Annotated in this window: 54 protein-coding genes and 1 tRNA gene (2 of these 55 running past the window's edge); 28 read left to right on the top strand and 27 right to left on the bottom strand. The window is 69.9% G+C overall.

Annotation, left to right across the window (positions count from 1 at the left end; translation table 11 throughout):
• Positions 1-540 carry the beginning of a flavin-containing monooxygenase gene (locus FB384_RS07915; RefSeq protein ID WP_183780880.1) on the bottom strand. It extends 1,296 nt beyond the left edge of the window, so 540 of the gene's 1,836 nt are visible here — the first part of the coding sequence; its start codon is at positions 538-540; its stop codon lies off the left edge, out of view.
• A 140-nt stretch (positions 541-680) separates the two neighbouring features.
• Here FB384_RS07915 and FB384_RS07910 point away from each other — a divergent pair, with 140 nt between their 5' ends.
• Entirely contained in the window at positions 681-1,871 is a 1,191-nt protein-coding gene (locus FB384_RS07910) for a sigma-54-dependent transcriptional regulator family protein (protein WP_258936398.1), read from the top strand.
• Between the two features lie 274 nt (positions 1,872-2,145).
• Here FB384_RS07910 and FB384_RS07905 read toward each other — a convergent pair whose 3' ends face one another.
• The 3 genes from FB384_RS07905 to FB384_RS07895 all read right to left on the bottom strand — a co-directional run bounded on the left by FB384_RS07905 (position 2,146) and on the right by FB384_RS07895 (position 4,340).
• Entirely contained in the window at positions 2,146-2,724 is a 579-nt protein-coding gene (locus FB384_RS07905; RefSeq protein ID WP_183780877.1) for a TIGR03086 family metal-binding protein, read from the bottom strand.
• Between the two features lie 176 nt (positions 2,725-2,900).
• Positions 2,901-3,137 carry a tRNA-binding protein gene (locus FB384_RS07900; protein WP_323985161.1) on the bottom strand — a complete coding sequence of 79 codons (237 nt, stop codon included), beginning with the start codon at positions 3,135-3,137 and terminating at the stop codon, positions 2,901-2,903.
• A 237-nt stretch (positions 3,138-3,374) separates the two neighbouring features.
• Positions 3,375-4,340, bottom strand: a complete 966-nt coding sequence (locus FB384_RS07895) for an aminoglycoside adenylyltransferase domain-containing protein (protein WP_221212670.1) — start codon at positions 4,338-4,340, stop codon at positions 3,375-3,377.
• 216 nt (positions 4,341-4,556) lie between these two features.
• Between FB384_RS07895 and FB384_RS07890 the strand changes: the two genes are divergently transcribed.
• Both FB384_RS07890 and FB384_RS07885 read left to right on the top strand, forming a co-directional pair.
• Positions 4,557-5,135 (top strand): DUF2020 domain-containing protein, encoded by a 579-nt coding sequence (locus FB384_RS07890; protein ID WP_183780874.1) that lies wholly within the window; start codon positions 4,557-4,559, stop codon positions 5,133-5,135.
• Between the two features lie 230 nt (positions 5,136-5,365).
• Positions 5,366-5,812: a DUF6918 family protein gene (locus FB384_RS07885; RefSeq protein WP_183780871.1), complete on the top strand. Its 447-nt coding sequence runs from the start codon at positions 5,366-5,368 to the stop codon at positions 5,810-5,812.
• Between the two features lie 179 nt (positions 5,813-5,991).
• Here FB384_RS07885 and FB384_RS07880 read toward each other — a convergent pair whose 3' ends face one another.
• Positions 5,992-6,531, bottom strand: a complete 540-nt coding sequence (locus FB384_RS07880; protein ID WP_183780868.1) for a hypothetical protein — start codon at positions 6,529-6,531, stop codon at positions 5,992-5,994.
• Positions 6,532-6,620: 89 nt separating this feature from the next.
• On the opposite strand from FB384_RS07880, the gene FB384_RS07875 reads away from it, so the two are divergent.
• Positions 6,621-7,178 carry a peptidylprolyl isomerase gene (locus FB384_RS07875; RefSeq protein ID WP_183647358.1) on the top strand — a complete coding sequence of 186 codons (558 nt, stop codon included), beginning with the start codon at positions 6,621-6,623 and terminating at the stop codon, positions 7,176-7,178.
• 19 nt (positions 7,179-7,197) lie between these two features.
• Positions 7,198-8,151, top strand: a complete 954-nt coding sequence (locus FB384_RS07870; RefSeq protein WP_183780865.1) for a rhomboid family intramembrane serine protease — start codon at positions 7,198-7,200, stop codon at positions 8,149-8,151.
• Positions 8,152-8,235: 84 nt separating this feature from the next.
• Here FB384_RS07870 and FB384_RS07865 read toward each other — a convergent pair whose 3' ends face one another.
• A complete protein-coding gene (locus tag FB384_RS07865; RefSeq protein WP_323985160.1) occupies positions 8,236-8,715 on the bottom strand; it encodes a PH domain-containing protein in 480 nt (159 codons plus the stop codon).
• 122 nt (positions 8,716-8,837) lie between these two features.
• Positions 8,838-9,104: a cell division protein CrgA gene (gene crgA / locus FB384_RS07860; RefSeq protein WP_183780859.1), complete on the bottom strand. Its 267-nt coding sequence runs from the start codon at positions 9,102-9,104 to the stop codon at positions 8,838-8,840.
• A 201-nt stretch (positions 9,105-9,305) separates the two neighbouring features.
• Here crgA and FB384_RS07855 point away from each other — a divergent pair, with 201 nt between their 5' ends.
• From FB384_RS07855 to FB384_RS07845, 3 genes are all read left to right on the top strand, one after another.
• Positions 9,306-10,220, top strand: a complete 915-nt coding sequence (locus tag FB384_RS07855; RefSeq protein WP_183780857.1) for a class E sortase — start codon at positions 9,306-9,308, stop codon at positions 10,218-10,220.
• 1 nt (position 10,221) lies between these two features.
• Positions 10,222-10,377, top strand: a complete 156-nt coding sequence (locus tag FB384_RS07850) for a hypothetical protein (RefSeq protein WP_183780855.1) — start codon at positions 10,222-10,224, stop codon at positions 10,375-10,377.
• 343 nt (positions 10,378-10,720) lie between these two features.
• Positions 10,721-11,359 carry an aminodeoxychorismate/anthranilate synthase component II gene (locus FB384_RS07845; protein ID WP_183780853.1) on the top strand — a complete coding sequence of 213 codons (639 nt, stop codon included), beginning with the start codon at positions 10,721-10,723 and terminating at the stop codon, positions 11,357-11,359.
• 307 nt (positions 11,360-11,666) lie between these two features.
• On the opposite strand, the gene pknB is transcribed toward FB384_RS07845, so the two are convergent.
• From pknB to FB384_RS07810, 7 genes are all read right to left on the bottom strand, one after another.
• Positions 11,667-13,673 carry a Stk1 family PASTA domain-containing Ser/Thr kinase gene (pknB, locus tag FB384_RS07840; RefSeq protein ID WP_183780851.1) on the bottom strand — a complete coding sequence of 669 codons (2,007 nt, stop codon included), beginning with the start codon at positions 13,671-13,673 and terminating at the stop codon, positions 11,667-11,669.
• The gene (locus tag FB384_RS07835; protein WP_183780849.1) at positions 13,670-15,076 is read right to left on the bottom strand and encodes a serine/threonine-protein kinase; all 1,407 of its coding nucleotides are present in this window, start codon (positions 15,074-15,076) and stop codon (positions 13,670-13,672) included. Before FB384_RS07835 ends, pknB begins: the two co-directional genes overlap by 4 nt.
• Positions 15,077-16,546, bottom strand: coding sequence for a peptidoglycan D,D-transpeptidase FtsI family protein (locus FB384_RS07830; RefSeq protein WP_183780847.1), 1,470 nt, complete (start codon positions 16,544-16,546; stop codon positions 15,077-15,079).
• Entirely contained in the window at positions 16,543-18,489 is a 1,947-nt protein-coding gene (locus FB384_RS07825; RefSeq protein ID WP_228725982.1) for an FtsW/RodA/SpoVE family cell cycle protein, read from the bottom strand. Before FB384_RS07825 ends, FB384_RS07830 begins: the two co-directional genes overlap by 4 nt.
• Positions 18,489-19,976, bottom strand: coding sequence for a PP2C family protein-serine/threonine phosphatase (locus FB384_RS07820; RefSeq protein ID WP_183780844.1), 1,488 nt, complete (start codon positions 19,974-19,976; stop codon positions 18,489-18,491). The genes FB384_RS07825 and FB384_RS07820 overlap by 1 nt, the downstream gene beginning before the upstream one ends.
• The gene (locus FB384_RS07815; RefSeq protein ID WP_183780841.1) at positions 19,973-20,452 is read right to left on the bottom strand and encodes an FHA domain-containing protein FhaB/FipA; all 480 of its coding nucleotides are present in this window, start codon (positions 20,450-20,452) and stop codon (positions 19,973-19,975) included. Before FB384_RS07815 ends, FB384_RS07820 begins: the two co-directional genes overlap by 4 nt.
• A 160-nt stretch (positions 20,453-20,612) precedes the next feature.
• Positions 20,613-21,914: a DUF3662 and FHA domain-containing protein gene (locus FB384_RS07810; protein ID WP_323985159.1), complete on the bottom strand. Its 1,302-nt coding sequence runs from the start codon at positions 21,912-21,914 to the stop codon at positions 20,613-20,615.
• A gap of 134 nt (positions 21,915-22,048) precedes the next feature.
• Here FB384_RS07810 and FB384_RS07805 point away from each other — a divergent pair.
• The 9 genes from FB384_RS07805 to FB384_RS07765 all read left to right on the top strand — a co-directional run bounded on the left by FB384_RS07805 (position 22,049) and on the right by FB384_RS07765 (position 31,190).
• Positions 22,049-22,131 (top strand) — tRNA-Leu (locus FB384_RS07805).
• A gap of 315 nt (positions 22,132-22,446) precedes the next feature.
• The gene (locus FB384_RS07800) at positions 22,447-23,496 is read left to right on the top strand and encodes a trans-sulfuration enzyme family protein (protein ID WP_183780835.1); all 1,050 of its coding nucleotides are present in this window, start codon (positions 22,447-22,449) and stop codon (positions 23,494-23,496) included.
• A 79-nt stretch (positions 23,497-23,575) separates the two neighbouring features.
• A complete protein-coding gene (locus FB384_RS07795) occupies positions 23,576-25,108 on the top strand; it encodes an ABC transporter substrate-binding protein (RefSeq protein WP_183780832.1) in 1,533 nt (510 codons plus the stop codon).
• A complete protein-coding gene (locus tag FB384_RS07790; RefSeq protein ID WP_183780829.1) occupies positions 25,105-26,085 on the top strand; it encodes an ABC transporter permease in 981 nt (326 codons plus the stop codon). Before FB384_RS07795 ends, FB384_RS07790 begins: the two co-directional genes overlap by 4 nt.
• Positions 26,085-26,894, top strand: coding sequence for an ABC transporter permease (locus tag FB384_RS07785; RefSeq protein WP_183780825.1), 810 nt, complete (start codon positions 26,085-26,087; stop codon positions 26,892-26,894). Before FB384_RS07790 ends, FB384_RS07785 begins: the two co-directional genes overlap by 1 nt.
• On the top strand, positions 26,891-27,790 hold the full coding sequence (locus FB384_RS07780) for an ATP-binding cassette domain-containing protein (protein WP_183780822.1): 900 nt from the start codon (positions 26,891-26,893) through the stop codon (positions 27,788-27,790). The genes FB384_RS07785 and FB384_RS07780 overlap by 4 nt, the downstream gene beginning before the upstream one ends.
• Before the next feature lie 50 nt (positions 27,791-27,840).
• Entirely contained in the window at positions 27,841-28,665 is an 825-nt protein-coding gene (locus FB384_RS07775) for an ABC transporter ATP-binding protein (RefSeq protein ID WP_183785146.1), read from the top strand.
• A 22-nt stretch (positions 28,666-28,687) separates the two neighbouring features.
• A complete protein-coding gene (locus FB384_RS07770; protein ID WP_183780819.1) occupies positions 28,688-30,034 on the top strand; it encodes an amidase in 1,347 nt (448 codons plus the stop codon).
• A gap of 313 nt (positions 30,035-30,347) precedes the next feature.
• Positions 30,348-31,190, top strand: a complete 843-nt coding sequence (locus FB384_RS07765) for a mycofactocin-coupled SDR family oxidoreductase (RefSeq protein ID WP_183780816.1) — start codon at positions 30,348-30,350, stop codon at positions 31,188-31,190.
• Positions 31,191-31,198: 8 nt separating this feature from the next.
• Here the strand turns inward: FB384_RS07765 and FB384_RS07760 are convergent, their stop codons facing one another.
• The 3 genes from FB384_RS07760 to FB384_RS07750 all read right to left on the bottom strand — a co-directional run bounded on the left by FB384_RS07760 (position 31,199) and on the right by FB384_RS07750 (position 34,689).
• Positions 31,199-32,170: an LLM class flavin-dependent oxidoreductase gene (locus FB384_RS07760; RefSeq protein ID WP_183780813.1), complete on the bottom strand. Its 972-nt coding sequence runs from the start codon at positions 32,168-32,170 to the stop codon at positions 31,199-31,201.
• A gap of 183 nt (positions 32,171-32,353) precedes the next feature.
• On the bottom strand, positions 32,354-33,616 hold the full coding sequence (locus FB384_RS07755; protein WP_221212668.1) for an MFS transporter: 1,263 nt from the start codon (positions 33,614-33,616) through the stop codon (positions 32,354-32,356).
• A 215-nt stretch (positions 33,617-33,831) separates the two neighbouring features.
• On the bottom strand, positions 33,832-34,689 hold the full coding sequence (locus FB384_RS07750; RefSeq protein ID WP_258936413.1) for an HpcH/HpaI aldolase/citrate lyase family protein: 858 nt from the start codon (positions 34,687-34,689) through the stop codon (positions 33,832-33,834).
• Positions 34,690-35,346: 657 nt separating this feature from the next.
• On the opposite strand from FB384_RS07750, the gene FB384_RS07745 reads away from it, so the two are divergent.
• The gene (locus tag FB384_RS07745; protein ID WP_183780810.1) at positions 35,347-36,012 is read left to right on the top strand and encodes a hypothetical protein; all 666 of its coding nucleotides are present in this window, start codon (positions 35,347-35,349) and stop codon (positions 36,010-36,012) included.
• A gap of 80 nt (positions 36,013-36,092) precedes the next feature.
• Positions 36,093-36,746, top strand: coding sequence for an NAD(P)H-binding protein (locus FB384_RS07740; protein ID WP_183780807.1), 654 nt, complete (start codon positions 36,093-36,095; stop codon positions 36,744-36,746).
• Here the strand turns inward: FB384_RS07740 and FB384_RS07735 are convergent.
• Positions 36,733-38,040, bottom strand: coding sequence for a D-arabinono-1,4-lactone oxidase (locus FB384_RS07735; protein WP_183780804.1), 1,308 nt, complete (start codon positions 38,038-38,040; stop codon positions 36,733-36,735). The genes FB384_RS07740 and FB384_RS07735 overlap by 14 nt on opposite strands.
• Before the next feature lie 90 nt (positions 38,041-38,130).
• On the opposite strand from FB384_RS07735, the gene FB384_RS07730 reads away from it, so the two are divergent.
• A complete protein-coding gene (locus FB384_RS07730; RefSeq protein WP_407676092.1) occupies positions 38,131-39,309 on the top strand; it encodes an amino acid deaminase/aldolase in 1,179 nt (392 codons plus the stop codon).
• A 107-nt stretch (positions 39,310-39,416) separates the two neighbouring features.
• Here the strand turns inward: FB384_RS07730 and FB384_RS07725 are convergent, their stop codons facing one another.
• The 3 genes from FB384_RS07725 to FB384_RS07715 form a co-directional block, all read right to left on the bottom strand.
• On the bottom strand, positions 39,417-40,043 hold the full coding sequence (locus FB384_RS07725) for a TetR family transcriptional regulator (RefSeq protein ID WP_183780798.1): 627 nt from the start codon (positions 40,041-40,043) through the stop codon (positions 39,417-39,419).
• 589 nt (positions 40,044-40,632) lie between these two features.
• Complete coding sequence (locus FB384_RS07720) at positions 40,633-41,097, bottom strand: hypothetical protein (RefSeq protein ID WP_183780795.1); 465 nt, start codon at positions 41,095-41,097, stop codon at positions 40,633-40,635.
• 12 nt (positions 41,098-41,109) lie between these two features.
• A complete protein-coding gene (locus FB384_RS07715; protein ID WP_323985158.1) occupies positions 41,110-41,526 on the bottom strand; it encodes a hypothetical protein in 417 nt (138 codons plus the stop codon).
• 951 nt (positions 41,527-42,477) lie between these two features.
• On the opposite strand from FB384_RS07715, the gene FB384_RS07710 reads away from it, so the two are divergent.
• Positions 42,478-43,785, top strand: coding sequence for a helix-turn-helix transcriptional regulator (locus FB384_RS07710; protein ID WP_228726255.1), 1,308 nt, complete (start codon positions 42,478-42,480; stop codon positions 43,783-43,785).
• Between the two features lie 32 nt (positions 43,786-43,817).
• Positions 43,818-44,672, top strand: a complete 855-nt coding sequence (locus tag FB384_RS07705) for an aminoglycoside phosphotransferase family protein (protein WP_323985157.1) — start codon at positions 43,818-43,820, stop codon at positions 44,670-44,672.
• Positions 44,673-44,792: 120 nt separating this feature from the next.
• Here FB384_RS07705 and FB384_RS07700 read toward each other — a convergent pair whose 3' ends face one another.
• The 4 genes from FB384_RS07700 to FB384_RS07685 all read right to left on the bottom strand — a co-directional run bounded on the left by FB384_RS07700 (position 44,793) and on the right by FB384_RS07685 (position 47,816).
• Positions 44,793-45,800, bottom strand: a complete 1,008-nt coding sequence (locus tag FB384_RS07700) for a copper resistance D family protein (RefSeq protein WP_183780790.1) — start codon at positions 45,798-45,800, stop codon at positions 44,793-44,795.
• Positions 45,797-46,387: a copper resistance CopC family protein gene (locus tag FB384_RS07695; protein WP_407676069.1), complete on the bottom strand. Its 591-nt coding sequence runs from the start codon at positions 46,385-46,387 to the stop codon at positions 45,797-45,799. Before FB384_RS07695 ends, FB384_RS07700 begins: the two co-directional genes overlap by 4 nt.
• Positions 46,384-47,157, bottom strand: a complete 774-nt coding sequence (locus FB384_RS07690) for a YcnI family copper-binding membrane protein (protein WP_183780787.1) — start codon at positions 47,155-47,157, stop codon at positions 46,384-46,386. Before FB384_RS07690 ends, FB384_RS07695 begins: the two co-directional genes overlap by 4 nt.
• A gap of 122 nt (positions 47,158-47,279) precedes the next feature.
• Entirely contained in the window at positions 47,280-47,816 is a 537-nt protein-coding gene (locus FB384_RS07685; protein ID WP_258936421.1) for a hypothetical protein, read from the bottom strand.
• A gap of 264 nt (positions 47,817-48,080) precedes the next feature.
• On the opposite strand from FB384_RS07685, the gene FB384_RS07680 reads away from it, so the two are divergent.
• The 5 genes from FB384_RS07680 to FB384_RS07660 are packed head-to-tail and all read left to right on the top strand — an operon-like array spanning position 48,081 to position 53,748.
• Positions 48,081-49,976: a BCCT family transporter gene (locus FB384_RS07680; RefSeq protein ID WP_228725981.1), complete on the top strand. Its 1,896-nt coding sequence runs from the start codon at positions 48,081-48,083 to the stop codon at positions 49,974-49,976.
• A complete protein-coding gene (locus FB384_RS07675; protein ID WP_183780784.1) occupies positions 49,973-50,620 on the top strand; it encodes an ABC transporter permease in 648 nt (215 codons plus the stop codon). The genes FB384_RS07680 and FB384_RS07675 overlap by 4 nt, the downstream gene beginning before the upstream one ends.
• A 16-nt stretch (positions 50,621-50,636) precedes the next feature.
• On the top strand, positions 50,637-51,998 hold the full coding sequence (locus FB384_RS07670; RefSeq protein WP_183780781.1) for an ABC transporter ATP-binding protein: 1,362 nt from the start codon (positions 50,637-50,639) through the stop codon (positions 51,996-51,998).
• On the top strand, positions 51,995-52,771 hold the full coding sequence (locus FB384_RS07665; RefSeq protein WP_183780778.1) for an ABC transporter permease: 777 nt from the start codon (positions 51,995-51,997) through the stop codon (positions 52,769-52,771). Before FB384_RS07670 ends, FB384_RS07665 begins: the two co-directional genes overlap by 4 nt.
• On the top strand, positions 52,768-53,748 hold the full coding sequence (locus FB384_RS07660) for a glycine betaine ABC transporter substrate-binding protein (RefSeq protein ID WP_183780775.1): 981 nt from the start codon (positions 52,768-52,770) through the stop codon (positions 53,746-53,748). The genes FB384_RS07665 and FB384_RS07660 overlap by 4 nt, the downstream gene beginning before the upstream one ends.
• Before the next feature lie 77 nt (positions 53,749-53,825).
• On the opposite strand, the gene FB384_RS07655 is transcribed toward FB384_RS07660, so the two are convergent.
• Positions 53,826-54,425 (bottom strand): DUF6474 family protein, encoded by a 600-nt coding sequence (locus FB384_RS07655; RefSeq protein WP_221212666.1) that lies wholly within the window; start codon positions 54,423-54,425, stop codon positions 53,826-53,828.
• 161 nt (positions 54,426-54,586) lie between these two features.
• Here FB384_RS07655 and FB384_RS07650 point away from each other — a divergent pair, with 161 nt between their 5' ends.
• On the top strand, positions 54,587-56,284 hold the full coding sequence (locus FB384_RS07650) for a TM0106 family RecB-like putative nuclease (RefSeq protein ID WP_183780772.1): 1,698 nt from the start codon (positions 54,587-54,589) through the stop codon (positions 56,282-56,284).
• Here FB384_RS07650 and FB384_RS07645 read toward each other — a convergent pair.
• Positions 56,268-57,028, bottom strand: partial view of an HNH endonuclease signature motif containing protein gene (locus FB384_RS07645; protein ID WP_183780770.1) — the 3' portion only. 559 nt of this gene lie beyond the right edge of the window; only the last 761 of its 1,320 coding nucleotides appear in the window; the start codon falls outside the window, past its right edge — the gene reads right to left on this strand; the stop codon is at positions 56,268-56,270. The two genes, FB384_RS07650 and FB384_RS07645, sit on opposite strands and share 17 nt — an antisense overlap.

Genomic DNA, 57,028 nt, shown 5'->3' with positions numbered 1-57,028 from the left:
CACGTAGGGCTGGACGGTGGTGCCGAGCTCGGCTTCCTCCTGGGCCCGCTTCTCGGCCCACGTCTTGCGCTCGGGGTTGATGCCGTGTTCGGCGCCCATCGGCCGGTGCGTGCCGCGCGGCTCCTCGTGGCCCTTGAGTTCGTACAGCGTGGTCAGCAGCGTCCACGCCTTGGTCTCGTGGTCCTCCTCCACGAGACGGGCGAGGCCACGTCCCCGTCCGACGGCGGTCTCGAAGGTGAACCACGCCGTGATCACACCGTCGGCCTCTTCCGGCGTTTCTTCGAGAGCGAAGTTCGCGGGGTCAACCTCGCCGAGGGCGGCGTCGAGCCGTTGCGCCACCCCGTCGGGGTTCTCCGTGGTGGCGATGTTCCAGGTGAACGCGACGAGGTCGCGCCAATAGCTGGTCGCCGCGAACATGCTGGCCGCGCGGGGGATGTCGCGCGCGGCCAGCGCGTCGGCGAAACCGGTCAGCCAGTTCTCGGCCTTGCGCTGCGGGCTCGGCAGCGAGTCGGTCTGCGGAGAACCGAGGGTCTGCGTCATTGAAGGGCCCTCCCTTGCGGCCACGGGGTTCATCGTGTGATGTGGGATACACAGTCCGCGCCGAGTCGCCGATCGGCCAGCGTTGCGCTGCGTTGCACGCGCCGGCGGCCGGCGGGGAGGTGTCGTCGGGAGGTGCTGTCGTGGCCGGTGAGATGGCGTTGCCGGGGTTGCCGACCGATCTGTCCGAGCACGCACGTGTGATGCAGCGGGTGCACGAGGCCGTGCTCGCCGGGTCGCGCCCTCCGGTCCGCCCGCGCGGGGTGGTGGAGCGGTCGTGGTCGCGGATGCTGGATCTCGGCCTGAACGTGTCAGGGTCGCCGCGTGCCGTGGTGCCGTTGGCCGAACTGGAGCTGCGGCGGCGCCGGTCGGGTCTGGAACCGGTGATCGGCGAGCTGCGGCAGCTGCTGGGCCGGGCCGCGGAGACGTCGCCGTTCCTGGTGGTGGTGACCGATGCCGACGGGGTGATCCTGTGGCGCGACGGCTCCGCTCGGGTGCGGGCCTACGCCGACGCCCTGGGGTTCGCCGAGGGGGCGCGGTGGACCGAGGCGACGGTGGGCACGAACGCGGTCGGCACGGCACTCGTTGAGGCGGCGCCGGTGCAGCTGCTGGCCGCGGAACACTTCGAGTCCGCGCAGCACCCGTGGTACTGCTGCGCCGCGCCGGTGCATTCGCCGGTGACGGGGGAGCTAGCCGGAGTAGTGGACATCAGCGGCCCGGCGCTCACGTTGCATCCGGCGATCGGTGCACTCGTGGAGACGTCGGTGAGGTTGGCCGAGTCGGGACTGTGGCGGTTGCACGAACAGCGCCTCGAACGGCTGCGCCGCACGGCAGAACCCGTGCTCGGTGGGGTGGGAGAGCCGCTGCTGGTCGTCGACGACGAGGGGTGGGTGGCGGTGCGTTCCGGGATCGCGGCCGGTGCGCGGGTGGCCGTGCCGCGGGAGGGACTGCCGATGGCGGTCGCGGGTCTCGGGCTGTGTACCCCGGAACGGCTCGGTGAGGGCTGGCTGCTGCGGCCGCGCCGGGACCGGGCGCCGATGGTCGCCGAGCTGGACCTGGCGGGTGATCCGGTGGTGCGCGTGCACGGTGACGACGGGTCGTGGTCGGCGGGCCTGACGAGGCGGCAGGCGCAGGTGCTGGCGTTGATCGCGCGCGCCGGTCCGGAGGGCGTGGATGCGGCCGCGCTCGGGCGTGGCCTGTTCGGCGACGACGGGCACACGGTGACGGCGCGCGCCGAGGTGTCACGGCTGCGACGGGTGATCGGCGACCTCGTGGCGCCCGCGCCGTACCGCCTGGCCGACGGGGTGAAGCTGACGGTCACGGGCGAGTACTGAGTGGCGCCCGAGTGCCCCCCGGAGCGCCCCGGAGTGGCGCCGGAGTGCCCCCAAGAGCACCTTCGGGGCGTTCAACGCAGCCACGTGTCAGCGTGTCCTTGAGGGATGGTGACCGGGCCGGCGGGCGGGGAGCACCGAATCCTCCCTTGATCATGGGGCAGCCGTGATGTGCCGGTTCTTCGCCAGAATCCGCCGCGGTGCGGTATCGGTCGTCGTCCGGACCGACCGTTGCGGACCCGGCGTGCCTGCTGACTAGCGAGCGGTTCGCGCGGGCTCAGCCGAGTGGGCGGCGGCCCAGGAGTGCGACGAGGCGGTCGATCGGTGGCGCGTCGTCGGGATGTGGCTGCGGCGGGGCGAACGGCCCGTCCTCACTGGCTTCCATGCTCGCAAGCTGGTCGCGGGTGAAGGCGAGGGCACGTTCGACGATGTCGTCGGGGTAGTCGACGCGCTGACTCGTCGCGGTGGCGAGATCCCAGCCGTGCACGAGGTCCTCGACGGTCCGGAGCTGTACCGCGGCGATGCCGGGAATGGCGCCGACGGGGGCCTCGATGACCTGTTCCAGCGCGCCCGGCCTGCGGAAGGCGGTGACGATGTCGGTGGCGTGCCGGCGGTACGAGCCCGCGGGGTCGTCGCCGAGTGCGTCGGCGTCGTCGGGGTCGAGCGGGTAGCCGGGTTTGCCGGCCAGCAGCCCGGCGAACAGCTTGTTGCCGAGGGCGAGGTGGTTCGTCACGTCGCGTACCGACCACAAGCTGCACGGTGTCGCGGCCTGCCACTGGTCGTCGCGGATGCCGGCAACGATGTCACCGACCGCCCGCAGGGTCGTGTCCAGGTCGTCCACGGGTGCGTTCGTCATTGAAACCCCCAGTTGGTTCACGACGGGCGAAGTCTTCGATCACGGACCCCGATGACACGAGTGGACCGTTCGTGTCACTCCGGGGACCCCCATTCTTCACGCTACCGTCCGGGCACGACAGTTTTCGCCGTTCAGGACCCCGACGACCGACGTCCCCACGCCTGCGTGATGACGGGCTACATCAGGCTGGTGCCGTTGGGGACCGGATGGTCGAAGCTGGCGAAGACGACGCGGCCTTCCTCGTCGTGCGCTCCCGTCACCAGCACTTCGGACTTGACGCGGGCGATGCGTTTCGGCTCGAAGTTGCAGACGCACAGCACGCGCTTGCCCTCGAGATCCGCAGCGGCGTAGTGGTCGGTGACCTGCGCGCTCGACCTTCTCACCCCGAGTTCGCCCAGATCGACCTTCAGCACGTACGCCGGGTTGCGCGCCTTATCGTTCGGCGCGGCCTCGACGATCGCTGGCGACGCGCAGTTCGACCTTCTCGAAATCCGCCCACTCGATGACGTCCATTCGCCAATTCTGCCGACCGTCGCCGACCGTCGCCGACACCGCTCGACCCGCCGGCAGGCACCTCCGTTCGGCCAGCACCGGCCCGTCGACGGCCGCACCGCCCGCGCACGGTCGTCGACCCGCGCTGACCGTGGCTGTCAGGTGTCCTGTGTAGTACCGGAGCCGGCACGCGCCGCGGCGGCCATGCGTTCCACGCAGCCGTGAACCCGGGCCAGCACCTGGGCGGGCCACACCTCGTCGGCGTACTCGCTGCCGAGGTACAGCTCCCGCGCATGCTCGGTGACGGCCCGGTATTCCTCGGGCAACCGCTGCGCCGCCCACGCCGCGGCCTCGTCCTTCGGCACGATCTCGCCCGTTTCGACCGTCGCCCACACGCGCGCCACGGTCAGCACCACGTTCCGCGTATCGGTGTCGACGCCGGACAACGCCTCGTCGAGGCCCGCCAGGCTCGCGCGGATCACGTCGGCATGCGGCACCGGCGCCAGCACCTCGGCCGGCGGCGGCCCGACCAACGTCCGGTCGCCGGCCAGCGCCGACGCCACCGCCAACACCAGATCCGGCATCGGCTCCGGCCCCGGCACGTAACCCGCCTCGTACCACTCCCGGAGCCACTCGCCGTAGAGGTAGTCGACCACCGGCGGAAACTGCCGCGACGCGGTATCCCGACGATCCGAACCACTCCGCGTCACACCGCCGTCATCCGCGCCGGACTGCGCGGCCTCCTTCTCTCCGGCCTCGTCCTCCGCGGCCTCGTGCTCTGCCGTGCCGTGCTCTGCCGTGCCGTGCTCTGCAGCGTCGTGCTGCGCAGGGGAATCGCGTGCGACGTCGCGGCGGACGGCCACCATCAGCTCCACGGGGCGCAACCCACCGCCGATGCCGGACATCCCCAGCAGCCCGCGCGTCAGCTCCCGCCGCCGCTCGTCGTCGAGACTGCGCCGCGTCACCGCGAGCACGTCGAGATCGCTCGCGGGCCGCATACCACCCAGTACCGCCGACCCGTGCAGGTAACAGCCGATCACGTCGTCGCCGACCACGCCGTCGAGCAGCTCGGCCACGCGCAGTGCGAGTCCCTCGTCCGCCGTTGCCCTGCCCTTGCCAGTCATGTCGCCTACCTCCTGGTGTGCGCCCGCCTCGCGCGGAAATCGAGCGCGCGGGGCGGGCGCGTGCCGACCCCGCCCATGGTCCCTTCCGGTGCCGTGTTGCCGCCCGGCGCCAGCGTGCCCGGCCCACCCGGCCCCGGTCATCCGGGCCGGCCGACACGTTCGGGTGCACTGGCCTCCGCGACCTGCGCGTCCGGCCTTCTGGTTGACTCGGTGGCCATGCGACGACCTTTCGCGTTCGGTACCCGCGCCGGCTTGGCGGGCCTCGCAGCCGCGACGGCCGCACTCGCCGGCTGCGACATCCCGGAACCCGGCGGCGACGGCGGCGACGGTACCGCCACGGGACAGCCGACCCGCACCGTCACCCGCACCGAGCCCGCACCGCAACTGCCGCCCGAACCGCAGCCCGCCGGGGTCGTCGACGCATGCCCCTATCTGCCCACCGCCGACGCGGAACGCGCCAACGGGCAGGGCGTGAGCGAAGTCCGAACCTCCGCGGAGAAGCCGCATCCGACGTGCTTCTTCTACCGGCCGGACGGCGAGGTCCAGCTGACCACGCAGGTGTTCACCGGCGAGCCCGACGTCGCCACGGGCATCGTCAACCGCGCCGCCCCCATCGACACGTCGAACCCGACCGAGCAGCCCGCGGGCTGGAGCGGTGGCTACCTGTCCGGCGACGACGGCGCCGTCTACGCCGTGTCGAAGCAGGGCACGGCCGTCGTCGTCACGACCAACCAGTCGCAGAGCGTCAAGGCCAGGACCGTCGCCACCGACGTCATCGCCACTCTCGGCCTGTGACGACCTCCCGTGACCGGCGAAGACGCCGCCTCCTCGCGCAGAGTGACCGGTTGACGACGCAGAACGGGCCACGACGTGAGTACGGAAACAGTGGTGTACTAGGGTTGCGCCACACGTGCAGACCACTCAGCGTTGATCAAGAATCGCCGCTTCGCCTTTTCAGGTGACGATCGACCGTTCGGTTCTGCACGGGTCCCCCTCCGAATTTCGAAGTGACAAAGGAAGATCTCGTGGCTGACACCCTCAAGGAAGCTCTGCTCGACTCGACCCGTCGTCCGGACGTCGTCACCGACCTGACCACGCTCATCGACCAGGAGGTCGACGACAAGAGCGGCGTGTCCGGCACGGTCATCAAGACCGGCTACGGCGCAGTCAAGAAGATCAAGCCGGGCATCATCGGTTCCGCTGTGGACAGCCTGCTCGACGACTTCGTCGCGGCCCTCGAGCCGATCTTCGCGGACTTCAAGGCGAACGGCGGCGGCGACTTCGGCGCCTACCTGCCCACGCGCAGCGACGAGGCCGCCGACGCGCTGCTGTCGGTCACCGACGCCCGCGCCGAGAAGTCCTCGCGCGACTCCATCAAGAAGGTCTACGAGAAGCTGCGCCCGAAGGGCAAGGACAACGTGGTGGAGGCGCTGCCGCGGCTCGGCGCGCTCATCCAGAAGCACGCGGGCTGACCACCGCGGGATTTCACACGAAAGGGCTACCTTCCCGAGCGGGAAGGTAGCCCTTTCGCTGTGCTTGTCGGCGAGCTGTGCCCGTCGTCGACACCGTGCCGGCGTGGCCCGAGCCGCATCCGACCGCTGGGTCGAGTCGTGCTCGCGGAGCCGGCAGCTCGGCGCCCGCGGCGGGTGCCTCAGGCCTTCTTCGGCTGCGGCGTCGCGCTCGTCTGGCCGTTGTTGCCTGTCACGCCGCCCGTCTCCGGGTTGTCCGTGCTCTGCGGCGGGGCCGGCGCCACCGGGGTCTCCGGCTTCGGCCGCAGCGCGTACGCCACGCCGGCGATCACGGCGATGCCCAGCAGAATCGGAAGCTTCTTGCGCTTCTTCTTCTCACCGGTCTCGGCGCCGGCGGCGGCCCCCTTGGCCTCCTTCATCGCCACCTTGAAGTCCTTCTTGGCGGCCTTGAAGTCCTTCTTGGCGCGACGCTTCGACTCGCCCGCAGCCTTCGCGGCCTTCACGGCGGCCTTCTTGGCCTTGCGGGTCGGCTCGGTCAGCCCGTCACGGCGCTCATCGGCGACCTGCTTGGCCTTCTTTGCGCTCTTGGAGACCTCTTTGCGGGCCTTCTTGGCCTGCGCGGCCAGCTTCTTCTGGGCGCGGCGCGAGGACTTCACGACCTCGTCGGTGCCCTCGGTCAGCCGGTCCTTCACGGACTCACCCGCCTCCGCGGTTCGAGTCATCGCCTCCACCTCGTTATTCGTTGGTTGTCTGCGTGTCACACTACCCGCCATCCTGCCCCTTACCGCCGGATTATGCCCGGGATGGCACGATGATTCGTGTGACTGAGAGCAACGAGAGCGTGGTCGGTACCAAGTTCAAGGCCACTCTGCACACCAACCGTGGCGACATCGCCATCAACCTCTTCCCTGATCACGCCCCGAAGACGGTCGCCAACTTCGTCGGACTCGCCGAGGGCACGAAGGAGTACACGCAGCCGAACGCGAAGGGCGAGAAGAGCGGGCCGTTCTACGACGGCGCCATCTTCCACCGTGTGATCGAGGGCTTCATGCTGCAGGGCGGTGACCCGACGGGCACCGGTCGCGGCGGCCCCGGGTACAAGTTCGACGACGAGTTCCACCCGGAGCTCCAGTTCAACCGCCCGTACCTGCTGGCCATGGCGAACGCCGGACCGGGCACCAACGGCAGCCAGTTCTTCATCACGGTCGCGCCCACGCCGCACCTGAACTTCAAGCACACGATCTTCGGTGAGGTCGCCGACGACTCGTCGCGTGCCGTCGTCGACGAGATCGGCCGCGTCGCCACCGGCCCGGCCGACAAGCCGCTCGAGGACATCGTCATCGAGTCGGTCGAGATCGAACGCTCCTGATCTCGCCCCGGCACGTGCAGTGACTCAGCCTCCGTACCCGCCCGACCAGGAACCGGCCAGGGCCGACGGCGGTGCCCAGCCCGGGTGCTGGTGGCACCCTGGCAAGCCGACGGGTCTGAGCTGCGTGCGCTGCGGCCGTCCGGCCTGCCCGGACTGCCTGCGTGAAGCGTCCGTCGGCTACCAGTGCATCGACTGCGTCGAAGCCGCACGTGCCCAGCAGCGCCGACCACAGCCGCTCCGCCCCGGCGACCGAACGGTCGCCGGGGCGCGCGTGTCGTCGAAGAACGTCGTCACACCGCTGCTGATCGCGGTCAACGTGCTGGTCTACGTCGTCACCGCCGCCCAGGCGGGCGACCCGATGAACAACCAGGATTCGGCGCTGCTCAACGGTGGTTCGCTGTGGCCGCTGGGCATTCACGTCCACGGCGAGTGGTTGCGGCTGGTCGCCTCGGGATTCCTGCACTACGGCCTGCTCCACCTCGCGATGAACATGCTCGCGCTGTGGATCCTCGGCAAGGACCTCGAGCTGCTGCTCGGCAAGGTCCGGTTCCTCGCGCTGTACCTGGTGTCGCTGCTCGGCGGGTCGACGGCCGTGTTCCTACTCGGCGATGTGAACGTCGGAACCGCCGGCGCGTCCGGTGCCGTGTACGGCCTCATGGGTGCCCTGCTCGTCGCGGTCCTGCGGCTGAAACTCAACCCCGGCGGCGCGATCGGCATCATCGCGATCAACCTCGTGCTGACCGTGACCATCCCCGGCATCTCCCTGCTCGGCCACCTCGGCGGCCTGGTGGCGGGCGCGCTCGTGATGGTGGCGATGCTGTACGGCCCGAAGAAGGACCGCACCGCTTACCAGGCCACGGTCGTCGCGCTCCTCGTCGCCGCGTTCGTCGGCCTGATCATCTACCGCGATTCCACGATCGCGTCCGACATCTGCCGCACCTATCCGGCGCTCTGCGCGGGCACGACCGTCTGACGCGGCCGCCACCCGCAGCGGTCGACCGGGCCGGCGGCTGCTTCGGCCTCCTCCGTGCGGGATCGGCCCGCTCGCGGCGTGCGGTCAGTCGCCGGCAGGCTGGTCGGAGCCAGGACCTGCGTGACGGGCCTGCAGGGCGGTGAGGTCGTCGTGCACGTCGCGCGGATCGACGCCCAGTTCCAGCCAGCCCAGCACCATCAGTCCCGCGTCACCTGTCGGCTCGGCGTCGTCGCCGGTCGCGGAGGAAAGTGGGTCGGTGGCGGGAAGCGTAGGGGCGACGGGTTCGATCTCGAGCGCCGTCGCCTCGCGCCCCAACCTGCGCACCGTCGTCAGCCGGATGCGGACCTCACGCCAGGCCAGTCGGCTGGTTCCGCCGAGGCTGCGGATCCGCAGGCCGGCGGCGTCGGCGGCCAACCGGGGGCGGACGACCGTGCCGTACGCGGCCGCCAATGCCATCGCCACCGCACCGAGTCCGAACAGCAGCATGCCCGGCCGGTCGGCGGATCCCGACGCGGCGAACGCGCCGACGGCCGCGCCCGCGGCGAGCACCCAGCCGATCGCCACCAGCCCAGGATGAGTCGACCAACTGAGAGTGGAGTTATCCACAGGGGAATCCACAGTGGGGATCAATCACACCGGTGTAATCCGGTGTCCTGCGGCGGCACCGAGCCGATCCGCCGATCGGCTCAACGCCATTTCATCGTCATGAGCAGGCCACTGATCATCAGGGCGAACCCGATCGCGAAGTTCCAGTTGCCCAGCTCCAGCATGAAGGGGATCTTGTCGCCCGCGAGATAGTTGACGACCAGCCAGGCCAACCCCAGCAGCATCAACCCGAACATGACGATCTTGTAGGGAAGCGGCGACGGACCGGCCGCTGCAACCTTGACCGGAGTTTTCCGGTCGGCCGGCGGGGTGTACGCCGTCTTCTTGCGGACCTTGGACTTGGGCATTGATGTCCCTCGTGCTCTGCGAATCGAAACGCGTGGCGGACTTGGGCCACCGCCACTAAGACACGTTAACGTAAGCGCCCACGCGTCCGAAGCAGTACTGAGAAGCCCGTGAGCAGCGCGCCACACCGCGGCGTGCGACGCGGCGCGTCAAGTCCCGGCGCGCGCGACCACGGGCGAAAGTCATGGGCGAGAGGAGCCCCCTTGTCGACGTCCGACGAGGAACCCCCGGCCGCGAGGGTTCCGGCAACCGGTGCGGAATCGTCCGCGGTCAGCGCCGCGGACCGGCCGCCCGCGCCGCCGCCGCGGCCCCGTGGCGGGAAGGTGCGCACCGCCGTCCGAGGATTCGGCGAGGTGCTCATCACGCTCGGTCTCGTCCTGCTGCTGTTCGTGGTGTACGAGCTGTACGTCACGAACTGGAAGTCCGGCAGGCTCCAGAACGAGGCCAGCGCCCAGCTGGAGCAGGAATGGCGCAGTGCGCCGCAGGGGGATCGGGAACTCCACGTCGACCCGGCCGACGGCCAGGCGTTCGCCCGCATGTACATCCCCACCTTCGGTGTCGACTGGAGCTTCACCGTGCAGGAAGGGGTCGGTCCCGATGCGCTGGAGATCGGCCCAGGGCACTACAAGAACACCGAGATGCCGGGCCAGCCCGGCAACGTCGGCATCGCGGGTCACCGCGTCGGCAAGGGCGCCCCGTTCAACGACCTCGACCTGCTGAACTCGTGCGACCCCGTCGTCATCGAAACCGGCGACAGCTTCTACGTCTACCGGGTGCTGCCCATGCGCGACGAGGTCGACGGCTGGGCCGACGGCAAGGGTAGGCAGCAGCGCTGCGCGAACGTCGCCCCGCTGCAGGACAAGCAGCATGCCTACGACGAGACGTTCGGCAGGCGGATCGTGCTGCCGGACCGTGGCGACGCCGTCGCACCCGTGCCGTACAAGGCCCGCAACCCGCTGCCGAAGGCGTCGCAGGCCTCACTGCTCACGCTCACCACCTGCCATCCGCAGTTCTCCGACGCCGAACGCATGATCATCCACGGGGTGCTGACGAACCAGTACAAGAAGTCCGAAGGCACCGGCTACGACGACCTGCTGGCCGAGATCGGGGAGGCGTGACATGTACGGCTGGATCTGGCGCCACCTGCCAGGGCCCGCGGCTCTGCGCGTCGTCGAGGCGATCGTGCTCGTGGCGGCCGTCGTGGCACTGCTGATGCTCGTCGTGTTCCCGTGGGTCGAACCGCTGCTCCCGTTCAACGACGTCTCGGTGCAGTAGTCGTCTCCGTGCAGTAGATCTCGGTGCAGTAAGTCGCCGTGCAGTGATTCGCGAGCGGCTGGCTTCGGCCCGGATTTGCCTGCCGGGATAACTCGTTCCAGCAGCGCGCGGTTACCCCTCATCGTTCAGGTTCAGCACATCCCGGCCGGGATGTGCTGACAACGAAAGGGGTAGGAGATGCGCACGATTCGGACACTGGCGCGGGTCTGTGATCGACGCGATCGGCCCCAGCCAGTGGCTGACCATCTGACCGACGCCGAGTCGGGGTGACCGGCGGGCGCCGGGCGAACCAGTTCGCCCGGCGCCCGCCCGAAATCCCACACGGAGCCGGTATCCTGCGGTTATGCGTGTACTGGTCGTCGACAACTACGACAGCTTCGTCTACAACCTCGTGCAGTACCTGGCGCAGCTCGGCGCCGAGCCCGAGGTGTGGCGCAACGACGTCGTCGACCCCGACACGGTGCCGCAGTTCGACGGCGTGCTCGTCTCGCCGGGCCCCGGAACGCCCGAGCGTGCCGGTCGCAGCATCGACGTGATCAACCGGTGCGCCGCCGACGGCGTGCCGATGCTCGGCGTGTGCCTCGGGCACCAGGCCCTGGGCGTCGCCTGGGGAGCCACCGTCGACCGCGCGCCCGAGCTGCTGCACGGCAAGACCAGCCAGGTGCAGCACGGCGGCGTGGGCGTGCTCGCCGGCCTGCCCGAACCGTTCACCGCCACGCGTTACCACTCGCTGACCGTGCTGCCCGAGACGATTCCCGACGTCTTCGAGGTCACCGGCCGCACCGAGTCCGGCGTCGTCATGGGCATGCGCCACCGGGAGCTGCCGCTCGAAGGCGTGCAGTTCCATCCCGAGTCCGTGCTCACCCAGGGCGGCCACCGCATGCTCGCCAACTGGATGGCCGCCGCGGGCCACCGGGTCGCCCCCGCGACCGTCGACAGCCTCGAACAGGCCACCCGCGCCCTGCAGCAGGCGGCCGCCTGACACTCGTCGCGTCAGGCCCGAGCCGGGGTGGCCACGTAGCTCGCCGCGGTGTGCACGGGGCCGCGCTCCGCCTACCGTGTTCGCGGCCGGTCGCTCGCCGGGTCGGCTGCTGCGGTGAGCTCCGCCGTTGTTCGCCGCTGAGCGCGAGCCGTCCCAGCCACAAGCAGTCCAGTGGACGTGAGCCGGCCTCACGAGGCCGGCCACCCGAGAAATCCCACCGAGGAGCCCGCACACACGAGAACGGCCGCGCCACCCGTCAGGGGCGGCGCGGCCGTCACGGCTCATCGCGGGCGGATCAGAGTTGCCGTTACCGAGGCGGGTCGAAGATCCCGCCGCCGTCGTCTTCCTCCTCACTGGATGGCGACGACGATCCGTCCTCCTCGGCGCCGATGTACAGCGTCACCGGCTGGCCCTTCGTGATCGCCTCACCGGGCGCGGGGCTGCTGTTGGTGACCTTGCCGACGTTCTCCTCGTCGGCGCCGGGATCGGCGACCCGGCTCGGCTGGTCGCCCTGCCAGCCCGCCTCCTTGAGCTTCTGCACGGCCTCCTCGTACGTCATGCCGGTCAGGTCCGGCATGTCCATCTGCTGGTTGGCGCCGTTGGACACCGTCAGCTGGATGGTGTGGCCGCGTTCGAACTCGCCGGCGTTCGGCGTCTGGCTGATCACCGTGCCCTTCGGCTGTTCGCTGTCGGTGGTGGTGCGCGACACCGTGAAGCCGAGTTCCTCGAGCCGCGACTTCGCCTCGGGGAACTTCTTGCCCTGCATGTTCTCCACGGTGATCTTCTCAGGGGCCTTGCCCAGCGTGATCTTCACGCTCGTGCCCGATTCGATCTCGTGGTGGGCTGCCGGGTTCTGCTTGATGACCGTGTCAACGGCCGACGAGTCGTCGACCTCCTCGTAGTTCACGTCCTGGTCGAGCGACAGTCCGGCGTCCTTCAACGCCTGCTCGGCCTCGCCCTGGTCGAGGCCCTGCAGGTCCGGCACCCGCACCTGCGACGGCTTGACGCCCACCTGCAGAGTCAGCTGCTCGCTCACGTCCACGCGCGTGCCCGAGGACGGCGACACCGCCAGCACCGTGCCCCGCTGATCCGGGCTGCATGCGTTCGGGTCGTTCGGATCGGCCTGGGCCCGGCAGATGACCTCTTCCTGCTGAACGTTCGTGAAGCCCTCGGACTTCAGCTGTTCGACCGCCACCGCGGTCTGCTGCCCGACGACGTCCGGCACGGCCCGTTCGGTCGTCGAGTTGCTGTCGAACACGCCGGCCAGCCAGGCGACGAACGCGACGAGACCGATGCCGAGCAGCACGAGCAGCGCGATGAGCCAGCCCTTCTTGCGGCGGCGCCTGCGCTCGTCCTCGTCGTCGTAGGCGGGGGCGTACTCGGCGTCGTCGTAGTCGCCGGCTGGGTCGCCCGCCGGCGCCCCCATCACCTGGGTGCGTTCCTCGTCGGACATCACCATCGGCGCGGACGGGCGCTGCCCGGTGAGCGTGCGCACCAGGTCGGAGCGCATCTCCGCGGCCGACTGGTAACGGTTGTCGGCACCCTTGGCGAGCGCCTTCAGCACCACCGCGTCGAGTTCGGGCGAGACCTCGGGGTTCATCGCCGACGGCGGTTTCGGGTCCTCCCGCACGTGCTGGTAGGCCACCGCAACCGGCGAATCGCCCGTGAACGGCGGATCGCCCGTCACCAGTTCGTACAGCACGCAGCCAGCGGCGTAGACGTCGCTGCGGGCGTCGACCCGCTCACCCCGCGCCTGCTCCGGCGACAGGTACTGAGCCGTGCCGATGACCGCGGCCGTCTGCGTCATCGCGGCCTGGCCGTCGTGAACGGCGCGGGCGATGCCGAAATCCATCACCTTGACCGCACCGTTGCGCGTGATCATCACGTTCGCCGGCTTGACGTCGCGATGCACGATGCCGTGACGGTGCGAGAAGTCCAGCGCCGCCGACACGTCCGCCATGACCTCCATGGCCCGCTGCTCCGGCATCGGACCCTCGGTCTTGACGATGTCACGCAGCGTCCTGCCCTCGACGTACTCCATGACGATGTAGGGCAGCGGGCCGTACTCGGTGTCGGCCTCACCCGTGTCGTACACGGCGACGATGGCGGGGTGGTTCAGCGCGGCGGCGTTCTGCGCCTCGCGGCGGAACCGCTCCTGAAACTGGGGGTCGCGGGCGAGGTCGGCACGCAGGATCTTGACGGCCACCTCGCGGCCGAGCCGCACGTCGTGGGCGTGGTGGACCTCGGACATGCCGCCGTACCCGAGCGTGTCGCCAAGCTCGTAGCGGTTGGAGAGCATTCTCGGTGCGCTCATTGCTCGGTGCCGTCCCACTTCGTCCACGGTGTGCCCGTCATGCCTTCTGCGTTCTCGTCCAGGGCCCCGACGGTGCCGTCGGGGCCGGTTGTCGGTTGGCCGGCGGTACCCACGCCGGTTGCGTCGATGACCGCTTCGCCACCGATGTCGCCCGACGCCTGCGACCAGTTACTGCCGGTCGGCGGCGGCTGGTCCCCGACCCTGCCGGGAGGCGGGTCGGAGTCCTGTCCGAGCAGCACGATCAGCAGGGCGGCGACGACGGCCACGACCAGGACGGCGGCCAACGTGAGAAGTATCCACATCCCCGCGGGCCGCTGTCGCTGGTGAGCCCCCGGCGCGCCCACGCCCGGCGGCGTCATGCCGTGGGACGTGCCCCCGTGGCCCCCCATGACGCCGTTCTGAGCCGGTGAGACCGGTGACACCGGCTGCATCGACGGGTGAGATCCCTGCCCCACCGTATTCGGCTGTGGCTGATTTCCGGCCTGTCCCGCCTGTGTGACCTGGCCCGCGGGCGCGCCCGTGACCTGGCCACCTGCCGTGCCGTAGCCCGCGATCCCGGACGGCACCGGCAGTGGATGGCCCGCCTTCACGGCGGCGACGGCCGCGGCGAACTCGCCTCCGCTGGCGTAGCGCTGACGCGGATCCTTCACCAATGTGGCTTCGATCACGGCGCGGGCCGCGGGCGGCACGTCCGGCGGCAACGGCGGCGGCACGTCGCGGATGTGCATCATCGCCACGGTCACCGCGTTCTCCGACAGGAACGGCCTGCGCCCGGCGAGGCACTCGTACCCGCACACCGCGAGCGAATAGACGTCGCTTCCCGGCTCGGCGTCCTGCCCGAGTGCCTGCTCAGGGGCGATGTAGTGGGCGGTGCCCATCACCATGCCGTTGCGCGTCACGGGCGCCGAGTCCGCGGCCTTGGCGATGCCGAAGTCCGTCAGCTTCACCGCCCCCGTTGGCGTGACCATGATGTTGCCGGGCTTGACGTCGCGGTGCACCAGGCCGCGTTCGTGCGCGGCCTGCAGCGCGTGGCCCGCCTGCTCCAGCACGTCGAGGGTGCGGTCGGCCGAGATCCGGCCCTCCCGCTGCAGGATCCCCGCCAGCGGTTCGCCCTCGACCATCTCCATGACCAGGAACGCGATCGCCGACTCGCCGGCTTCGGTCTCGCCGTAGTCGTGTACCGCGGCGATGTTCTGGTGGTTCAGCGACGCGGTCGTCTTCGCCTCCGCGCGGAACCGGTGGAGGAACTCGGCGTTGCCGGACAACTCGGCCTTGAGGATCTTCACCGCCACCGGCCGGTCCAGCCGGGTGTCACTGGCTTCCCACACCTCGCCCATGCCGCCGACGGCGATTTGGCTGGTCAGCCGGTAGCGCTCCGCGATCAGTTGCCCGGTCGACAGCATCTAGCCACCCCCGAGACCGGCGGAGATGGTGGCCCTTGCGATTTCGGCGGCGACCGTGCCACCCGTCGCCGCCAGCCCGCGGTTGCCGCCCGATTCGACGATCACCGCGACGGCGATCTTCGGGTCGTCGTGCGGCGCGAACGCCGTGTACCAGGCATGCGGCGGGATGTTCTTCGGGTCGGAGCCGTGCTCGGCCGTGCCCGTCTTCGAGGCGATCTTCAGGTCCGAGTCCTTGCCACCGCCGCCGGTGTTCTCCTCGGACTGGATCATCATCTGCGTCAGCGCCTCGGCGGACTCGTCCGACATCGCCGGTTCGCCGGTCAGCTCCTCCTCGCCGATGTCCTCGATGGTCGACAGGTCCGGGGCCAACCGCGACTTGACGAGCTTCGGCTTCATCGCCATGCCGTCGTTGGCGACCGTCGCCGCCAACAGCGCGTCCTGCAACGGCGTCAGCCGCACGTCGCGCTGGCCGATGCCGCTCTGATACAGCGCCGCCTCGCTCTCCAGCTCGCCCAGGCTCGACGGCACGACACTCAGCGGGACCTGCAGGTCGTCCTGGCCGATGCCGAAGTTCTCCGCCGTCGCGCGGAGCTTGGCGGCCCCGAGGTCGCCCGCGATCTCCGCGAACGCCGTGTTGCACGAGTACTTCAGCGCGTCCTTGAGCGTGCTGCCGGGGCAGGTGGCGCCGCCGTAGTTCTCGAGCTGGGTGTTCGTGTGCGGCAGCGTGACCTCGGAGTCGGGGGTGACGCTCGCGTCGGGCTCCATGCCGTCCTCGAGCGCGGCGGCCGTCGTGACGATCTTGAACGTCGACCCGGGCGGGTAGGTTTCCCGCACGGCCCGGTTCATCATCGGATTGCCCTCGGCCTCGGAGTACTCCTTCCACGCCTGCTGCTGCTCGTCGCCGTTGTGAGAGGCCAGCCGGTTCGGGTCGTACGACGGCGTCGACACCATGCCGAGGATGTCGCCGTTCTTCGGGTTCATCGCCACGACCGAGCCCGTGTAGCCGTTCTCGGTCATCGCCCGGTACGCCGCTTCTTGCACCGCGGGCTGGATCGTCAACCGCACGTTGCCGCCGCGCGGGTCACGTCCGGTGACCATGTCCGACAGCCTGCGCACGAACAGCCGCGGATCGGAACCGTTGAGGAACGCGTCCTCGGCGTTCTCGAGGCCGCCCGCGCCGTACATGATCGAGTAGTAGCCGGTCACGGGCGCATACATCGGGCCGTTGCGGTAGGTGCGCAGGAAGTTGAAGTTGTCGTTCGACGGTTCGACGCCCGCGAGCACCTGGCCCGCCTCGTTGGAGACGATCTTGCCGCGTTCACGGGAGTACTCCTCGTACAGCACCCGTGAGTTCCGGGAATCGGACGCGTAGTCGTCGCCCCGGACCACCTGGACGTACGTCGTGTTGGCCAGTAGCAGAGTCAGCATCGCCAGCATGACCATGCCGACCTTGCGCAGGGGAGTGTTCACGTCGCGTCATCCCCTTTCGGCCGGTTCGGTTCGTCGGTGCTCTCTTCGGTCGGCCAGGCGGGTTCGTCGGTCGGTGTCGATCGCTCCGCCTGCTGTGGGCCGGGTTGTGCGGGCCCGGCTTCCTTCGGTTGTTCCGGCGCGGACCCGGCGGCCTGCTCTTGCGGCTTTCCCTGGCCGGGCTCGGAGTGGGTGGCCCGGTTCGGCGCCTGCTGCGGCACCGGGGCTTGGCCCTGGGGCGGGGTCACCGGGTGTTGTGCCTTCCCGGGTGAGGCCGGCGCCGGCGACTGTTGCCCCGGGGAAGGCTGTTGCCCCGGGGAAGGCTGTGCGGGCGACTGCGATCCCGGTGGCTGTGCCCCCGGCGATTGGGACCCCGGCGATTGGGGCCCCGGCGAGTGGCGCTCCGGAGCTTGGGGTCCTGGAGCCTGCTGGCCCGCCGAAGCCGGCGCCGCGGGGCCGGCTCCTGCCTGCGGCTGCGGCGGGCGCTGCACCATCACGGTGTGCGCCTCGGCGATCGGCGCCAGCTGTTTCGGCGGCGCCTCCCCGCTCGGCTTCTGCTGCTGCGGCCTGCGCGCGGTGTCGGAGATGCGCAGCAACAGTGCCACGAGGATGTAGTTCGCCAGCAGCGACGACCCGCCCGCGGACAGGAACGGCGTCGTCACACCCGTCATCGGGATGAGCTTCGTGACACCGCCGACGATGACGAACACCTGCATGATGATCGCGAACGAAAGGCCGCCGCCGAGCAACTTGCCGAACGTGTCGCGCACCGCCAGCGCACTGCGCATCCCGCGCATCGCCAGCAGCAGGTACACCAGCAGCACCGCGGCGAGACCGACGAAGCCGATCTCCTCGCCGAGGGCGGCGCTGATGAAGTCGGTGTGGGCCTCCGGAACCATCTCCGGCCTGCCCGCACCCAGCCCGGTGCCGAACACTCCGCCGGTGCCGAGCCCGAACAGGCCCTGCGCGATCTGATAGCCGCCGCCGGGGTCGTCGTAGGTCGCCAGCGGGTCGATCCAGTTGGTGACACGTTGCTGCACGTGGGTGAACAGCTGGTAGGCGATGAACGCGCCCAGGAGGAACATGCTCAGGCCGACGACGACCCAGATCGCACGCTCGGTGGCGACGTACAGCATCATCAGCGTGATACCGAAGAACAGCAGCGCCGTGCCGAGATCACGTTCGAACACGAGAATGCCGAGGCACACGACCGCGGCGATGATGATCGGCCCGAGATCCCGCGCGCGCGGCAGTTCGACACCGAGTATCCGTTTGCCCGCCGTCATGAACAGATCCCGTTTCGCGACGAGGAACGACGCGAAGAAGATCATCAACAGGATCTTGGCGAACTCGCCGGGCTGGATCGAGAAGCCCGGCAGCCGCAGCCACACCTTCGCGCCGTTGACCTCCGACAGCGACGCGGGAAGCACCGCAGGCAGCGCCAGCAGGATCAGACCGCTGAGACCGGCCGTGTAGGCGTAACTGGTGAGCGTGCGGTGGTCCTTGACGATGCGCAGCACCGCGAGGAACAGCGCCAACGCCACGACCGTGAACAACACCTGCCGGGGCGCGCTGCCCGCGAAATCCTGTCCCAGTGAGCGCGCTCGCTCGGCCTCCGCCAGGTCCAGGCGGTAGATCGTCACCAGGCCGAGGCCGTTGAGCAGCGCCACGCACGGCAGGATCAGCGGATCCGCGTACGGTGCCCAGAACCGCACCGCCACGTGGGCTGCACTGAAGATCGCCAGGTAGGCGCCGCCGTACCAGAGGATCGACCACGACAGCGACTGTTCCTGGTTGATCTGCACCAGGACGAACGCCGTCGTGACGACGACCGCGGCTAACGCCAGCAGCATCAGCTCCGTGCCGCGGCGTTTCGGCAGCTCACGTGGTGGGTTCGTGGTGTACTGCCGCCCGACCGCACTCTGGTTGCCTGCGGCTGCGGTCATCAGTTACCGCCCGAGCCGGGCGCCGGACGGCAGTCCACCCCCGGCTGCTGGTCCTGTCCCGCCTGAGTGTTGGCTTCGCCCGACGTCGAATCGTCGGAGTTCCGCTGGTTCTGCCCGGCGCCGTCCGAGCCGCTGCCCGAGTCGCCGCCGGAGCCGCCGCTGTCGCCGCCGTCGTTCTGCTGACGCTCGCCCTCGCCGATGCCGCCGATGATGCCGCCGCCCTGCGGCTGGTCCTGCTCGTCGTCGCAGATCTCCAACATGTTGTTGCGGCGCAGCGTGTCGATGTACTCGCGTGCCGAGGCCAGGTCGTCGCGCTTGACCGAGTTCGACACCGCCGAGCGGGCGTCCTGCTGCAGATCCTGCAGCCGCAGCGGCTCGCACAGCGTCGAGGACGGAGGACAGGACCCTTCGGCCTCCTCCTGCAGGTCCAGACCGAGCACACTGCCCGGAACGCCCTGGTAGATGACGACCTCGTCGTTCGAGCCGACACCCACGTAGTACTGGCTCATCACGAAATACCGGGTCGTGATCGCCGCCGCCGCGAGCAGCACGATCGCGAGCCCGATGCCGACGAGCAGGCGAATGCGCTTGCGCCGCTTCGCCTTCGGATCCTCCGGCGGCGGGCTCGCTTCGGCCTGCTGCGCCTGCGAGGACTGCTGCTGCTGTGACGCCGTGAGCGCCCGTGCGCGCGCCGCGGGGGAGTCACCCTGCGGACCCTCGTCGGTGCCGTCACCGGCGGCGCCGCCCACGATCGGGGCGTTCTCGCCGTAGTCGACGTCCACCACGTCCGCGATGATCACCGTGACGTTGTCCGTACCGCCGCCCTTGAGCGCCAGCTCGATCATCCGGTCCGCGCACTCCTGCGGGTCCGGGATCTGCATCGCCTCGGCCAGCGTCTCGTTGCTGACCATGCCGGACAGCCCGTCCGAACAGAACAGGTAGCGGTCGCCTGCCCGAGCCTCCCGCACCGTCAGGCTCGGCTCGACCTCGCTGCCCGTCAGCGCCTTGAGCAGGAGCGAACGCTGCGGATGTGTCGCCGCCTCCTCCTCGGTGATCCGCCCCTGCTCGATCAGCTCGTTGACGAAACTGTCGTCGCGCGTGATCTGGGAGAACTGCCCACCACGCAGCAGGTACGCCCGCGAATCGCCGACGTGGACCATGCCGAGCTTCGACCCCGAGAACAGTGCGGCGGTGAGCGTCGTGCCCATGCCGTCCAGCTCGGGGTCGTTCGACACCAGTTCCGCGATGGCCTGATTGCCCTGGACGGTGGCATCCCGGAGCTGACTGACCAGATCGTCGCCGGGTTCGTCGTCGTCGAGCGGCGCCAACGACGCGATGACGACCTTGCTGGCCACCTCACCGGCGGCGTGGCCGCCCATACCGTCGGCCAGCGCCAACAGGCGGGGGCCGGCATATACCGAGTCCTGGTTGTTGGATCGCACCAGGCCGCGGTCACTGCGTGCCGCGTAGCGAAGGACGAGAGTCATGGGCGAAGCTCGATCACCGTCTTGCCGATCCGGATGGGGACGCCGAGCGGGACTCGGAGGGGTGCAGTGACCTTAGCCCGGTCGAGGTAGGTGCCGTTCGTCGAGCCCAGGTCTTCCACGTACCACTCGTCTCCGCGCAGGGAGATACGAGCGTGGCGCGTCGACGCGTAGTCGTCGTCGAGCACCAGCGTGGAGTCGTCGGCACGGCCGATCATGATCGGCTTGCCGTCGAGTGCGATGCGCGTGCCGGACAGGGCGCCCTGCGTGACCACGAGCTGCCGCGGCATCTTCCCGCCGCCGCGTCCGCCCGCGCGTGGGCGCTTCTTGTCCTTGCCGCGGCGCAGGTTGGGGAGGTTCACCCGCAGACCGGACGCCGCGTAGAGGTCCGAACGCACCACGCGCAGCGCGGCGAACACGAACAGCCACAGCAGGAGCAGAAACCCTGCTCTGGTGAGTTGTACGACCAGCTCCGGCACCTGTTGTGTCAGCTCCCGCCTTTTCGCGCTCGCCCCACGGCGAACACGCCGCAGGCCCCCACATGGCCGCCATTATGCGTGACCAGCACGCGGCGCCCATGCGGGATTGCCGAAAAACCCGGGTTCCGCTGCCTCAGGCCCGGCCGAAACCCGGATTCGCTCAGCCCTGGGTCCGGAACACCAGCGACGAGTGACCGACGCGGATGACGTCACCGTCGGCCAGCTGCCAGGTCTGGACCGGGGTTCCGTTCACCGTCGAGCCGTTCGTCGAACCGATGTCGGCGAGCGTGGCGCTCTGGCCGTCCCACGTGATCTCCAGGTGGCGACGCGAGACACCAGTGTCGGGAAGGCGGAAGTCGGCGTCCTGGCCACGGCCCACGACGTTGCTGCCCTGCTTGAGGGAGTAGTTCCGGTTGGAACCGTCGTCGAGCTGCAGCGACGCCGTCAGCGGCCGCGGCGGGGCGCCGGCGGGGGCACCCGGGGCACCGGGCGCGCCGAAGCCGGGCTGGCCGTACGGGTCCTGCGCCGGCTGGCCGTAGGGGTCCGACTGCGGGGGCGGAGCCTGTGCCGGGTAGCCGCCGGGAGGGCTCGGCGGGGCCGCGTAGCCCTGGTCGTAGCCGGGCTGGCCGTACGGGTCCTGCGGGGGCTGACCGTAACCGCCGGGCTGGCCGTAGCCCGGGTCGTAGCCGCCGGGCTGGCCGTAACCCTGGCCGTACGGGTCCTGCTGCGGAGGCTGACCGTAGCCCTGGTCGTAGCCCGGCTGGCCGTAACCCTGGGCGTACGGGTCCTGGCCATAGCCCTGGGCATAGGGGTCCTGGCCGTACTGGTCGTATCCGGGCTGGCCGTAGCCCTGGTCGTAGCCCGGCTGCCCGTACTGGTCGTATCCGGGCTGACCGTAACCCTGGTCGTAGCCCGGCTGCCCGTACTGGTCGTAGCCGGGCTGTCCCTGTCCGTATCCGTACTGGCCCTGGCCGTACGGGTCACCCTGGTCGTACTGGCCGTAGCCGCCGGGCTGGCTCATTGCTCGGTCTCCTGCGTCGCTGGTTCGTGCCGGCCGTGCTTGACCGTCGCCATCAAATGCTGCTGTGACGTCGGGATCAACGGTCGAGCGGGTCTTGAACTGTCCAGTATGCAGCGCTTCGTTGCGCTCTAGCGAAACTACGACGTCACCATAGGTGTCCCAACCGTGTTCGGACAGATGCTGTGAGACGGCGTCCGCCAGCAATCTGGTGACCCGCTGCTCATCGCCCGCCATCCGATCGTGATCTGCAGCACCCAAGGACACGATGTAGTGGTTCGGGGCGAGCTTCCGCCCGCCCGCGAGCTCACGAACGTTGTCCTCACTCTCGCGCTCCAGACTGTGCGCCACTTCCTCCGTGACGACATTGCCCCCGAACATCCGGGCGAACGTGTTGCCCACCAGGCTCTCGAGGCGCCGGTCAAAACGCTGAACACGACCCAATCCGGACAACCTCCTCCCTGGTGAACGCCCCTCTCGCATCGATCGTATCTGGGTTTGGCGCCCATGACACCGGGGCCGGTGAAAGCCCCTGAAACGGCCTGCTAGGCTATCGGTGCTGCCGCAGAGAGGCACTCGCGCGAGTGGCGGAATGGCAGACGCGCACGGTTCAGGTCCGTGTGTCCGAAAGGACGTGTGGGTTCAACTCCCACCTCGCGCACATAAGCGAAACGCCCCTTGCTCACGCAAGGGGCGTTTCGCTTTGTCAGCTCCTGCGCTCGGCACCGCGTGTTCTGCGTTCAGGACGCCGTGTCCTGCGCTCGGTACCGCGTGTTCTGCATTCCGGGGCGCGTGTTGCGAGTTCCGGGGCCGTGTTGCGGGTTCCGGAGGTCGTGTTGCGGCCATCACCAGATCCGGCATTGCAATCGAGGTGCCCCAGGGGCGTCTCCCCAGGGGAGACGTGACTGTGGAGACGTGACATCGCGTTGATCTCGTTGACGGGACGTGGGTGAGGGCCGCGGCTACGGTTGGGCGCGTGAACGAATCGTGGTCCGCGCGCACCCGCGCCATCCTCGCCGGCCGCCCCGACGCCGGTGACGGCAATCCCGCCAATGCCCCGCTAGTCCCGGCCAGTGCGCTCGGTCTCGAGTACTCCCGCGAGGTCGGCACCCCCACGTGGGCGGCGTTCGAAGAGGCCGTCGGCGCCCTCGAAGGCGGCACCGCGACGGCGTACGCCTCCGGCATGGCCACCGCCACCGCCGTGCTCGACCTGCTGCCCGCCGGGGCGACGATCGCCGTGCCCGTCTACAGCTACGCCGGCACCCGCGGCGCGTTCGACCACGCCCAGGAGCGGGGAAAACTGACCGTCCGGCGGATCGAGCCCACCGACACCGACGCCTGGATCGCCGCGGCAGGCAAGGTGGACGTGCTGTGGCTCGAATCGCCGACCAACCCGACGCTCGACGTCATGGACCTCGACGCGATCCTCAGGGCCGCCGGTTCGGGTGACCGCAAGCCGCTGACCGTCGTCGACAACACGTTCGCCACCCCGATCGGGCAACAGCCCCTGGGCATGGGTGCCGACGTGGTGGTGCACAGCGTCACGAAGTTCATCGGCGGGCACAGCGACCTGCTCCTCGGCGTCGCCGTGACCGCCCGCGACGACTTGTCGACATCGCTGCGTGAGGCGCGCACCCGCACGGGCACCACACCCGGTGCGCTCGAGGCGTGGTTGGCGCTGCGCGGACTCCGCACGCTCGGGGTGCGGCTGGCCGAGGCGTCGAAGACCGCGTCGCTGCTGGCCGATCGGCTCGCCGCGCATCCGGCCGTCGTGCGGGTGCGTTACCCGGGATCGGGCGCCATGGTGTCGTTCGACCTCGCCGACGCCGACGCAGCCGAACGCCTCTGCGCGAACCTGAAGCTCATCCACAACGCGACGAGTCTCGGCGGAGTCGAGAGCACCATCGAACGCCGCGCTCACCTGCCGGGGGATTCGCACGTACCCGCCGGTCTGCTGCGGCTGAGCGTGGGCCTCGAAGACCCCGAGGACCTGTGGCGCGACGTGTCGGCCGTCCTCGACGGCTGATCCTCTTGACCGCCGATCGGCGTGGTGTCAAGGTCGCCTGCTGATCGGGTGCTCCGAGGTGGCCGGGAGGCGGTGACGGATGGCGACACGGCGGTCGGCGCTCTCGGCGTTGGCGTCCGCCGCGGTGTTGGCCGCGCCGCTCGCATTGGCCGGTTGCACCGCCGGTTCGACGGCGATGGTGGGGACCGGCCCGTCGACGCTCGCCGTGGGGCTCACCGCCGAGCCGCAGAACTTCGACTTCACCACCACCGACGGCGCCGCGATTCCGCAGGCGCTGCTCTACAACGTGTACGAGACGCTGGTGAAGGTCGACTCGGACGGTGAGATCGTCGGCGGCCTCGCCGAGTCGTGGGACGTCAGCGACGACCGCACGGTGTACGACTTCCAGCTGCGTGAGGCGACGTTCAGCAACGGCGAACCGTTCACCGCATCGGATGTGAAGTTCTCCATCGAACGGGTGCAGCAGGACTGGACGATCTCGCTGAAATCGGGCATGGACGTCGTCGACCGTGTCGAGGTCGTCGACGACCGTCACGCGCGTGTCGTGTTGAGCAGGCCCAGCAACTCGTGGCTGCGTGCCATGACCACCCGTATCGGTGCGATGTTCGACCCGGCAGGCGTGGCCGACCTGGCGAACGACCCCGTCGGCACCGGTCCGTACGACGTGGAGAGCAGACGCCGCGGGGATTCGATCGTGCTCACCCGCAATCCCGAGTACAGCAACCCTGAGAGCCCGCGGCCCGCGCCCGGCTACCGCACGGTCGTGCTCAAGTACTACGCCGACGCGACGGCGCTGAACAACGCGCTGCTCTCCGGCGGCATCGACGTCATCTCCGGGGTGACCGCTCCCGACTCGCTGCCCCAGTTCGAGGCGGACAACCGGTTCCGCGTGCTGCAGGGCACGACGAACGGCGAGGTCGTGCTCGCCTTCAACAACCGCCGCGCGCCGCTGGACGACGTGCGGGTGCGCAAGGCGTTGACGTACGCCATCGACCGGAAGGCGCTGCTCGAGGCGGCATGGGGCGGGCGCGGCGAACTGATCGGCAGCATGGTGCCGCCCACCGATCCGTGGTTCGAAGACCTCTCCGGTGAGTATCCGTACGATCCGGACCGCGCCCGCAGCCTGTTGCGCGAGGCCGGGCACGAATCGCTGCGGCTGGACCTGCGCATCGCCAACCTGCCGTATGCCGTGTCGTCGGCCCAGGTCATCGCTTCGCACCTGAAGAAGGTCGGCGTGACCGTCGACATCGAACCGCTCGACTTCCCCGCGGTGTGGTTGCAGCAGGTGTTCACCGACGCCGATTACGACATGTCGATCGTGCAGCACGTCGAACCGCAGGACATCACCACGTTCGGTGACCCCGACTTCTACTGGGGCTACGACAGCGACCGGGTGCAGCGCCTGCTCACCGAGGCCGACACCGCGCCGCCCCGGGAGTACATCGCCGACATGCGCGAGGTCGCCAGGACACTGTCCGACGACGCCGCCGCCAACTGGCTGTTCCTGTTCCCGAACATCGTCGTGGCGAAGAACGAGGTCCGTGGGCTGCAGGCCAACCAGGTGAGCGAGTCGTTCGACCTCACGGGGTTGCGGCGGCAGGGGACGTCATGACCACGGCCGAACGTGTGGCGGGCGGTGCGAGTCCGGCGGCGGCGATCGCGCGCAGGTTCGTGATCTTCGTGGGGAGCGTGATCGTCGCGTCGATCGTGGTGTTCGCGTTCATGGCCGTGCTGCCGGGTGATCCGGCGCAAGTCGCACTCGGAGTGAACGCGACGCCGGAACTGGTCGAGCAGACGAGGCAGGAGTTCGGCCTCGACCGGCCACTGGCGACGCAGTATCTCGACTGGGTGGGCGGCCTGCTGACCGGGGATTTCGGCACGTCGTACGTCACGAAGGAGGCGATCGGGCCGCAGCTGCTCGACCGGCTTGGCGTCACGCTGTGGCTGGTCGGCGCGGGAATGCTGGTCGCGCTGCTGATCGCCGTGCCGACGGGGATCGTCGCCGCGGTGCGGCACCGTAAGCCGAGCGGCGTGGTCGTGTCGGCGGCCTCGCAGGTGGGCGTGGCGGTGCCCGCGTTCCTCGCGGCGATCATCCTGGTGCAGGTGTTCGCGGTGCAGCTCGGCTGGCTGCCGTCGGGTGGGTGGACACCGCCCGCCTACGACGTCGGCGCGTGGCTGCGCGGGCTGATCCTGCCCGCGGTGTCGCTGGGCCTGGTGCAGGGCGCGGTGCTGACGCGGTACGTGCGCTCCGCGGTGCTCGACGTGCAGCGGGAGGACTTCCTGCGCACGGCGCGAGCCAAGGGATTGCGGCCGTATCCGGCACTGGTGCGGCACGGATTGCGGAATGCGGCGGTGCCGGTCGTGACGGTGCTGGGAGTGCAGCTGGCGACCCTGCTCGTCGGGGCGGTGGTGGTCGAGCGGGTGTTCGTGCTGCCGGGGCTGGGCAGCATGCTGCTCGACTCCGTCGCGGCGCGGGACCTGCTGGCGGTGCAGGGCATCGTGCTGGTCCTCGTCGTGGGCGTGCTGCTGGTGAATTTCCTGGTCGACGTGCTCTACGCGGTCCTCGATCCCCGGTTGCGGAGGTCGTGATGCGCGGAAACCTCGTCGTCGGCGGAGCGCTCGTCGGGCTGGTCGTCGTGACGGCGCTCGTGTCGCTGCTGTGGACGCCGCTCGACCCGCAAGCCGTCGACGCGAGCGTGCGGCTGCTCGGGCCGACGTCGCAGCACCTGCTGGGAACGGACAAGTTCGGCCGCGACGTCTTCAGCCAGCTCATGGTCGGTGCGCAGACGACGCTGTACGTCGGGATCGTCGCCGTGGGGCTGGCTGCCGTGGCCGGCGTGCCGTTGGGCGTGCTGGCGGCGATGGGCCCGCGGTGGCTCGGGGAACTGGTCATGCGAACCAGTGACCTCGTGCTGGCGTTTCCCGCGCTGTTGCTGGCGATCATGCTCGCGGCGGTCTACGGGGCGAGCACGCTCACGGCGATGATCGCCATCGGGGTGGCGACCGTGCCCGCGTTCGCACGTGTCGCGAGGGCGGGCGCGCTGCAGGTGCTCTCGCGGGAGTACACGCTCGCCGCGCGTGCGGGTGGTCGCTCGCGGTGGTGGATCGCGTGGCGGCACGTGCTGCCGAACATCTCGGGCATGGTCGTGGTGCAGTCGTCGGTGTCGTTCGCGATGGCGGTGCTCGCCGAGGCCGCGTTGTCGTTCCTAGGGTTCGGCACGGCGCCGCCGACGCCGTCATGGGGGCGGATGCTGCAGGAGTCGCAGGAGCTGCTGGCCGTCGACGCGCGGTTGGCGCTCGTTCCGGGGTTGGCGATCGCGGCCGTGGTGCTGGGCTTCAACCTGCTGGGCGACGGCCTCCGCGACCACTTCGACCCCCGCCTGGAGGCCCGCCGATGACCGAACGCGACCGCCCCCAGGGGCACCTTGGGGGCGTTGATCGGGCACTGCCGCGCGGAGCGCGTCCGTCTGGGTGGCGGCGGGAGACGGGCGGGAGTCCCGAATCTTCCCTTGATCAAGCGCCGCCACCCGATCGCCACCATGACGATCTGCTCGCCGTCGACGGGCTGCGCATCGCCCACGGCGACGTGGCGCTGGTCGACGACGTGTCGTTCCGTATCGCGCCGGGGGAGCGGGTCGGGCTCATCGGTGCGTCCGGCTCGGGAAAGTCGCTCACCGCGTCGGCGATCATGGGCCTGCTGCCGGACGGACTGTCGGCGGCCGGGTCGGTGACGCTGCGGGGACGCGAACTCGTCGGCGCCTCGGAACGCGAGCTGTCCCGGCTGCGCGGTAAGGACCTCGGCATGGTGTTCCAGGAGCCGATGACCGCGCTCAACCCGGCGATGCGCGTCGGCCGGCAGGTCGCCGAGGCGCTCACCGTCCACGGCACGGCCCGTCGCAGGGCGACCGCCCGCGCCCGCGAACTGCTCGACCGCGTCGGCCTGCCGGAGCGGACCGCGCGCGCTTACCCTCACGAACTCTCCGGTGGGCAGCGACAGCGCGTGCTGCTCACCATCGCGCTCGCCAACGATCCGGCCCTGCTGATCTGCGACGAACCCACGACGGCCCTCGACGTGACGGTGCAGGCCCAGGTGCTCGACCTCGTCGCCGAAGGCGTGCGCGACCGGGGCAGCGCCCTGTTGTTCATCACCCACGACCTGGCCGTCATCGCGTCGGTGTGCGAGCGCGTGCTGGTGTGCCGTGACGGCCGCATCGTCGAGGAGGGCCCCGTCGAGACGGTGCTGTCGGCGCCCGAACACGACTACACGCGACGACTCGTGGAGGCCGCGCTGTGACGTCCAAACCCGACAGTGCCGCCCCGGACGCCGCTCCCGGAAGCGGCCCGATCGTCTCGGTACGCGACCTCGAACGCACGTACCGCGGCGGCGTGCACGCGCTGCGCGGGGTGTCACTCGACGTGCCGCGCGGTGGCCGGTTCGGCATCGTCGGCGAGTCCGGCTCCGGAAAGTCCACTCTCGTCAGACTTCTCGCCGCGCTCGACCGGCCGACCGCCGGCACGGTCACGTTCGAAGGGCAGCGCATCGACCACCGCCGCGAGTCCGACCTCGGGTTCCTGCGACGGCGACTGCAGATCGTGTTCCAGGACCCGATGGGATCGCTCGATCCGCGCATGCGCGTGCGCGACATCATCAGCGAACCGCTCGGCCGCACGCGTGACCGCGACGAGCGCGTGGCCGAACTGCTCGACGCCGTCGGCCTGCCCTCCGATGCGGGCGCGCAGTATCCGCACCGGTTCTCGGGCGGGCAGCGCCAGCGCATCTCGATCGCCCGTGCGCTCGCACCGCGGCCGGAGGTGCTGATCGCCGACGAGGCCGTGAGCGCGCTCGACGTGCTGGTCCGCAAACAGATTCTGGACCTGCTCACCCGGCTGGTCGACGAGTACGCGCTCACGCTCGTGTTCGTCTCGCACGATCTCGGCGTGGTGCGGAAGATGTGCGACGAGGTCGCCGTGATGCGCCGGGGTGAGGTCGTCGAGCACGGACCGGTCGACGAGGTGTACGACGCGCCGCGCCACGACTACACGCGCGAGCTGATCGCCGCGGCCCCGACGCTGCACGGTGCGCTGCGGGCACCGGCCGGATCGGCGACGTCCGAGGCCTCCGCAGCCGGGGCCGAGTCGTCCGAACCCGAGCCACCACCCGAGGGTTGACCGTCCGAAAAGGAGTGAGCCGATGACCGGACTTCCGGAGAAGACCGCGACGGAACTGATCAGCGCGTACCGCACGGGCGAGGTGAGTCCGGTCGAGGTCACCGAGGCGGTGCTGGCACGGATCGACGAGCGCGAACCGCAGCTGCACGCGCTGTACGCCTTCGACCCGGACACGGCGCGGGAGTCGGCCGCCGCATCGGAGCAGCGGTGGCGCGCGGGAACCCCGCTGGGTCCGATCGACGGCGTGCCGCTGACGATCAAGGAGAACATCGCGACGCGCGGAACCCCGAAGCCCCTGGGAACGGCAGCGACGAGGCTCGAACCCGCACCGGTCGACGCGCCCGCGGCTGCGCGGATCCGAGAGTCCGGCGGCGTGCTCCTTTCGAAGACCACCATGCCCGACTTCGGGATGCTCACGTCGGGGGTGTCGAGCTTCCACGAGCCGACGCGGAATCCGTGGGATCTCACGCGCACGTCCGGCGGGTCGAGCGCCGGTGCGGGTGCTGCGGCGGCAGCCGGGTACGGGCCCCTGCACGTCGGTACCGACATCGGCGGGTCGATCCGGCTGCCCGCGGCGTGGTGCGGCATCGTCGGGTTCAAGCCGAGTTTCGGGCGGGTGCCCGTCGACCCGCCGTTCCCCGGCAGGACCGCAGGGCCGATGACGCGGACGGTCGCGGATGCCGCGTTGTTCATGCGTGTGCTGTCGCAGCCGGATGCGCGCGACCACCTCTCGCTGCCACCGTCCGAACCGGACTGGTCGTGTCCGCCTGCCGACCCGTCGGCTCTGCGGATCGGGGTGCAGCTCGACCCGGGTGTGGGGCTACCGGTCGAACCGGCGGTGCGTGACGCGGTGGCCGCAGCGGCCCGCCGGTTCGAGGCCGCCGGCGCGACGGTCGAGCTCGTCGAACCGTGGCTCACGCGGGAGATGCTCGACGGGCTCGACCGGTTCTGGCGCACCCGCCTGCTCGCCGATCTGGCGAAGCTCGACACCGGTGCCGTGCTGCCGTACCTCGTGGAGTGGGCACGCGCGGCCGAAGACCTGTCCGCTGTGGACGTCTACCACGGGTTCGCCCAGATGGACGCGATCGCCGTCGCGACTCTGCGGGCCACCGAGCCGTACGACATCGTGCTCTCGCCGACCTGTCAGGTGTCGCCGAATCCGTTCGACACACCGTCACCCACCGGGGACCCGGCGCGCCCGTTCGAGCACATCGCCTTCACGCTCCCGTACAACATGTCCGGCCAGCCCGCGGTGTCCGTCGACTGCGGACGCGGTCCCGACGGCCTGCCCATCGGGCTGCAGCTCGCGGGCCGGCGGTTCGCCGACGTCGGCACCCTGCGCGCGGCCGCCGCCTTCGAAACCCTCTGACGCCGCCCACCCCCTCGCCGTGTTGCGCTTTCCGGGGCCCGTGTTGCGTTCTTCGGGGACCGTGTTGCTCCCACCCGCCATCCGGCCACCGCTTCCCGTCGGCGCGCTGGCGCGCGACGACGGCCTGCTGGGGGCTGTGTTGCGGCCTTCTCGTCTCCGGTGTGTCCCTGCATCCGGGAGGCCTGGTCCGCCGCTCAGGTGATCGGCTGAGTTGCCGCACCTCCCAGAGCTGATTCCTGCTAATCCTTGACATGAATTGCCGATCGGGACGAAACTCGGTCGACCGTGTGACGCAGGTCTCGAGGAGGAGACGATGACGGGTCGGATGGCAGGCAAGGTCGCGTTCATCACCGGCGCGGCCCGCGGGCAGGGCAGGAGCCACGCGGTGCGGCTCGCGGAGGAGGGCGCGGACATCATCGCGGTCGACATCTGCGAGGACATCGAAACGGTGACCCCGTGCTACTCGCTGGCGACCGAGGAGGACCTGGCGGGCACGGCGAAACTCGTCGGCGATCTCGGCAGGAAGATCGTGACGGAGAAGGCCGACGTACGTGACTTGGGCGCGCTGCAGAAGGCGTTCGACCACGGGCTCGCGGAGCTGGGCCGGGTCGACACGGTCGTGGCGAACGCGGGAATCGCGACGGCGTTCACGAAGTCGTGGGAGCTCAGCGCGCAGCAATGGCAGGAAATGATCGACGTCAACCTGACCGGTGTGTGGCACACCGCGAAGGTCGCGGTGCCGTCGATGATCGAAGCGGGCCGCGGCGGGTCGCTCGTGTTCACGAGTTCGATCGGCGGGTTCAAGGGCATCCAGCACGTCGGCCACTACGTGTCGGCCAAGCACGGCATCGTGGGCCTGATGCGCACGATGGCGAACGAGCTCGCGCCGCACGCCATCCGCGTCAACACCGTCCACCCGACCAATGTGGACACGACCATGATTCAGAACCCCGGCGTCTACTCGATGTTCGCTCCCGGGGATCCGGAGCCGTCGCAGGAGAAGGCGATTCCCGGATTCACGTCGTTGAACGCGCTCGACGTGCCGTGGGTCGAATCGAAGGACATCAGCAACGCGGTGCTGTTCCTGTCCAGCGACGAGGCTCGTTACATCACCGGCGCGACACTGCCGGTCGATGCGGGCGCCAACATCGTGTGACGACCGCTTCAGGTCAGGTCCGCCAGGCGTGAGTACGAGTCGAGCATGTCGGCGCGGTCGTGCGTGCTCATCGTGATGAGCAGTTCGTCCGCGCCGGTGTGGTCGACGAGCTCGGTGAGTCCCCTGGCGACGTCGGATTCGGTGCCGTGGATCTGCCCACGCAGGGCGTCGTCGAGGTAGCGCCGTTCACGTTCGCCGGGCGTGGGCACCCGGCCGGGCGGCAGCAGCGGTGGGAAGACGCCGTCGATGCGCGAGCGGACCATCGCCCACGCCTCCGGAAGGAGCAGTTCGCGCGCCTGTTCGCGGCTGTCGGCGACGGCGGCCGCGGTGGACACGATGACGTGCGGCGCCGGCCACTGCGCCGACGGCCGGAACGTCTCGCGATAGTGCCTGATGTGGTCGGCGAGCCGGTCGACGTCCCCGAGCGGTGCGATGACCAGCGCCGCACCCAGTTCCGCCGCGAGTCCGGCTCCGGACCCCGTGGCCAGTACGAACAACGGCGGCGGCCGCAGCCCCTCCGCGGGAAGGCCGCGCACCCGATGGTCACCGTCGAAGTAGCCGAGCAGGTCGCGGACGTCGTCGCCGAAACGGCCGGCATCGGTCTTGTCGGCACCCAGCGCGGTCCGTACAGCACCGGTGAACCCGACGGAACGGCCGAGTCCCATGTCGACCCTCCCGGGATGCAGCGACTCGAGCGTGCCGAACTGTTCCGCCACGACCAGTGGCCGATGGTTCGGCAGCATCACCCCACCCGTCCCGACGCGGATCGTCGACGTCGCGGCGCCGACAGCGGCAGCCAGCACCGTCGGAGCCGCACCCGCGATGCCGGGCACGCCGTGATGCTCGGCGACCCAGAACCGCCGGTACCCGAGCTGTTCCACGTCAACGGCGAATCGCACCGTGTCACGGAGCGCCGCGGCCGGATCCTGGCCGTGGCGGACGGAGGCGCGGTCGAGCACGGACAACGGTGGTAGCGGCACGTCCGGTGCAACGTCTGTACCTCCGCGCGGATTCCCCGCGTGTCCTGCACCCAGACGCGCGTGTCGTGCACCCAGACGCGCGTTCCGCGCTCGGACGCCCGTGTCCTGCACCCAGACGCGCGTTCCGCGCTCGGACGCCCGTGTTCTGCGTTCGGGGTTGCTGTGCCCGCGTGCGGCATCCGGCTAAGCGCGCTGCTCCGCGGGTGCGGGTGCGACGTCGTCGACGAGGTGCCGGCCGAACGCGCGCCAGGCGACGACCGTCAGCACTGCCATCAGCGCTGCGGCCGTCCAGAAGGGCGCCGTGACACCGAACGCCTTCACGATCGGACCACCGGCGAGACTACCGAGCGCGGCGCCGCCGACGCCGAAGAGCATGTGCACGCTGTTGGCACGTCCGCGCAGCGCATCGGGCACGATCCGCTGCCGCCAGGACACCGAAACGACGTCCCACACGCCGTTGTGCATGCCGAAGATCACCAGCGTCATGGCGGCCACCCACGGTTCGGTCACCAGCGCCAGCACGACGTGCGTGAGCGTCTCCAGCACCAGCCCGGCGCGCAGCAGCACCGAATCGGCCAGCCGCGCACGCAGCCTGCTCACCAGGCCGGCGCCGATGATGCCGCCGACCGCCATCGTCGCCAGCAGCACGCCGTAACCGATCTCGCCGAGCCCCAGTCGCTGCTGGGCGTACACCACGAAGATCGCCAGCGTCGAGAACAGCGTGAGGTTCATGCCGCACAGTGTCACGCTGATCATCCGCAGCACCCGGTTCCGCCACATCCACTGCGCACCCTCGCGAATCTCCGTCCACAGCGGACGCCGCTGAACCGGTGCGGGGGTGCCCGCGCGCCGCGGCAACGTGCCCAGCACGACGGCGGCCAGCGTGAACGCAGCGGCGTTGAGTCCGAACGGGATCGTTGCGGCCAGCGCGAACAGTGATGCGCCCAGCGGCGGTCCGACGAACTGGTTGACCCCCATCTGGACGGCGACGAGCCGGGCGTTGGCCTTCGGCAGCGCCGCCACGCTCACGAGGGTCGGCAGCATGGCGTTCGACGCGTTGTCCGCGAGCGTCTCCGAGGTGCCGATCAGGAAGAACGCCGCGTAGATGATCGGCACCGATACGGTTCCCGTGGCGATCGTCGCTGCCAGTCCGGTCACCACCGCGCCGCGCACCAGATTGACGACGACGAGCAGTCTGCGCCGGTCCAGCCGGTCCACGTAGGCACCGCTGATCAGCGAGAACAGCAACCACGGCAGCTGCGTTACGAACACCGCGCTGCCGATCAGCACCGGGTCGTCGGTGAGGGACGACACGAGCAGCGGGCCGGCGGCGAGGGTGACGCCGTCGGCGACGTTCGTCAGCGCCGACGCCGTCCACAGGCGCGCGAATTCGCCCCCGAGCCGAATTCGCTGCCGGCCCCCGCCGCCCGCTCCCCGTGTGATCACGACGCGTCAACCTAGGCCGGGTGGGAGGGCGGGGCAACGGAATTTCGGCCGCGCAGCGCGATGCTTACGCGCAGCGCAATGCTTACCCGCAGTGCGACGCCGGTACGGAGTCGGCAGGGGACGGTTGCCCCGCCGCTCCTAGCGGTGGTGTACGGCGGGCGGGGTGCAACACGGCCCCTGGAATCCGCAACACGGCCCCGGAATCCGCAACACGGCTACTTCGCCGCGATGGCCTCCGCCAGGTCGAGGACGCGCTGCGCCTCGGCGACATGCAGGTTCTCCACCATCCGACCGTCGACCGTCACGACGGCCTCGCCGTTCGCGCGGGCGGACTCGAAGGCGTCGATCACCTTGCGGGCGTGGGCGATCGCCTCGTCGGACGGGGCGAACACGCGGTTGCACGGTTCGATCTGCCCCGGGTGGACCAGGGTCTTGCCGTCGAAGCCGAACTGTCGCGCCTGGGTGGCTTCGGCCTCGAAGCCGGCGAGGTCCTGTACGTCGTTGTAGACGCCGTCGAGGATCTGCTTGCCCGCGGCACGTGCCGCCAGCAGCGACAGCGACAGGCCGGCGACGAGCGGTGCGCGGCCGGCCGCGGGTTCGGCGTGCAGTTCCTTCGCCAGATCGTTGGTGCCCATGACCAGGACCGACAGCCGGTCGCTCGCGCCGGCGATCTCCTCGGCGTGCAGCATCGCGACGGGCGTTTCGAGCATCGCCCAGATCGTCGTGTGCTCGGCTGCCCCGTTGAGCTCCAGCGCCCGTTCGATCGTCATCACGTCGCGCGCCGAGTTCACCTTCGGCACGACGACGGCGGCCGGACCCGCCTGGGCGGCGGCGCGCAGGTCCGCGTCGTGCCACTCGGTGTCGATGCCGTTGATGCGGATCGCCACCTCACGGCCCCCGTACTCGCCGGATGCGGCCGCCGCGCACACGCGTTCCCGTGCGGAGTCCTTCGCGTCGGGCGAGACGGCATCCTCCAGGTCGAGGATCAGTGCGTCCGCGGGCAGGGTCTTCGCCTTCTCGAGCGCCCGCTCGTTCGCGCCGGGCATGTAGAGAACGGAACGGCGCGGTGCCACGCGCGGACCTCCTTGTCGCTGTCGGGATGGTGGGAGTGTCGCCGGAAGGGCTGTCGGGATGATGGCTGGTGGCGGGTCTGTGCGCTCGTCGGGCTCTCGCACGTTCGTTGCCGCCTTTGTCCTTCCTATTGAATCCGGAGGCCGAATGTGCTGATCTGGAGTCCGTCCAGTTCAGCACGGGTGCGGACCACCCCGTTTCGGTGGTGTGGACCGCTCGGCTCCCGGCCAACGGAGACGATAACCGCCCGTCGCAGTCGATGGCTGCGGTGAACGTCACCGCACAGCGTGGAATGCCCGGTAGGTCCCCCGTTCAGCCGTACGTCACCCATACGGCAGCACCGCCGGGCCGAACTTCTTTCACCGCCCACCGACCGATCACCGACCGCTGAGCGCCGTCGATCGCAGCTACCCCGCCAGGGCGCAGACGTCGGTGGTGTTTCGGTTGCAATCTGATTTGGCAGCGCTTCGCGGCGCGGACCCGACCCGCCAGGCACGGCCGACGGGACGGAACGGCGACCGAGGAGCTGCACCGGCGCAGGGGCTGGTGAACACCACGGGCTCGCGGGGCAACCCGGCGGGCGGTGTTCGGAGTAGAGAGCCATCCAACGAGGAGCCGCTCACCCGAGCGGGCTTCGAACGAGTACGGGAGGCAGATCCGTGGCGGCGACACCCGGACAGACCGCGATCACGAACGGCGCGAACGGAACGCGTTCGGTGCCGAGTCGGGTGGTCCCGCCCGTCGAACTGCCGGAGAATGTCGACGCGCTGGCCGCCGACGCCGCGGCGAGCCTCGGCTGGCACGGCGCGGTGCTGCCGCCGCTGACGATGTTCGGCAGGCGCGTCTACGTCGTGGCGAAGCTGCGCCCGGAGGCGCACGCCGAGCGGATCGCCCTCGGCCACGAGCCCGTCACCGACCGCGCGCAGGTGTCGACGTGGACGTGGCCGGAGCTGGCCGACACCGCTCCGCCGCCCGCGGCCGACATCGTGGGCGTGCTCGCGGTGGCGCGGCACTGGCGCACCGGACTCGCCGCGACCGTGCCGTTCTCCCGCTACGGCGAAGCGGCGATGGTGCTGCCCCAGTCGATGACCCTCACCCACGACTACGTCGACAACTGCCTGCCGCGGGCGCGCACGTACGGCGTGGCCGTCGTGTCGGCCGACGACGAGGCTCACGTGACGCTCGACGTCGAAAGCCACAGCGACCGTGTCCTGCTCGGCCGCGACGCCGTGTGGCGTTGGGTGAACGAGGTCGTCTACGAGCAGCTGATCGCGCTGGAGGACGCCGGCGCCGCATCGTCGGAGGAGACGACCCAGCGCGCGTAGGCCCACCCGTCGGCTGGCAAACCGTCCACCGCCGGAGCGCCCGCACTGTGGCGCTCCGCGCCGCTGCCTACGATCGGGGCATGCGCGTAGTCATCGCCGGTGGACACGGAAAGATCGCCCTTCATCTCGAGCGTCGCCTCGCCGCCAGTGGTGACGAGGCCGTCGGCGTCATCCGCAACGCGGAGCATGCCGACGACCTGCGGGACGTGAGCGCCGAACCCGCCGTGCTGGACCTGGAAACCGCCACGGTCGACGAGGTGGCAGCCGTGCTCGACGGCGCCGACGCGGCGGTGTTCGCCGCGGGTGCAGGTCCCGGCAGCGGCGCACCGCGCAAGGAAACCGTCGACCGGGGCGCGGCCGTGCTGTTCGCGGACGCGGCAGAGCGCGCGGGTGTCCGGCGGTTCGTGCAGGTCAGCGCCATGGGTACCGATGGCCCGTTCGACGAGGACGTCCTGGGCGAGGTCTTCGCCGTTTACCTGCGGGCCAAGGCCGCCGCCGAAGCGGACCTGCGTCGCCGTGAGCTGAACTGGACCATCCTGCGCCCTGGCAGGCTCACCGACGACGCTGCGACCGGCCTGGTCCAGCTCGCAGACAGCACGCCCCGCGGTGACGTTCCACGGGACGACGTCGCGGCGGTGCTCGCCGCCCTGCTCAGCGACGACCTTGCGTTCGGCCGCACGCTCGAATTGGCGGCGGGAAACACGCCGATCGCGGAGGCCGTCAGCCGGTTGTGACCGGCCCGAGGACCCGGTCGAGGTAGCCGTTGCGGAACACGCCTTGCGGGTCGAGGTCAGCGGTCACGCGCAGGAAGTCGTCGAACCGCGGGTAGCGCTCGCGCAGCGTCGTCGCGTCGAGGTCGTGCAGCTTGCCCCAGTGCGGTCGTCCGCCGACGGCGCCCGCGATCGCGGCGAACGCCAGGAAATACTCGCGGTACGGCATGCCGACGTACTGGTGGATCGCCACGTAGGCGGTGTCGCGGCCGTAGGCGGTCGACAGCCACACGTCGTCGGCCGCGGCGACCCGCACCTCGGCCGGAAACGCCACCGGGGTCTCCAGCCTCGGCACGAGCGCCCGCAGTTCCCGCAGTACGTCGCCCACCGCCTCGCGCGGCACCGCCCACTCGGACTCGACGAACCGCACCGATCGCTGCGTCGCGAACACCCGGTGCGAGACGTCGCGGTAGGAGCGCGTCGACAGCACCGACGACGACAGCCTGCCCAACGTCGGCACCAGCGCGGGCACCGCCCTGCCGAGGCGGCACAGCGTTCCGAACGCCGCGTTCTCGGTGAGCGTGTAGTCGACGAACTCCCGCAGTTTCGACAGCGGTTCGGCTGGTCCCGGCACGCGGTTGTTGCGTTTGACCAGCGCGTTGCGGCCGTAGGGGAACCAGTAGAACTCGAAGTGGTCGTTGGTGTCGGCGTGATCGTCGAACGCCTCGAGAACGGCGTCGAGCGGTTCCGGTCCTTCGTGGGCGTCGAGCACGAAGGCCGGTTCGCACTGCAACGTGACGGTGGTGATCACGCCGAGGGCGCCGAGGCCGACGCGGGCCGCGGCGAACAGCTCGGGGCGTTCGGTCTCGGAGCAGGTGACGACCGAGCCGTCGGCCAGCACGAGTTCCAGGGCGCGGATCTGCGTCGCCAGGCCGCCGAAGCGGGCGCCGGTTCCGTGGGTGCCGGTCGAAACGGCGCCCGCAATCGTTTGCGCGTCGATGTCGCCGAGGTTGCTCATCGCCAGGCCCACGCGTGCGAGCTCGGTGTTGAGGCGGCGCAGCGTGGTGCCGGACCGCACGGTGACCAGTCCGGTGTCGCGGTCGGCGTCGAGCACGCCCGCCCATTCGGTGAGGTCGAGCGCGACGGAATCGGTGGCCGCGACGCCCGTGAACGAATGACCACTGCCGAGCGGGCGCATCCGCATGCCCGCGTCGGCGGTCTGCCGGACGGCTGCGGTGATCTCGTCGAGATTCCGCGGACGGTGTAGCCGTTGCGGACTCGACGTGGCGGTGCCGGCCCAGTTCGTCCACGTCGTCACGTGATCACCTGCCTGCATGAGATCGAAAGAATATGTGAATAGGTTTCGCGTTTCAAGGTTCTCTGACGTACGGTAGTCGCCGTGACCACCGTGAACGCCGCAGCGTACGACGCCGCGACCCAGGATCTCGACCCACCATTGGCGGTCGTTGATCTTGATGCGTTCGATGCCAACGCGCGGGACCTCACGCGCCGCGCCTGCGGCGTGCCGATCCGCATCGCCAGCAAGTCCGTGCGCTGCAGATTCCTGCTCGACCACGCACTCGCCATGCCCGGTTACGCCGGCCTGCTGTGTTACTCGCTGCCCGAGGCGCTGTGGCTGCATCGGTACGGCGTCAGCGACGACCTCGTCGTCGCCTACCCGACCGTTGATCACGCAGCGTTGCGCGCCCTGGCTTCCGACGACGCCGCGCGAACGGCCGTCACGATCATGGTCGACTCGACCGAGCACCTCGACGCGGTCGACGCCGCGCTCGGCGGTGCCCACCCCGAGATCCGCGTCGCGCTCGAGCTCGACGCCTCGTGGCGGCCCGCGCCACGGCTGCACATCGGCACCCGCCGGTCGCCGGTGTTCCGGCCGCGGTCGGCGCACACACTGGCGTCGCGGATCGCCGACCGCCCCGGGTTTCGCCTCGTCGGCGTGATGGCCTACGAGGGACAGATCGCGGGCGTGCCCGATGGTGGTCGCGGCCCCTCGGCGCGCCTCGTGCGGTGGATGCAGCGGCGCTCGGCCGCCGAACTCGCGCAACGCCGCGGGGAGGTGGTCGACGCGGTGCGCCGCGTCGCGGACCTGGAGTTCGTCAACGGCGGCGGCACCGGAAGTATCGAATCCACAGTCGACGACCCGTCCGTCACGGAGGTCGCCGCAGGGTCCGGTCTGCTCGGACCGGGACTGTTCGACTCCTACACGCGGTTCACCCCCGAGCCTGCCGCGGTGTTCGCCCTGCCCGTGGTGCGCAGGCCGTCACGGGACCTCGCGACCGTGTTCGCGGGCGGCTACATCGCGTCCGGGCCGGCGAAACCGTCGCGGCTGCCGACGCCCGTGGCGCCCGCCGGGCTGACCCTGCTCGGTGTCGAAGGGGCCGGCGAGGTGCAGACACCCGTGAAAGGCGCGGCCGCGCGGCGGCTGGGACTGGGCGACCGGGTGTGGTTCCGGCATGCCAAAGCGGGCGAGCTCGCCGAACGTTTCCCGGAGTACCACCTGGTCCGGGGGGCGAGAATCGAGCGCACCGTGCCCACCTACCGCGGCGAGGGAACGTTCTTCGGCTGACGAACGTCGCGCGTCAGCAACATCGCGGCCCCCAAGGGCACCTTTGGGGCGTTGAGCGTCCCCAAGGTGCCCTTGGCGACACCGCCGGGGTGCACCTGCGCAACGGGTCAGTCGCCGAACCGGCTCGCCAGGTACGTCTTGATGAGGGCTTTGGTTTCGGCGACGACCTGCGGGTCGCCCTCCGGATCGGTGCGGAATGCGAACTTCAACAGCGAGTCGGCAGCCTCGACCGCGATGGATATCGGCAGGCCGACCTCGTCGCGTGGGAGGTCGACGTGGTTGGCGACGAGGTCGGCGAGCGCGTCGGTGATGACGCCGTTGTTGGTGCGTTCCGAGTCCAGGAGCTGGACGTCGACGGCGTCACCGAAGTGCACCCGGGAAAAACCCGGCACTTCGCGGTGCATCTGGAGATAGATGTCGAGCAGCGAGTCGACGATCTCCCACCAGCTCTGGTGGTCGACGCCGCGGAACCGTTCACCGACGGCGTCGAGGAACCGTTCGAGGTTCCGGTGCGTTAGTGCCTGCACGATCGCGCGTTTGTCGGGGAAGAACTGGTACAGCGATCCGACCGCCACGCCCGAGCGCTTGGCGACGAGCGTCGTCGTGAGCGCGTCGTAGCCCTCCTCGGCCAGCAGTTCGGCCGCGGCGTCGAGCATGCGCTCGACCCGTTTGGCGCTCCGTTCCTGGACGGGCTTGCGACGTAGCGGCGGCAAGTCGGTACGGCTCTCAGTCACGTGACGCTCCCTCACTCTGCGTGGGGAACTCTAACGCGCAGGTAATGCCGTCCACGGTCGAGTGATCGCTGTGTGACGGCGCCGAGATGGGCCGTGTCAGTGCCGTGATGAGTGGACCGCGGTGACAGGCCGACCGCGGGGCCCACGTCTGCAGCTGTGACGCGTCGACCGTGGTGGGAAGCCGGTTCCGGCGGCGAGGTGTCGTCGCCGGAACGGCGTGAGCGGTCTGTTGGGACCGCGGGCCGGTGCCGGTCGGGGGAGGGGAATCTTCGGCACCGGCCCGCGGGGATCGGGGCCCTTGCGTAGGCGGGGATCTACTGCGGGCTACTACCGCGGCCGGGGGATTCAGCCATCCGGATTAACCGGACACTGAGACCGCGGGGTTTCCATGTGGAGTTATTAACGCGCTGTCACGGCCTCCAACCTAACCATGGATTACCGCCTCCGCCAGCAAACGAAAGGCTGATTTTCCGATTAATCAGGTTGACTGTCGTGTTGGAAGCCGGCGGCCGACCCGTCTCGCTCGGGGGTACGAACGAACCGGCCGCCGGCCGGGACGGGCCGCAGCCCGTCGCCTGTTCGCATGCCGCTACCGGGTCGGGGGTCCGGCGACGGCATGCCGGGCCGGCGTCGGTGTGACCAACGCGTGCCGACCCGTTTGCTCGGGGACCGCGGCGGGCTCGTCGGAGCGCCGCGGGGATGTCGCGGAGGGCGAGTGCGCCGAAACGTGGGCTGGCGCGCCCTTGCGGCGCAGCTTCCGCTTGGTCGGCTGTTCGGGCGCCAGGCCGCCCGCCACGAGGTGTTCGTGCGCCACCTGCCACACGGTGCACGGGGCCTTCACCCGGCGCCAGCGTGTGGAACAGGTCGGGCAGTGGCCGCCGTCGTCCGGCTCATGGGAACGGAGCATCACGCGCCAGCCGTCGGTCAGCCGGGGCAGCTCCGAACGCGCGACCGACACCAGCGACGGTTCGTCGCCCCGGTCCGCTAGGTCGGACAACATGTCGAGGCGTTCCCATACCGCGTTGCGGAGCACCTGACCGAGGATCTTGTCCACAGAAAGTCACCGTCACCTTTCCGCCAGTCCGGCGGCTTCGCCGAGCGCGGCCGTGAGCCGGCCGAGCTGGGTGCGGGTCAGCCGCGCCGCTTCACCGGGCGGGCCGACCAGCACTATTTCGTCGTCGTCCACGTACACCGTCATGCAGCGTTCGCGGCCAATGAGATCGCCGCACTGCACGCGCCAGACGACCTGACCGTTCTCTTCACGGTGGGCCGCCGGGGCGCGGTAGTCGGCTGTGGGGACCGGGGAGAAGTGTTGCCGGGCGGCCGGGACCGAGGCCCCGGCCGGGGAGCCGGCGGTAGTGGCCGGATCGGCGGCAGGCGGGAGCGCGGAGGTCGACAGCGCGGCACTGGACGACGCGGCACCGGATGACGCGGCACCGGACGAGCCGCTGTCGGACAGCGCGGCGTCCGGCGCACCGCTCACCGACGCATCGGGCAGTGACGACGTGCCACACGAGGTGGCAGAGGATGCGATCTCCACGTCGTCTCCGTTCCGTGCTCGTCGGTGGTCGATCCGCCGGTCGGCGGATGCGCCTTCCTGCTGTCCTGGGCTGCGGTTCCGGTCGGGCGTTCCTGTTGCTGCCGTTGCCGTTGCCGTTGCCGTTGCCGTTGCCGTGCTCGCGCTTGCCGTTTCCGCGCTGCTGTCGCAGCCGGTCGGTCCGCCCGCTCACGGGCTTCGCCGACCACTCCGCACCCGCCTGCCCGGACCATCCGTACGGGCCCCGGGTGCGGAGGGCCGGTACGGCCGGTCCGGACGCCTGCTGTGCGTCGCCGAATCCGGCCGGTGTTCGGTTGTGGGCTCTGCCGTGCTGTGTTCTTCCGTGCACTGCACTGCACTGCCATGCACTGCACGGCCATGCATTGCACTGCCGTGTTCCCTCTGCGGCTGGGCCGCGGTGGGTCGTTCCGCAGTGCCTTGACTTGCAGTGCCTTACTCGTGGTGCCTTTTTGTGCAATCCCTACTGGGTGCAGGGCGCGGGAGTCCGGTGGAGCTGGAGTCCGGATGGAGCTGGATTCCGATGGATCTCCCGGGTGATCGCGGACCGTGTTCGGGTGGTCACGTCGATCCCGAGAACTAGATTGCGATGAATGAAACGCCGATAGAAGCCTCGGTGGGCCGGATAGCGGCGACCGGCTACGGCTGGCCGTTAAGCGGTCGACGAAGTTCGGCAGAGCCGATCAGGGGTCACAAATCGGGTTTCGCGCGGTTCAATGTGAAGTGCCTACGCTGCTGACGACGCCCGGAAGGACTGTGGAGGGGCGCATGGACACCACCGACAACACGGCGATCGCCCGCATCTCGCGAGGCGCGAACGAGGACTCGTCCGAGCTCGCGCCCAGCCGCCTGGACCCGGAGGTCTGGGAAGGCGACGAGATGCGCGATGCGCTCTCCGTGCGAAACGTCAGTGAGGTCTACCGCCAACTGCGCAAACACGGTGTGTCGCAACGCCAGATCGCTGCGATGACCGGCCAGTCACAGTCCGAGGTCTCGGAGATCCTGAAAGGCCGTCAGGTCATGGCCTACGACGTGCTTGCCAGGATTGCCGCCGGCCTGGGTATTCCCCGTGGATACATGGGTCTCGCATACGACGAGGCCACCGAGATTCAGGTCGCCGGAGCCTCCGGCGAGCAGCAGGCTGAGGAGGACGAGTCCGTGAAACGGCGGAAGTTCCTCGCGCACGCGGCCCAGGTCACGATGGGCGCCGCGGTCTTCGGATCGTCGGCGGAGGCCTGGGCGGCGAGCCCCGCAAGGACACCCGCGCCGGGACGCATCGGGGTCACCGATGTCCGGCAGGTCGAAGCCGCCACCAGGGCTTTGCGTGCGCTCGACTACCAGTACGGCGGCGGTTTCTGCCGCGACGCCGTTGTGGCACAGCTGTCGTGGGGACAGCAGATGATGCAGGCCAGCACCACCGACGGGGTCAGATCGCGGCTGTTCGTCGCACTGGCCGACCTGCACAGTCTCGCCGGCTGGACGTCGTTCGACACCGGGCTGATCGACTCGGCCCGTGGTCATTTCGCGAATGCCCTCAACCTGGCGAAACAGGGCGACAACCACCCGCTGGTCGCGAACATCCTGTACCGCATGGGCCGCGTGTACCTGCACCAGGAAGCGCCGAACGACGCGCTGAAGCTGTTCCAGCTGGGGCAGATCGCGGCGCAGGAGTCGGGCTCGGAGCTGGCGGTCGCGGTGTTGTGCGCCAACGAGGCGTGGGCGTACGCGATGATGGGCAACTCGGACCAGGCTGTGAAACTGCTGGGCAGTACGCGGGACGAGTTCGCGCGTGCCGACCTGGTCAACGCCGAGTCGTGGGTCAAGTTCTTCACCGAGACCGATGTGCACGCGATGGTCGGCACCGTGCACACGGAGCTGGCGCAGTCGGCCGACCCGATGCACACCAAGTACGCGATTCCCGCCCTGAGCAGGGCCATCGACGCCTACAACGACGAGATGGCCCGCAGCAAGGTGTTCAACCTGGGCATGCTCGCCACGAACCACATGATCGACGGCGACATCGACGTGGGCGTGCGCACCGGCGGCAAGGCGCTCGACTCGGCGGAGGGGCTCAAGTCCGCCCGCGTCGAGCAGCGGATGCAGCCGCTGAAGAAGGAGGCCGCTCGCCGGTCCAACAACCCGGATGCCAGGGACTTCGTCGAACGGATGAACACATTCTTCACCTAGTCGGCGGCCCGCTCGACAACGTCCTGCAGGCCGTGTGCGCACGGCTGGGAGCCGATCCCCGCGGCGCCACGCTGCTGCGGTTCACCAACAACGCGGTGTACGCGCTGGCCGACCGCCCGTTCGTCGTGCGCATCGTCGGCACGCCTGCCCTGCGGTATCGGGCTTCCAAGGTCGTCCGCATCGCCCGTCACCTGCGGCAACGCGGCGTGCCCGCGGTTCGCCTCGCGGCCGGCGTCGATCAGCCGGTGCGGGTGGGCGAACACCTGGCAACCGTGTGGGAGCGGGTTCCGGACACCGGCAGGCGTGCGACCACGGATGAGCTGGCCGATCTGCTGCGCACCCTGCACGCGGCCGGAGCGCCGGACGGCGGCGGTGCGGATGCGTGGGAGCCGCTGGCCGACGTGCGGGCGCGCGTGGAGGCGGGGTCGGCCGAACTGGCCGCCGTCGATCGCGGGTTCCTGCTCGACCGGTGCGACGAACTCGAAACGAAGGCGGCGTCGCTCGAGTTTCCCCTGGCCAGGACGTTGATCCACGGGGATGCACACGTCGGCAACGTCATCGTCGGTCCCGACGGGCCCGTGCTGTGCGACTTCGACTCGGCGTGCGTGGGGCCTCCGGAGTGGGACCTGGTGCCGGTGGCCGTGGGATGCGAGCGATTCGGTGACCCGCCGTCGCGGCGGGCCGCGCTCGCTGAGCGCTACGGCTTCGACGTCACCGCATGGGAAGGGTTCGAGGTGCTGCGCGGCATGCGAGAACTCAAACTGGCGACGAGCGTGCTGCCCACGGCCGACCGCGACCCCGCCGTGCGGCGCGAGGCGCACCGTCGACTCGCGGATCTGAAGGCCGGGGACCTGCAACACCGGTGGGCGCGTTACCGCGAAGGGTGATGACCCCCGTCGTTCAACGACAGAAACCAACCGTTCGGCGTTTGGGCCGAATGGCGGTGTTTGTCGTCGACATTTCGGTGGGGCCGATCGCCGACCGAACGCCGCGGGTGGAGAAACCGCTCAGCTGACGGGAGCGCGGCTGAGCGCGACGGCGAAGCCGAACGCCAGGCCGAGAATCGTCAGTTCGACCGCCGCCCACGTGGCGAGCGCGGTCCGCCGGTGGCGCAGCACGCGGGGCAGCAGCCGAGTCCGCAGATACACCCCGAGCGCGGCCGCTCCCGTCAGGCACGCGACCTTGACCAGCACGAGCACGCCGTAGGCCGTGCCGAACAGCGCCGTGGGCAGCGACAGCTCCAGGTTGCCGCCGAGCTCGACGACCGCGTTGAACACCCCCGTCACTGCGACGCAGGCGAGGCATACGGTCGCGAGCGTCGAGAACCGGGGCAGCGCCGTGGCCAGCAGCGTCCGGTTGGCGCCGACGACGGCGGCGATCGCGGCGAGCCCGCCCGTCCAGGTGACGGCGGCGAGGACGTGCAGTTCGATGGAGATCGACGCGTAGTCGTGCAGCGACCACCCCGTCGCGTGCCCGGTGACGGGAAGCGGCAGCAACGCGAACAGGCCGAGGCCGACACGCACCTCGGCGGGCACCGTGTCCGGCCGGCGCAGCGCCACGACGTTCAGCGCGGCGAGGCCGAGCGCCAGCACCGCGACCAGCACCAACGCCTTGCCTGCCGCGACGTCGCCGACGTATCCGCCGACGTCCGGTGCCGCGGGCCGGTACTCCACCGCTTGCAGCACGAGCGCCGCACCGGCCGCGACCGCCCACAGCAGCGCCGACGCCACCGCAGCGGGCTGAGCCGACGTCAGCACGGGACGCGTCAGTTTCTCCCGTGCACCGCCGAGCAGCACGGGTAACAGCGCCAGGCCGACGGTGACGACCGCGGCCACGTTCATCACCGCCCGTGCCACCGGAATGCCGGCCGAGACCACCTCGCCGGCCGCCGCGATGCCGCGTACGGGGCCGGCGGCCGCGCCTGCGAAACCGACCAGGGCGCCCGCCACCGCGGCGGCGAGCAGTCCGGTCAGCGTTTTCAGGCGCGGCCGCGAGGTGGTCTCGGCGCGGCTCACGACCGGTCCGACCCGGTGCGCAACGCGACCGTCACGCCCGCGCCGAGCAACACGACCGCCGCGACGATCCACACCCACACGGGGATGCCGCCGGATTCGCCCTCGCCGCTGGAGCGCGCGTCGTCGGCGCCCGCCTGCGACGGTGCGGTGGTCTGCCCACCCGGTGGCGTGTCATCGCCCGGCCCGTGGCTGGTGAGCGTGAACCGGAGCTCCTCGCTGACCGGGTGGCCGTCGGCCGACAGGACGCGGAACCCGACGACGTACTCACCGGCAGGCCCGAGCGGGTGCAGCGGAGCGGTCACGGTCGTGCCGTCGATCTGCACATCGCCCTTCGCCCAGCTGCCGCCGTCGGGTCCGGTGACGGCGACCTGGTTGACGCCCTCACCCGCGCCGCGCTGTACCGGCTGGTCGAACGTCAACGTGACCTGCTGCGGCGCCTCGTCGAGCGAAGCGCCGTCGGCGGGGTCCGATTCGATCAGCTGGTTGTGCGCAGCCGCGGGTGCCGCTGTGACCAGCAGTGCCACGAGCGTGACGAGTGACAGTGCGGCCGCGCGGAGACGCCCGACCGCGGTGATGCGCAGGGTCACGAGTCCACCTTTCCGTTCTTGCGGGCGCGCAGCGTGGCACCCGCGCCGACGCCGACACCGAGCGCGCCGACCAGCAGGCCCGCGCCGCCGAGCCACCGCGCCGTGTCGTCGGTGCCGCCCTCGGAGGCGTGTGCGTGGTCGTCCGACCCGGTCTCACCCGAGGCATTCTCGCCCTCGCCGGCGGCGGAGTGCGCGCCGTGGCCGCCCGACGACTCGGCGAGCGGGACCACCGGTGCCGGACTCTCCGGTTCGGCATCGCCTTCCTGCGGCTCGTTCCAGTCGGAGACGGTGCCGTCGGAGTAGGTCTGCTTGGTCGGCAGCATGAGCTCGTCGATGTTGTCGGGCAGTGCGCCGAGCTGCACGCCGAACTCCTGGTACGAATCCAGCCCGGCCGGGATCCCTTCGCCGTCCGCCGTCCACGTCACCTTGGTGACGACGTCCGAACCGTTCGTGGTGACCTCGGAGGTCCACCCGGGGACGGGCTGGGTCCGTGCACTGGTGATCTTGTACTCGGCGGGGACGGTCATCTCGAGCTTCGTGGTGCCCGCCTGCTCCTCCTCGTTCGGCACACGCAGCGTGATCGCGCCGTAACCGCCCTTCTCGGGGGCGTCGCCATAGACGTTGGCGGTGACGTGCGCGGACGCGGCGGGAGTGCCGAGGACGGCACCGGCGGCGAGCGCGGCGCCGAGCGCGGTGGTGAGCGTGGCGCCGCGGGCACGCAGCCGGGAACCGGACGGGCGGCCGTGGCCGGTGGGACGCGATGTCGACATGCTGATCTCTCCTGATGGGGTTTCGGGTGCCGCGGTGCCCGCGAACGGGATGTGCAGGGGCACGACGCGGCGCGGTGAAGTGCCCGCGCGCCTCGCGGAGCACAGGGTGACGAACTCTTCGATCAGGAGAGGACGGGCGGACCGCGGCGGCCGTGCACGCGGCGCAGCAGCACGTCCACGAGGGTCGTCGCCGCTTCGGGAAGCGGAAGGGGCCTACCGGCGGTGCCGTGCTGCGGCCTGCGGTACGGACGCCACCGCCACACGGTCACCGGGAGGACCGCGCGGAGGGCGCGTGTCACACCGGTGAGCACGGCCTCGGCGCGGGCGAGCACGCACGCGGTCGCCACGGTGGCCAGCGCGTGCCCGGCGATCATGGCTGGTGCTTCGCCGCCGTGTCCGGACAGCGTCGTGAGCAGGATGTGCACGGCGAGCTGCCCCGTTCCGAGGAACAGCAGGATGCCGCGGACGCCGCGGGCGCGGTGTGCGGTCGCCGTGGCGACCCATCCGATGAGTGACGACACGACGATCGTCGTCGCCGGATGGGGGAGCCCGCCGCCGGCGGCACCGTGAGCGGTCACGGACAGTGCCGCCGAGGTTGCCGCCAGTAGAACGCCGCGGACGGCCGGCATGACGCGTCCGGACGGCGTTCGTGTGCGCACGACGTCAGCCTATCGGCCGCCCGAATCGTGCCCTGTTTGGTCGCCTATGCCGGAACCGCCGGTCAAACCTGGGACGGGAACGCGAGAAACCGTTGCCGTTCGGGGATCGATGGGCAACGGTGTGCACCGTGCGGGCACAGCCCGTCACGGCAGGCGACACCCTAGGATTCTGCGCTGAACGGGTTAACGACATCGGGTGAGGTGTCGTCGGCCCGACAACAGGAAAGGAGAACCCGTCCGTGGTGATCGGACGGGCGTGTGCATATGTCCACACATTCCGGTAACGACGCCCGCGACGGGCGCGACCCCGCGATGACCGGCGACCCGACCGCAGATTCGGCTGCGGGTCCGGCGGCAGGCGCGGGCAACGGCCACGCGGGCGGCAACGGCCACGCAGGCGGGCCCGACGGCGCGGCGACCGTCCCCGCGCACGCGAACCCGCCCGAAGCGGCGGGCTCGGGAAGTGTCGACCCGGTGGCATCCGCCCCGGCCGCACCGGCCGTGTCGGCCGCCGACCGCGAGGCCGTGACCGACCGGCCCGTGTTCGCCGTCGCGGCGATCCTCGCCCTCGCGATCATCGCCTGGGGTGTGCTGCAACCCGGCAACCTGCTCTCGGTGTCGGAAACGCTGCTGTTCGACGCCGTGATCCCCTACGGCGGGTGGGTGTTCGTGCTCACGGCCAGCGGATTCGTCGTGTTCGCCATCGCCCTCGCGATCAGCCGCTACGGACGCATCAAGCTCGGCCAGGACAAGGAACGGCCGGAGTTCCGTACCTCGTCGTGGGTCGCGATGATGTTCAGCGCGGGCATGGGCATCGGCCTGATGTTCTTCGGCGCCACCGAACCCGTGACGTTCCTCGCCTCGCCGCCACCCGGAACCGGCCTCGAACCCAACTCGGACGAAGCCCTGCACACGGCGATGGCGACGACCCTGTTCCACTGGACCCTGCACCCGTGGGCGATCTACGCGGTCGTCGGGCTCGCGATCGCCTACAGCGCGTTCCGCCGCGGCCGCAGCCAGCTGCTCAGCTCGGTGTTCTGGCCCCTGCTCGGCGGCCGCCACACCGGCGGGCCGCTGGGCAAGGCCATCGACGTGATGGCGATCTTCGCGACGCTGTTCGGCTCGGCCGCCTCGCTCGGACTGGGCGCGCTGCAGGTCGGGGGCGGTCTCGGCGCGGTCGGCTGGATCGACAGTCCCGGCAGCGGGCTGCTCGTCGGGATCATCGCCGTGCTGACGGTGTGCTTCATCGCGTCGGCGGTGTCCGGCGTCGCGAAAGGCATCCAGTGGCTCTCGAACATCAACATGGTGCTGGCCGCCGTGCTGGCCGTGTTCATCCTGGTCGTCGGCCCCACCGTGATGATCCTCAACCTGGTTCCGAACGCCATCGGCGACTTCGTGCGCGAGCTGCCCGAGATGGCGGGCCGCACCGGTGCGACGGGCGGTCAGGCCATGGAGAACTGGCTGTCCACCTGGACGATCTTCTACTGGGCCTGGTGGATCTCCTGGACACCCTTCGTGGGCATGTTCATCGCACGCATCTCGCGCGGCCGGACGATCCGGCAGTTCATCATCGGCGTGATCGCGGTGCCGAGCGCCGTCAGCCTCGTCTGGTTCGCGATCTTCGGCGGCGCGGCGATGGACATCCAGCAGCGGGGCACGGACGGCAACCCCGGCAACGGCGGAGCCGACCTGTACCAGGGCGGAGAAGTCTCGTCCGAGGTCATCACGTTCACCATGCTCGAGCACCTGCCGTGGTTCCTGCCCGCGGCGATCATCGTGATGATCCTGGTGTCGATCTTCTTCGTGTCCGGAGCCGACGCCGCGTCCGTCGTGATGGGCACGTTGTCGCAGCGGGGCTCGGTCGAACCCAAACGCAACGTCGTCATCTTCTGGGGCGTGATCATGGGCGCGGTCGCCGCGGTGATGCTCATCGCGGGTGGCGAAACCGGGCTCGATGGGTTGCAATATCTGACCATCCTGATCGCCGTGCCGTTCGTGTTCGTGATGGTCGGGCTGTGCGTGTCGCTGTGGAAGGACCTGCGCAGCGACCCACTGATCCTCAAGGAGGACGAGATGCGCAGGTCACTCGAGGAGATTCATGAAGAACGCACCGAAGAGCGCCGAGCGCGGCGCCGTGGACTGAGAGCGCGGCGCCGGTGACCCTGTTCGACTACATCGCCGATCGCTGGGATCGGCTGGCCCTGCAGTCGTGGCTGCACGTCAGCGAAGTGGTGCAGTCCACGCTGCTGGCCGCGGTGCTCGGCGTGCTGATCGGCGTCGCGGTGTACCGCAGCCCGGTCGGCTCGGCCGTGGCCACCGGGCTGGCCAGCACGATCCTCACGATCCCGTCGTTCGCCCTGCTGGGCCTGCTGATCCCCGTGTTCGGCCTCGGCCCGACGCCCGCCGTCGTGGCGCTCGTGCTGTACGCGCTGCTGCCGATCACGCGCAACACGATCGTCGGCCTGGCCGGTGTCGACCCTGCCGTCACCGACGCAGCCAAGGGCATCGGCATGGGCAGACTCGCCGTGCTCACGCGGGTCGAGCTGCGGCTCGCAGGGCCCGCGATCCTCGCCGGTATGCGGGTGGCCACCCAGATGCTGATGGGCATCGCCGTGATCGCCGCCTACGCCAAGGGACCCGGTCTCGGCGGTGAGGTGTTCTCAGGGCTGACCAGAGCGGGCAGCGCCAACGCGACGAACCAGGCGCTCGCGGGCACGCTCGGCGTCGTCATCCTCGCGCTGCTGCTCGAGGGCGTCTACTTCTTCATCGCCCGCTTCACCGTTTCGAGAGGTATCCGTGGCTGACAAAGGTGGAACCGCCGTGACTTCCGATTCGACCGACTCCGCCGTCTCCGCCGTTTCCGGGGTCGAGATCCAGCTGGAGGGGGTCACGAAGCGCTACCCGGGGTCGGCCGAACCGGCGGTGAAGGACGTCACGATGACGATCCCAGCTGGGCAGATCGTCGTGCTGGTCGGCCCTTCGGGCTGCGGCAAGACGACCACGATGCGGATGATCAACCGGCTGATCGAGCCGACGTCGGGCCGCATCACGATCGGCGGTGAGGACGCGCTGGAACTCGACGACGTCCGGTTGCGGCGCAAGATCGGCTATGCGATCCAGCAGGCGGGACTGTTCCCGCACTTCACGGTGGCGCAGAACATCGCCGTCGTGCCCGGACTGCTCGGTTGGGACAAGAAGCGCATCGCCGAACGCGTCGACGAGCTGATGGACCTCGTCGGCCTCGACGCTTCGCAGTTCCGCGACCGGTACCCGCGGCAGCTGTCCGGCGGGCAGCAGCAGCGCGTCGGCGTGGCACGTGCCCTTGCGGCCGATCCGCCGGTGCTGCTGATGGACGAGCCGTTCGGCGCGGTCGACCCGATCACGCGCGGCAACCTGCAGGACGAGCTGCTGCGCCTGCAGGCCGACCTCGGCAAGACGATCGTGTTCGTCACGCACGACTTCGACGAGGCCGTCAAACTCGGCGACCGGATCGCCGTGCTGGGTGAAGCGTCGACGATCCAGCAGTACGACACCCCGGAGGCGATCCTCGCCAACCCGGCCAACGACATGGTCGCCGGATTCGTCGGTGCGGGTGCGTCACTCAAACAGCTGACTCTGCTGCGCGTGCGCGACGTCGACTACCCCGATCTGGCGCTGACCGCGGACGTAGGCGAATCGCCGTCGGAACTGCGGGCGCGCCTGGCCCGAGCAGGGGATACGTACGCGCTGCTGGTGGACCGCAGGCGCAGGCCGCAGCGGTGGGTGCACGTGCGGAACCTGTCGGCGGCGACGTCGCTGGCGAACATCGGCAGGCCGGTCGGCGACACGGTGAGCACGCAGTCGACGCTGCAGGACGCACTGGAGGCGATCCTGGCCGAGGGCGGCCGCGCCGTGGTGACCGGAACACGCGGCGAGTACGTCGGGATGATCGACATCGAGACGGTGACCGGCGTGCTGGCGCAGCTGCGTGAGGAGCACGAGTCGGCCGGTGACGCTGGTGACGCCGGTGACGGAGCCGCCGGTGACGGAACCGACGCCGCTGACGGAGACGGGCACGGCGGCGATGCGGGTCGTGCCGGTGTGGCTCGCGGTGATGCCGCTCGTGATGGTGCTGGCCGTGCCGACGGTGGTGTCGACGGCGATGCCGGTGCGGCGGCCGACTCCGGGGCGGGTGCGTCATGAGCGACGTCGACGTCACCGGACTGTCCTCGGAATCGGGGCTGAAGCGGGCCGACCGGGTGCGGTTGTTGGCGCAGCCCCTCGCGGTGCTGGTCGTCGTGGGCGCGGTGCTGGTGTGGGCGTTCGCCAGGGAGACCGACGAGATCGAGGCGGAGTCGATCCAGGCGGGCGTGCTGCTGACGAAAACCTGGGAGCACCTGCTGATCACCGTGGTGGTGACGGCGATCGTCGTCGGTGTGGCCGTGCCGCTGGGGGCGATGCTGACGAGGCGGTGGGCGAAACCCGTGGCGCCGGTGTTCCTGGGTATCGCCAACATCGGGCAGGCAGCGCCCGCCCTGGGTGTGCTGGTGCTGTTCTTCCTGTGGACGGGCTGGGAGGGCCTGTGGGCGGCGGCGCTGCCCATCGCGTTCTACTCGCTGCTGCCCGTGCTGCGGAACACGATCGTGGGAATCCAGTCCGTCGACCCGTCCCTGGTGGACGCCGCGCGGGGCATCGGCATGTCGCCACGATCGGTGCTGCTGCGAGTGGAGATGCCGCTCGCGTTGCCGATGGTGCTGGCGGGCATACGGACGTCGCTGGTGCTGGCCGTGGGGACGGCCACGTTGGCGTTCTTCGTCAACGGCGGCGGGCTCGGTGAGCTCGTGGACACCGGGTACAAGCTGAACCGTCCCGCGGTGCTCGTTGTCGGCGCCGTGCTGGCCGTGGGGTTGGCGCTGGTCGTCGACTGGCTCGGCGCGCTGGCCGAACAGCTGCTGGGACCGAAGGGGCTGGGATGAGGATCGGGAAGCGGGCCGGCCGGAGAGTGCGGTCGCTGTTGGCGGCCGGGCTGCTGGTGACGACAACGGCGGCGTGCGGGCTGAGCGTGAACGCCGCGTTGCCGTACGACGTGCAGCCGGGATCGATCCCGCGGGTGCCTGCACTCGACGGCGTCGAGGTGACGGTGGGGTCGAAAGATTTCACCGAGCAGATCGTCCTGGGCTACATCGCGCAGCTCGCTCTCGAGGCGGCGGGCGCGGACACGGTCGATCTGACGAACATCGCCGGTTCGAACAGTGCCCGCTACGCGCTCGAGGACGGGCAGATCGACGTGCAGTGGGAGTACACGGGTACGGCGTGGTTGTCGTACCTGGGCGAGGACACGCCGATACCGGGGGAGCAGGAGCAGTACGAGGCGGTGCGCAAGGCTGATCTGAAGCGCAACGACCTGATGTGGCTGCCGTACTCCGACGTCAACAACACCTACGCATTCGCCACGACCGAGAAGTTCGCGCGCGAGCACGGCCTGCGGACGATGACGGACATGACGAACTTCGTGAAGCAGAACCCGCGAGAGGCCGTGTTCTGCGTCGAGACGGAGTTCGCCAGCCGTCCGGACGGCATGCCCGGAGTGACGAAGACGTACGGCTTCCCCGTGACGACGACGAAGACGTTCGGTACGGGGGCGATCTACACGGCAGTGGCGAACGGCACGTGCAACTTCGGCGAGGTGTTCACCACCGACGGCCGGATCGCCGGGCTGGATCTGCGGGTGCTTGCGGACGACAAACGGTTCTTTCCGCAGTACAACGCGGCCGTGACCGTGCGGAAGGAGTTCTACGACGAGCACCCGCAGGTCGCCGAAGTCATGGCGCCGGTGGCCGACGCGCTCGACAACGAGGAAATCATGGAGCTGAACAAGCAGGTCGACGTCGACGGTGCCGATCCGTCACAGGTCGCCTACGACTGGATGCGGAAGAAGGGCTTCATCAGCTGAGCCATCGCGGCCACGGAACCGCCGACGTTGCCGCGGCGCCGTCGACCGACCGCTGCTTACCGGTTGCGCGTCCGCGGTCACGCCACGCCGAGACGGCGCAGCAGCTCGGCCTCGAGGTTGTCGAGTTCGGAGGCGATGGCCTTGTGCGCGGCCTTCCGCCGGCTCGAAGGCATGTGCTCGGCGGCGCGCACCGAGGCGGTCAGCTGTTCGAGCGTGCCCTGGGCGTGCTGGGCGAACGAGACGTCGTCGTCGGTGACTTGGGGGGATCGCCGCAGCTCCGTCAAACCGTCCGCCGCGCCGGCGATGCGAGCGAGCAGGCCGCCGCCGTGGCCGCTGTACTCGGACAGCTGCTCGACCGGGACGCCGATCCTGCGCGCCTGGTAGCGGTCGTACGCTTCGCGGACAGTGCCGGCGGCTCGGACAGCCAACGGCACGAGGGCAGGTCCTACCGCTGGGATGACGATCTTCGCCACCTTGACCGCGTTCTTGGCCCTCTGCGGGGTCAGGCCCGACTCGTGCTCGCCGGACTTGGCGGCCTTCTTCGCGGCCTTCCGCTCCTTCTTCGCCGCCTTCTTCGACTTCGTCGATGAAGCCTCCGAGCCTTCCGACAACGCCGAGGACTCCGGGGACTCGGACAACGTGTCGTCGTGGCCTGTGTTGCGGGATGTGCTGGCCATCGCCGTTCCTCGCCTCCGGTTCCGGTCGGTTACGTGGGCGTCTGGGCCTCCCCGGCGCCCGCCGTGCTCGTGTTGACGGTTGAGGCAGAACTTACTGGTCATACCGGGCCGGGAGCACGTCGCCTCCGGGAGTGTCGGGGCCTTCTCATAAAGTGAACACCATGGTTGACGAGGTGTTGCTCGACGCGGGCGTGGTCACACGGTGTCGTCGGCGGGTGCATCTCGACAACGACCCCACGATGGCCGGGACGCCGCTGGCGCCGCCGGATCCCTCGGCCGAACAGCGGATCGCCGATGCGGAAGCGCACCGCGCCGACATCGCGGAGCGACTACAGGCCGCCATCGCCCCGGTGGGTGATGACGAGGATCCGGTCACCGGGCTGGGGCCCGCCGAGGACAGTTCGGCGGCCACCTGGACCGTCATTCCCGCCGAGCTTTCTCCTGCGGAACGTGCAGGGCTCACCCTCACCGCCCTCGAAGAGGGAGTCGGCTACATCTGGGGCGGACTGTTGCCGCGCGACCGCGAGGCGGGACGCCGCGGTGGTATCCAGTTGCTCGTTCGGTCGGTCGACGGCTACGTGCCGGTCCTTGTGGTGCGTCACCGCATCACGGATCCGGGGGAGGGTGCTCGGACGACCGAGCTGACGGATCTCGACCCGGCCAACGCTTCGACGGACCCGGATCGGAAGGTGCGATCGCACCCTCGCGATCAGTTGAGGCTGGCTCACACCTATCGGCTTCTGCAGGCAGCCGGGTTCGCCGAGCCGGATCGCGCGGTCGGCGGAGTGATCGGGCTCGATGCCGACGTGGTGCTCTGGCATGACCTGGAGGCCGGAACATGGCCGGGTGGGCGGACCGCGCTCCAGGAATACGACAGTCGGTTCGCCGACCGGCTCGCCGTCGCACGTGCCGCGGCCGCGGGCGAGGAGCCGTTGGCCGAACCGTCTCGGGTCCTCGAATGCAAGGGCTGCCCATGGTGGCCGACGTGCGAGGCGGAGCTCACCAGGGTTCGGGACGTCAGCCTGGTCGTACGGGGCGAGGACGCGATGGAGCTGCGCCGCGCCGGCATCGCGACGGTGGACAAGCTCGCTGCGCTCGACATCCATGACGAGCCGCCGATCCAGTGGACGGGCGTGTCGTTCTCGGACGCCGTGTCGTTGGCCAAGGCGTGGCTCGCGGATCTGACGATGGTGCGGCGGGTGCCCGACGTGACCGTGCCGCGTGGTGACGTCGAGGTTGATATCGACATGGAGAGCTTCGGCGACTCCGGGGCGTATCTGTGGGGTTGTCTGCTGACCGGTGCCGATGTCGGCGTGGCCCGCGGCTATCACGCGTTCGCCACGTGGGAGCCGTTGCCGACCGATGATGAGGCGCGGTCGTTCGCCGCGTTTTGGGCGTGGTTGACGGACGTACGTGAGCGCACTGCAGCAGCCGGACTGCAGTTCCGTGCGTACTGCTACAACGCGTTGGCCGAGAACCGTTGGTTGTACGCGTCGGCGGAGCGGTTCTCCGGGTTCCGCGGCGTGCCGACGACGGCTGACGTGCGGGCCTTCGTCGACTCCGACGAGTGGGTGGATCTGTTTCGAAGTGTTTCCGATCAGTTCCTGTGCTCGCATGGCAAGGGCCTCAAGGTGGTTGCGCCGGTGGCGGGCTTCGCCTGGCGAGACGCGGAAGCGGGAGGCGAAGCCTCGATGCGGTGGTACCGCGACGCCGTCGGTATGGACGATGCGGAACCCGACGTGGCACAGCGCGCTCGGTTGCTCCAGTACAACGAGGACGATGTGCTCGCCACACATGCCCTCCGCGTCTGGATCAGTGAACGCGCCATGACCGAGGTGCCGTTCATGGAGGACTTGTGACGTTCGACTTGCGCTGAGCGCCGTCTTGTCTTCCATTGCCGCGATTTTCGGTTGTGTGCCGGCTGCTTCGGCTCCGATTGCGGCGGTTTCCGCGGCGCCGACGCCGTTTCCGTTCCGCAAGCTTCCGTCCATCCGCTGCGTTCTCGGCGTGGGCTGGTTCGCCGGTTCGGATGGTTCCCTCCGGTGTCGTGACGCGGAGTGAGCCGTCGGCCTCGAGTTCGAACAACCAGTTGGGCGTGTGCTTGACGAGGTGGTGTCGTCGACATAGTCCGATCAAGTTCGACGCGCAGGTCGGTCCATCGCACCCGTGGGGGCGTACATGGTCGAGGTCGGTGAACTCAGCCGGTCGATGACACCCAGGAAATCGGCATTCCCTGTCGCGTACCGTCACGTAGTCCGCGGTCACAGCCGGCGGCCGGTAGCGTTCCCTTCCGACGTCCAATGGGGCACCCGTCTGTGGGTCGGTGATGATTCTCCGCCAGGTGGATTTCCGATCGGTAGCTATTTGCCGCGCCACTTCAGCGGGTACGGGTCCGTGTCCGGAAAGATGTGCCGGGTTGTTGCGGATGCGGGCGAGCGTCTCGAAATCGATGTGCACATAGACCTCCGCCTTGCCGCTTTCGGCGCTTGCCGGGAACGTGGCGGACGACCTGCCATGGTCGTTGTCCGCACGTTTTCCGCAGGAGCAGTCCGCCAGGAGATGGTCTGCCAGCGCGTCGGCTCGCAGCTGGTCCGTCGTCCGGC

It is taken from the genome of Prauserella sediminis (assembly GCF_014195435.1).
Lineage (GTDB): Bacteria > Actinomycetota > Actinomycetes > Mycobacteriales > Pseudonocardiaceae > Prauserella > Prauserella salsuginis.
This window is presented reverse-complemented; position numbering and strand designations above follow the sequence as displayed.

Bases quoted from the DNA above. Each gene is read 5' to 3' on its own strand.
- FB384_RS07820 (WP_183780844.1), bottom strand. From the start codon at position 19,976: ATGACTCTCGTCCTTCGCTACGCGGCACGCAGTGACCGCGGCCTGGTG.
- FB384_RS07825 (WP_228725982.1), bottom strand. From the start codon at position 18,489: ATGACCGCAGCCGCAGGCAACCAGAGTGCGGTCGGGCGGCAGTACACC.
- crgA (WP_183780859.1), bottom strand. From the start codon at position 9,104: ATGCCCAAGTCCAAGGTCCGCAAGAAGACGGCGTACACCCCGCCGGCC.
- FB384_RS07770 (WP_183780819.1), top strand. From the start codon at position 28,688: ATGACCGGACTTCCGGAGAAGACCGCGACGGAACTGATCAGCGCGTAC.
- FB384_RS07850 (WP_183780855.1), top strand. From the start codon at position 10,222: ATGTACGGCTGGATCTGGCGCCACCTGCCAGGGCCCGCGGCTCTGCGC.
- FB384_RS07660 (WP_183780775.1), top strand. From the start codon at position 52,768: ATGAGGATCGGGAAGCGGGCCGGCCGGAGAGTGCGGTCGCTGTTGGCG.
- FB384_RS07790 (WP_183780829.1), top strand. From the start codon at position 25,105: ATGACCACGGCCGAACGTGTGGCGGGCGGTGCGAGTCCGGCGGCGGCG.
- FB384_RS07710 (WP_228726255.1), top strand. From the start codon at position 42,478: ATGCGCGATGCGCTCTCCGTGCGAAACGTCAGTGAGGTCTACCGCCAA.
- FB384_RS07690 (WP_183780787.1), bottom strand. From the start codon at position 47,157: ATGTCGACATCGCGTCCCACCGGCCACGGCCGCCCGTCCGGTTCCCGG.
- pknB (WP_183780851.1), bottom strand. From the start codon at position 13,673: ATGAGCGCACCGAGAATGCTCTCCAACCGCTACGAGCTTGGCGACACG.
- FB384_RS07680 (WP_228725981.1), top strand. From the start codon at position 48,081: ATGTCCACACATTCCGGTAACGACGCCCGCGACGGGCGCGACCCCGCG.
- FB384_RS07905 (WP_183780877.1), bottom strand. From the start codon at position 2,724: ATGACGAACGCACCCGTGGACGACCTGGACACGACCCTGCGGGCGGTC.
- FB384_RS07845 (WP_183780853.1), top strand. From the start codon at position 10,721: ATGCGTGTACTGGTCGTCGACAACTACGACAGCTTCGTCTACAACCTC.
- FB384_RS07875 (WP_183647358.1), top strand. From the start codon at position 6,621: ATGATTCGTGTGACTGAGAGCAACGAGAGCGTGGTCGGTACCAAGTTC.
- FB384_RS07665 (WP_183780778.1), top strand. From the start codon at position 51,995: ATGAGCGACGTCGACGTCACCGGACTGTCCTCGGAATCGGGGCTGAAG.
- FB384_RS07895 (WP_221212670.1), bottom strand. From the start codon at position 4,340: ATGACTGGCAAGGGCAGGGCAACGGCGGACGAGGGACTCGCACTGCGC.
- FB384_RS07765 (WP_183780816.1), top strand. From the start codon at position 30,348: ATGACGGGTCGGATGGCAGGCAAGGTCGCGTTCATCACCGGCGCGGCC.
- FB384_RS07880 (WP_183780868.1), bottom strand. From the start codon at position 6,531: ATGACTCGAACCGCGGAGGCGGGTGAGTCCGTGAAGGACCGGCTGACC.
- FB384_RS07890 (WP_183780874.1), top strand. From the start codon at position 4,557: ATGCGACGACCTTTCGCGTTCGGTACCCGCGCCGGCTTGGCGGGCCTC.
- FB384_RS07655 (WP_221212666.1), bottom strand. From the start codon at position 54,425: ATGGCCAGCACATCCCGCAACACAGGCCACGACGACACGTTGTCCGAG.
- FB384_RS07780 (WP_183780822.1), top strand. From the start codon at position 26,891: ATGACCGAACGCGACCGCCCCCAGGGGCACCTTGGGGGCGTTGATCGG.
- FB384_RS07650 (WP_183780772.1), top strand. From the start codon at position 54,587: ATGGTTGACGAGGTGTTGCTCGACGCGGGCGTGGTCACACGGTGTCGT.
- FB384_RS07785 (WP_183780825.1), top strand. From the start codon at position 26,085: ATGCGCGGAAACCTCGTCGTCGGCGGAGCGCTCGTCGGGCTGGTCGTC.
- FB384_RS07795 (WP_183780832.1), top strand. From the start codon at position 23,576: ATGGCGACACGGCGGTCGGCGCTCTCGGCGTTGGCGTCCGCCGCGGTG.
- FB384_RS07835 (WP_183780849.1), bottom strand. From the start codon at position 15,076: ATGCTGTCGACCGGGCAACTGATCGCGGAGCGCTACCGGCTGACCAGC.
- FB384_RS07740 (WP_183780807.1), top strand. From the start codon at position 36,093: ATGCGCGTAGTCATCGCCGGTGGACACGGAAAGATCGCCCTTCATCTC.